Origin of the sequence: Hymenobacter sp. IS2118 (assembly GCF_000715495.1) — a bacterium.
GTDB lineage: Bacteria > Bacteroidota > Bacteroidia > Cytophagales > Hymenobacteraceae > Hymenobacter.
In genome coordinates this window covers 1-57,671 of sequence record NZ_JNLX01000006.1, presented here as the reverse complement: position 1 = coordinate 57,671, position 57,671 = coordinate 1, and the positions used below count along the sequence as shown (strand labels likewise).

The following is a 57,671-nucleotide window of genomic DNA, read 5'->3' as shown; positions in this document are numbered from 1 at the left end:
GGTGCCCATGAGCCCTCCCCAACTCGCCACGTCGGGTGGCAGGCCAATCCCCAGAAAGGACAAAGTGCTCTCCAGGCCCAGTAGCCCCACCAGGCTGAGCGGTAAGGCCGTTTTCAGGGGTTGCAGGGCATGGGGCAAGGCGTGGTGCAGCCAGATTCTGCCGGGTGGGAGGCCAGCAGCCCGGGCTGCCTCTATGAAAGGTAAAATGCGGATTCGGAGCATCTGGGCCCGGACCAGGCGGGCCGACTGTGGCCAGGTCGTCAGGGTCATCAGGGCCAGCAGGCCCCCCGTCGAAACCCCCGTGCCGGCGGCGATGGCAACCACCAGAACCAGCCGTGGAATCGTATCCAGGGTGGTGGCCACCCCCATCACTACTGCGTTGATGGGAACCGGCCAGGTTGGCGACGGCCGTTGGTGCCAGAAGGCCAGCCCGGCAGCCACGGTGCCCAGTGCGGCCACTGCCACTCCCAACAGCGGAACCGGCAGTTGAAGCGCCCACCACAGACCGCCCAGGGTCATCAACCAATAAGGAACTGCCAGCCGGCTGCTATTGCCCCAAAAGCCGGCGGCCCCGCCCGCCAGCGCCCCAATCAAGGCCGAAAGCAAGGCCGCTGGGAGCGTGAGCAGCACCGCCGTACGAGCCCCGAATACCAGCACACTCAACACGTCGCGCCCCTGGGAGTCGGTGCCCAGCCAATGCCAGCCCGCGCTGCCCCGACCAAACGGGGCTTCGGCTACATGGGCCAAATCGGGCTCATTGGGCAGGTAAGCGAGTGGCAAATAGGGCGCAAGCAGCGCCCCGAGCACGAGGAGCACCAGCCAGCTCCCGGCTAGCTTTTGGGGCCACGAGAACGAAACAGCGGTCAGGACTGCCACCGGATGCGAGGGTCGGCCCAGAAATAAAGAAAGTCGGCCAGGAGCAGGGACAGCAGGCGGGCTGCGCCCGTCAGCAGTACCCCGCCCACTAGCACAGGGTAGTCGCGGCCCGCCGCCGCATCGGCCAGCAGCCGGCCCATCCCAGGCAGGGCAAACACGACTTCTACCACCAGGGCCCCGGCCACCAGGATGGGCAGGAGGTCGGCCACCTGGGTGATGGTGGGCAACAAGGCGTTGCGCAGGGCGTGCCGCCGGATAACGTTCTCTTCCGCCAGGCCTTTTGCACGGGCGGTGGTAGCATAATCGGTGCGCAGCTCCTGGGCCAGGGCCGCGTCGAGCTGTAAGGTGAGTTCGGGTAGAGTTGTGAGCGTGAGCGCGGTCACCGGTAGCACCAGGTGTAGCAGGTACGTTTGGGTCCGGCTCCAGCTATCCGCCTCCGTTGTCGCCAGCTGGTCGAGCCCGTAGGCTGGGAACCAGGCAACTACCGCGGGGTTAGCAAACGTGAGCAGCAGCAGCAGGGCCAGCACGAACAGCGGCAGGGCATGCACCGCAACCAGAACTGCCCGCACGGGCTGTTGCCACCAGGGCTTTGCCGCCAGACGCCGGGCTAGCGCCAGGGCCGCCAGCACGGCCAGCAGCGCCGCCGTGCCAGTGAGCGGCAACGTGAAGCCCAGTGCTTGGTACAGCCGGTTGGCAACGGGCTGCGCGGTCCGAAAAGAAGTACCCAAATCGCCGCGCATCAGGCGTATCAGCCAGCGATGGTACTGGTTTTGAGTGCCATTCCAGTGCCACCGCGGGGTATTGGTGGGCGAGGAATGCGGCCGACTCGCGTAAAACAGAGGCAGGTCGAGGCCCAGGCGGCGCTGAACGACCCGTTGTGCGGCGACGTAGTCAGTAGAGCTGCCGCTGCCGGCCATTACTGATGCCGAAAAATCGGGCAGCGCCAGCAGGGTGGCCGTGTTCGCGTCGTTACGGCTCAGCAAAAACACCGCCGAGGCCAGGGCCCACACGGCCAGTACCGTTCGCAACAAGCGCCCCAGCAACGGCCTTCCCATGGCTAAGGAGTAGAAGTGGGTTGGGCCGAGCGTTCCACGGCGTTGAGCGCAAACCCTGGTTTAAGGCCCGAGACGTTCAGGCCGGTGAGCCGGTGGCTGGCCGCAATGCGGGTGGGCAGAAAAAACAGGGGCACCCAGGGCATTTCGGCCTGCATCAGGGCCTGGAACTGCCGCAGCAGCTGCGCCCGCCGTGCGGGGTTTTCGGCCGCCGCGATGGCGTCGATGAGCTGGTCGCTGGCCGCCCCGCTGTAGCCCGTGACGTTGCTTTGGCCTACCGCGCGCGAATGCAGGAGCGGCGTGAAATTGAACATGAAAGGATTGCCCCTGAGCATCCGCACGTACATGTCGAAATCGCTGGTGCGCAGGGCAGTACTAAGAGAACCCGCCTCGGTGGGCAGCAGCGTAACGGCAATGCCCAGGCTGGCCGCCGCCGCCTTAAACTGGAGCGCGATGGTGGCAAAAGTAGCCTCATCGGCCTGGTAGCGCAGGGCTAGCCGCAGCTGGTCGGGCTGCTTGCTGCCGGTACGGGTCCGGGTCCAGCCGCCCGCCGCGCCCGGCGCCCGCCGCCAGCCCGCCCGCCGCATCAGCGCCCCCGCCTTGGCCAGGTCGAAGGCAACCGGGGTGAGGCTGTCGTTGTAATTCTGGCGGCTCCGGGGGCTGATGATGCCAACCGTTGCCTGGCCGTCGCCCAACTGCGTGGCTTGCAGTAAGCCCGCCGTATTGAAGCAATGGCTCAGGGCCCGGCGGGTGAGGGCATCGGCAAGGGCGGGCTGCCGGGTATTGAAGCCCGCCACCACCACATCATAAGAGGGAACTGAATTGAAAGAGAGTCCCGGCGCTGTAGTCGCGGCCTTGCGCAGCCGCGCAAATTCCCGGGCGGGTATTTGCGGAAAAATATCCACGTCGCCGCGTTGCAGGGCCAGGCTTGCCGTATTGGCATCTGGAATAATGACGAAAGCGAGATTGGGAGAGCGCGCCTGCAACACTAAAGGCTGCGGCCGGAGGCGTTGACCCCACCAGTCAGGCTTGCGGCTGAATGTCAGGTAACGGTCTTTTTGCCAGGATTTTAACTGATACGGGCCGCAGCCTGGTACTTTGCCAGGGGGCAGGGCCCGGTAGCGTTGGGCCACGGCGGCCAGCCCCGCAGCGGGGGCATCAGGGGCGCGGCGCTGCAGCTGAGTCAACGAGAAGCGGCGTAATTCCCCCGTAGGGTCGAGCGCCGCTTCGGGCAGAATAAAAAAATCGCCCGAGGCCAGCAGGTATTCTGCCGCCTGGCCGCGGCATTCGAGCACAAAGCGGCGCGGGTCGCGCGGGTCCGGAATCAGGCGTTGAATAAACCCGTACTGAAGGCGTGACGCTTCGTTTGGTACGCCCGGACAAAACATCAGCTTTAAGGTGAAGGCAACGTCCGTTGCCAGTACGGGCTGGCCCGTGTCCCAGGTGGCGGCCGGGCGGATGCGGTACATAATCCGGGTTAGTGAATCGCCCACGAGTTCCATTGCAGGCAGGGTTTCGGCCAAAGCAGGTGCTATTGCTTCGGTTGAAAAATCGCCTTGTAGTAAGCTGATATGCAGCAAATTGGCAGCATCAACGGCGCGTTGGTTGGGCAGTTGCAGCGGATTCAGCGACTCGGGGTCGTTCGGCCAGCGCACCCGGATGGCCGGGTCCTTGTCAGCGGGGGCAGCACAGCTTTGCGCGAGGAGAGCAGTTACCGCAAAAAGCAGAAAAAAGGGTAAAGAATGAGGCTTCATGCGGTATTCCTAATCTGCCGCTGGTACGGTAGCGAAGCAAGGTAGACACGAAACCGCACGTCGGGAATTTTGGGGCGTGGTGGGGCCTTCTCAGCCGCCAGTATTGCTTGATGAAGCGGCAATGCCAGTCCAGCCGCCGGTGCCGCCAGCATTATTGACTTCGGTGTGGGTTTCAGGCGCAGTGGAATTGGTCTGCGTGGAAGTGGATTCGGGGGTTCCGCCAGCGAAAAGGACGGCGAGTTGAAACAGGACGGAGGCGACAAGGTCTAGCACGGCGCGGAGGATAAGAGGTGAGTCAAATGTGTGATTTACACAAAGGTGACGGCTCTTCTACCCGTAAAAAAGGACACTATTGTCCTTAAAGCGACTTGTGCTTAGGTCATGATATTTATAAAATAAATGATATGAAAAATTATGAAAGGCGCTGTCGGTGTTTTAGCGGCCCTGCATTTTCACGCGATAAAAATAAAATGCTCAATTTGCGACATTTGGTCGCCAAAATGAGCATAATTACGGAACATGCAAAGGTTGGGCAGGGAAAGCAAGAAAAAAAGGAAACACTGGCCGTAATTGCGACACGGCTTCGGCGCACCTGCTTGCATGTTGAAGTGCCTATAATGAGCATATAGCTAGTTTTTATGTTGAACGAGATTACAAATCTGGTGCAAATTGCGACATCCCGCAGTCTGGCATCTTTACCCATCCTGGATTTGCGGGGGGAGCAGTCGGGCAAGGAAAATCAGCTGGTGGCCTTTCTCGCCAAGGTGCCCGATGCCACCCAGCTGCAAGTGGTGAAGGCGCTCTACTCGAAAGCGACGCCGACCAATGTGCGGGCCCTGCAGAAGCTGCAGTCGCGGGTGCGCGCCAAACTGCTGAATCAGCTGTATTTTCTGGACCATTCGGACCCCCGGCACTTCGTGTCGAACCGGTACGAGCTGGAGTGCCTGGACCAGCTGCACAAGGCCACTATCTTATATCTGGAGCGGGATTTCAAGCTTTCGGAGCGCCTGTTACAGCGTTGCCTGAGCCTGGCCATAGCCGGAGAGTTTACGCAGTACGTGGTGCAATGCGCCCGCATGCTGCGCACCCTGCACCTGGAGCAGCGGCAGGCAATTGCCTACGCCAAAATGGTGAAAGTGCTGCTGAAAGCCCAGCAAGTGCTGGCCCTGGAAGATGAGGCCGAGCAGCTGTATGCCGATACGAAACTTGCGCTGAACGGCACGGTGGCCGCCCGCCGCGCCGTGTTGCTGGTGCTGCCCAGCCGCATCGAGCAGCTGGAAGCGCTGCACCGCCGCGCCCGCAGCTTCATGACCTACAATATGATGTACCGGGCGCGGCTGGCCTACGAAGAGCTGCAAGGGAACTACGTCGAAATGATTCGGGTGGCCGGCGCGGCTTCGCAACGCCTGCGCGAAGGCAAGCTGAACGCCCGGCGCTTCGACCTGCGCTTCAATCACTTTGTCACGATTTACGCGCACCTGCGGAGCCGGCAGCCGGTGCGGGGCCTGCGCCTGGCCGGGCAATATCTGCGCGATTTCTACCCCTCGTCCAACAACTGGTTTTACTTTCAGGAACACCACGTGCTGCTGGCGCTGCATGCCGAGCAATACGAGCGGGCGCAGGAAATACTAGCCATGACTGCCCAGAATCCAGGCTTTCCAAATCAGCCGGAAGCGGCGCAGCAGCGCTGGGGCTTGTATCGGGGCTACGTCGAATTTGTGCTGCCTCCGCAACGGCTCACCAGTACCCAGCAGCGCCAAACGGCCCGCTGGGCACTACAGATGCCCGAGTACAGCCGCGACAAGCGCGGGCATAACGTGTCCATTCTGGTGCTACAACTCATGCATTTCCTGCGCGAGCGCAACCTGGAGGAGTCGCTCCTACGGTTGGAACGCCTGCGCAAATACCGGCAGCGGCATCTGACTGAGCCCACCACGCTACGCAGCCGGCTGTTTCTGCGCCTGTTGCAGCTGCTCGTGGACAAGAATTTTATGCCGGCCACCGCCGCCGCGCGCGGGGCACTGCTACTGAAGCAGCTCTCGGAAACGCCCCCGCCCGGCGAAGCTTTTGCCGAGGTCGAAATCATTCCCTACGAGCATCTGTGGGCACTGGTGCTGGACCTGCTGCGCGCCGGCCGGCCCGTTGCCAGCGACCAAGTGGATTAGTTGTTGATTGTCAGTTAGATAATGGCTGAAAATCAACAACTAGCAATTGACAACTCATTTGCCGGTCACCTTAAATTCGGTGCGGCGGTTGAGTTGGCGGTTGGCTTTGTTGGTATTGGGGGCCACGGGGCGGGTTTCGCCGTAGCCGGCGGCGGTGAGGCGGCCCGCCGCAATGCCGTGCTGCGTGAGGTACGTGACCACGGCCTGGGCGCGGCGCTGGCTGAGGTCCTGGTTTTTGGCGGCTTCGCCCACATCGTCGGTGTGGCCGGCCATTTCGAGCTTCAGGGCCGGGGTTTCGGTGAGGAGCTTTTGCAAACGTTCCAGCTCGGCCGTGCTTTCGGGGCGCAGCGAGGCTTTGCCGGTGTCGAAAAAAATGTTCTTAAGCACAATGGTAACGCCCATTTCCAGGCGTTTGAGGGCGATATCTTTCACCACTTCGGCGTAGGCGGCGCCGGCGGGCAGGTCGAAGTTTTCGGAGTGAAACAGGTAGCCGTCCTGCCGCACTACAATGCCGTAGTTGGTGCCCGAAGGCAAGCTCACGAGGTACCGGCCCGAGGTGGAGTTGCTGCGAAACGTGGCAATGGTGAGGCCGCTGGTGTTGTCGATGAGGTCGATGGTGGCTTCCAACGGCTGCTTTGTGGCGTCGTCGGTCACGGTGCCTTTCAGAATGGTAACCTGGGCCGTGGCCACTTCCACGGCCGGGGCCAGCACGGTTTGCTTGATGGGTGCCAGCCGCGAGGCCAGCAACTGGTCTTCTTCGCTGAGCAGGGGCTGCTTTTCGGCGCCGAGGAAAGTGATGCGGTAAATGTCCTTGGCGCCCAGGCCGCCGGGCCGGTCGCTGGAATAGTAGCCGTGCCGCCCCGAGGCCGAGGTCACAAAAAACACGTCGTCGTCGGGCGTATTAATGGGCCAACCCAGGTTTTCGGGCTTGCTCCACTTGCCGTTTTCAAACACCGACTTGAAGATGTCGTAGCCACCCATCGTGTTGTGGCCTTCCGAAGAGAAGAACATGGTTTTGCCGTCGGGCTGCATAAAAACGCCTTCCTCACCGTAGGGCGTGTTGATGATGGAGCCCAGGTTCACGGCCGGTGCCCGCCCGTCCAGCTCCACCTTGTAAATGTCGGACCCGCCCAGGCTGCCTTCTTCCCGGTTGCTCACGAAGTACAGATACCGGCCATCGGGCGAGTAGCTGGCCGAGGTTTCGTGGCTGCGCGTGTTGATGCGCGAGCCCAGCTGCTTGGGTTTGCCCCAGGCGCTGCCGCTCAGGTTGGCTTCGAGAATGTCGCCGCCGTTGCCGCCCGAATACACCAGCATGCGCTGGCCATCGGGCGCCAGGCCCACGGTGGCGTTGTGGTCGTCGGTATTCACGGGGGCGCCCAGGTTGGCGGCGCGGCTCCAGGTTTTGCCCGTCCAGGTGGCTTGGTAAATGTCTTCGAAGTAGCCGTTGCCCTCGGGGTCTTTTTTGCCGCCCGTCGAGCCGGCCCGCCGCGAGGTTATCACAATGGTCGATTCATCGGCCGAAACCACGGGCCCGTAGTCCGAATCCGCCGAGTTCAGCTCCGGTCCGGCATTGTCGATGAACACGCGTACGGGCTTGGCCATGAGCTGCTGGCCGTTGCGGCACTGCTGAATGTAGCGCTGTAGGTCGCTGGCCGTCAGTACTTCGGCGCTGCCGTTGCGGGTATTGCCGCCCACGGGCGGCGCCTGCTGGTATTCGGCAATGGCCTCGGCCCACTTGGCGCTCAGGTGCAGGGCGCGGGCCAGCAGGTAGTGCGTGCGCGCATCGGCCGTCACGTCGAGCTTGGCGGCTTTTTGCAAATAAGGCAGGGCAGCGGTGCGGGTGGTCGAATGCAGGTAGCAGTCCCCGATTTTCACATTCAGGCCCGCGTTGTTGGGGTTGAACTGCTGGGCCGCCAGGTAGTGGGGCAGGGCCTGTGCGTAGCGGGCCGGGTCAGCGCCGTATTCGGTATCGCCTTCTTTTAGCTCGCGCATTGCCTCGCGCAACCCTTCCTTATTGTCAGGAAACCGGTCTTTGGTAAACGCCACGCTCTGGGCCGCTGCCTGGAACGTGGGAGCAAGCAACAACAGCAGCAACAGGCGGAAAAAAGCAGGCATCGTAGTAAATAAAAAAGGTAGAAACGCGCCTCGGCGCGTTCAATCGTTGCAGAAGCTTTCGGCCGCCGAACGCGCCGAAGCGCGTTTCTATTGGGCCTCGCCCGCGCAGCCGGCGGCGGCAGCGTAGTTGTCGCCAGCCGCGATGCCCAGCTCGGCGGCTTTGCGCCAGTCCTGGCAGGCTTCGTCGGCCTGGCGCAGCATTTCGCGGGCGTGGCCGCGGTTCAGGTATGCCTCGGCGTAGTCGGGCTTCAGCTTAATGGCCTGGCTGGCATCGGCGGCGGCGGCGGCGTATTTTTCCAGCTTCAGCTGGGCGGCGGCGCGGTTATTCCAGGCATAGGCATAGGCCGCATCGAGCTTGATGGCTTGGCTGAAATCGGCGATGGCCCCGGCGTAATCTTTGTTTTCGAAGCGCGCACTGCCGCGGTTGCTGAAAGCCAGGGCATTGTCGGCTTTCTTGGCCAGGTAGGTGTCGTAATCGCGCAGGGCCTGGGGCAGCTGGCCGGCGCGGCGCTCCACGGTAGCGCGGTTGAGCAGCGCCGCCAGTAATTCCGGCTGCAGCGTTAGGGCCTGGGAATAGTCCTGGGCGGCGGCGGCGTAGTTGCTGAGTTTCTGGTTGGCGCTGCCGCGGTCATGATAGGCGTAGGCCATTTTGGGGTCGGCTTTAATGGCGCCATCAAAGTCGTCGCGGGCCGCCTGGTAATCGCCTTTCTCAAAGCGCAACACGCCGCGGTTGTACCAGGCCGGGGCGTAGTCGGGCTGGATTCTCACGGCTTCAGAATAGTCCTGGTCGGCCTCGGCGGACTGGTTTTGGGCCTCCCGCACGCGGCCCCGGCCAAAATAGCCGGCATAGTTGCCCGGTTCCAGCTTCAGGGCCTGGTCGTAATCGGCTAAGGCCTGCGGATACTCCTTGAGCTCGAAGCGCGTAGCCGCACGGTTGGTGTAGGCCGCCGCGAAATCGGCCTTGGCCGCAATGGCCTGGTCGAAGCTGCGCAGGGCGGCCGGGTAGCTTTGGGCATTGAAGCTGGCCAGGCCGCTGTTGTAGGCTTTTTCCGCTAGCTGGGGGCCGGGCAGGGTGCTGGCCCGCACGGTGTCAACCTGGGCGTAGCCCGCCAGGGGCAGGGCCAGCAGCAAGGATAATAGTATAGCTTTCGACATAGTAACTGAAACAGAATCAGATGGAATTCTACAACAGGCGAAGATATTGGATTTTACTATCAGGCGCACCATGTGTGGCCATAAATCAGGCGCGCCGGCCAGTCATAGCAGGGAACAGATGAGCATATTAACTCCATATATTTATTATGTTAAGTCATGAATCGATATAGAACAACTGGATTTACCAGCGTTGCTGCCGACGCTCATAAGCAAATGTAGGCCGCGCAGCTCCCCAGGCAACCCTCTCACCGGCTGCATTCCTGAGCTGAAGCAGGCACCAGCCGCCAGCGTCCTCATTCGGCCTTCCGCCAGCAACCGGCCCCAAACTCGTTCCTGATGTCGAAATTGCGGCGGTAGGGCCGAAAGCGTGGCTCAGCTGTTGACAACCATTGCACCTTATACCTGCTGCTGCTGATGATTCCTGCCGACCAGTCTCTTTCCGCTGCCGAAACCAGCCGCTACAGCCGCCACTTGCTGTTACCCGAAATCGGCGTGCCGGGCCAGCAGAAACTGAAGGCGGCCAGTGTGCTGGTGGTGGGCTGCGGCGGGCTGGGCTGCCCGGTGCTGCAATACCTGGCCGCCGCCGGCGTGGGCACGCTAGGCCTGCTCGATTTCGACACCGTGGACGACAGCAACCTGCAACGTCAGGTGCTGTATGCCACCGCCGACGTGGGCCGTCCCAAAGCCCTGGTTGCCGCCGAAAAGCTTCACGCGCAAAACCCATTTATTGCGCTTCACACGCATCAGGTGCACCTTTCAGCGGCCAATGCGCTGGAGCTGCTGGCCGGCTACAACCTGGTGGTGGATTGCTCCGATAATTTCGCCACCCGCTACCTGGTCAACGACGCCTGCGTGGTGTTGGGCAAGCCGCTGGTATTCGGCGCCATTTTCAAGTTTGAAGGCCAGGTTTCGGTGTTCAACTACCAGAATGGCCCCACCTACCGCTGCCTGCACCCGGTGCCGCCCGCGCCCGGCGAGTCTCCCAGCTGCGCCGAAATCGGGGTGTTGGGCGTGCTGCCCGGCCTGGTAGGCACGCTGCAGGCGGCCGAAGTACTCAAAATCATCCTCGCGCTGGGGGAGGTGCTCAGCGGGCGCCTGCTGCTGCTGGACGTGCTCGGCATGCGGTTCCAGCCCATCCGCTTCCGGGCTGTGGCCGCCAACCAGCAGCTTACGGCCCTGGCTGCCGATTACGCCGCATTCTGTGGCGAAACCGCAGACAACGAAGCCAAGGCGCCGGCCCCCGAAATCAGTGCCGAAGAGTTAAAAGCCTGGCAGGCAAGCGGCCGGCCCCTGCAACTGCTGGACGTGCGCGAGCCGCATGAATATGCCCAGCGCAACATTGGCGGCCACCTCATTCCCCTGGCCCAGCTCCCCAACAAGCTCGCTGAACTACGCTCCGACATCCCGGTGGTGGTACATTGTGCCAGCGGCCGGCGGAGCCAGCAAGCGGCGCAGTTGCTACTGGCGCACGGCCATGCCACCGTGTATTCGCTCCGCAATGGTCTGGCTGACTATTAGTTGTCAGGTGCTCGTTATCAGTTGTCAGTGGGTCGGTATTAACAATCAATAACTGACAGCTTACAGCTGACAACGAGCAATTAACAACTAGAATTAGCTCCAGGCGGCCAGCAGCGCCAGAATATGGTCGAGGCGTGCTTGCTTGGCGGCGGTGCGGCGGGCGATGGTGGTGGGCGTCCAGTAGCGGTGGTGGGCCAGGAAGCTGGCTTGCAGCTGAAACCACTCGTACTCCCCGGCAATGAGCTGGCGGGCGGTCAGCTCCTGGAAAAGACTGGTCGAAATTGGTTCGAAATCGTCCCGGCCCAGATAGTCGAGGTCGGCGTCGCAGAGGATGTCATCCAATTGATTGCGCGGCTCCTGGGGATAGCGCGTGGCCATTATCATGCTGCAAATCTGTTCGATTTGGGTTGGGGTGTAGCCAAAATCCGGCAGTGTGGCGCGCACCAGCTCGCCGCCCGCGGCTTCGTGCCCCTGGTAGGTTCGTAGAAAGCCGGCATCGTGGAACAAGGCGGCCATTCGCAGCAGGCCGAGCGATTCGGGGTCCGTCACGCCTTCGGCCACCGCCAGCTCCAGGGCCACCGCGGCTACGTCGAGGGTGTGGTGCAGGCCGTGGTAATAAAGCGTAGGGGAGAGGCCCCGGCGCAGCTCTTCTACGATGTATGCTTCGGCGGCTTGGGCGTGCATGGGGCGGGGGCGCGGAACGGGGACAGCCCCGCGTAAGCGTAAAGCAACTAGGTAAAGATGAAAATACAAAGCACGACGGCCTCGCCCCAAACCTTGGTCCGTCCGCCCGCCAAAGCGCCTCAGAGCAGGCTCAATTCAGTTTCAGGCCTGAGCTACCTGCGACAGCCGCCGTACGGGAGTGAGAGGAACAATAATCGATGGAGAAGGTAAAAAAAATGAGTTGGCCAATAACTTAAGATGCTGCGTGTTGATTTTTACCAAAAACCCCGTGTCTTACTTGAAAATCAGCACGCACGAGTAGTTGCGTTTTGCTGGAGGCAGCTATTCAGGTATAGACAAATTAACCGCTCCGCGCAGTCGGATGCGCAGATTCATTCATCTTTACGAGTTGGAACGCCCGGCCTGCGGCCCAGCACTACCTTTTTCGGAGGCTAATTCATACTGGCGTGTTCTTCAAGTCCTCTTTTCTGCCATTTGCCGGCAACGATTGCGCAAGCCTAAACCCGTGCGTCACGCTTGGGCAGGCGCGGCGCGGCGCAGGGTGTTGCCGGCCAAGAGTCCGGCCAGTAGCCCGGCCCAACGCTGCATTTTTGCCCCTGAAGTGGGTGCTTACGTTTCTGGCAGTGTGGGCCATGAGCGGGTCCCTGCGAGCGCAGCATCGCTACTGGGATGCTGATTACGACTCCTTATCGGCCACGCTTTCCGGGCCGCAATCAGACACAACTCGCCTCCGAACCATAGTGCACCTGCTCGACCTGCGCCCCACCAACGCCCAGGCCCTGCCGTTGCTCGACCAGCTTCTAACGTTGAACCGGCGCGTGAGGGTGCTCGATGCCGCACCCTACCGCCGCCTGCGGGCGGGCCTTGTGCTGTGGCCGCTGCCCGCCAGCGCAGCCACCGCCCTGGACAGCATGCAGGCAGCCGTGGCCGAGTTTGACCGCGCCGGGCGTCCCGTGCCGTGGCTGCTGATTGACCTGGTGACGCTCTTCAACCGCTTAAATGCTCCGGAAGAGCGCAAGCAGTACTACGAGAGCAAGCTGGCCTTCTACCGGCTGCGGGGTGATGAGGAGAACGTGGCGGCCTGCTATTTGTCGCAGGCAGGCTACTACCGGCGCATGGGCGATTACCACCGGGCCATCAATAACAGCCTGCACGCAGCCGACATGATGCAGCTCTTCAGCCGCAAGCTGTACCTCAACGAGCTGCTGGTGACCGGGGCCATCTACGCCGATTGGGGCAATGCCAACAAGGCCGTGCAGTACCTGAGCCTGGCCCTGGCCCAGCCCGGATTCCGGCAGGTGCAGGGCCAGAACCGGGTGTTTACCTACGTGGCGCTCTCGAAGCTTTATTTGAAGCAGCAGCAGCCGCAGGCCGCCCTGCAAGCGTCCGACTCGGCCCTGGCCGCCCGCAGCCCCGACCCCTCCGAACAGCTCATGATTCGGACGCATGCCCTCGTGCAAAAGGCGGCGGTGCTGCTGCAAATGAAGCAGATAGCGCCCGCTGGCCAGCTGCTCGCCCGTGCCCAGCACCTGGCCGACTCGCTACGCTTGCCCATGTCGGACAAGCCGGGCGAGCTGGAGCTTGACGCAACCTGGGCCCAGTACTACACTGCCCGGCAAGACGGTGCCCGCGCCGAAACACACTGGCTGCGGGCCTACCAGAAGGCCACGGCCGCCAAGCTCGACCGCCTGCGCCCCAAGTACCTGCAGCAGCTAGTGGCTTTTTACGACGAGCAGGGGCAGCCCGCAGAGGCGCAGCGCTACTCCCGCGAATACATTGCCTTAACTACGGCCTTCAACGCCGCCCAGAACTCGTTTCATGTGGCGCAATACGAGAACGAGCGGGTGGAACAGGCCCAAACCACGCAGATAAATAACCTGCACCAGGAGCAGGCCGTGCAAGCAGAGCGCCTGCGCCTGGGCAACTGGCTGCTGATGGGGGCTCTGCTGGCCGTGGTGCTGGTTTCGGGGCTGGGGGTGTTCACCTACCAACAGCTGCGCGCCAAACGGCGGGTGCTGGCCCAGCTGCGCACGACGCAGGCCCAACTGGTGCAGTCCGAAAAAATGGCTTTTCTGGGTGAGCTCACCGCGGGTATTGCCCACGAGCTGCAAAACCCGCTCAACTTCATGAAAAACTTTGCCGAGGTCAGCACCGACCTCGTCGATGACATTCACAGCAACGGTGCCGATACGCGCCAGAATACGGGCCTGGAAGGCGAAATTCTGGTTGGCCTCAAGCAAAACCTTCAGCAGATTAGCCAGCACGGCCAGCGCGCTTCGGCCATCATCAAAGGTATGCTGGAGCATTCGCGGGCCGGCTTGGGCCAGCGCGAGGCCACCGACCTCAACGCCCTGGCCGGCGAGTCGCTGGCCCTGGCCTACGAGGGCCTGTGTGCTCACGACAAGGCATTCAGCGCACAGCTGGAGCTGGAGCTGGACCCCGCGTTGGGCGCCGTGGCCGTGGTGGCGCCGGACCTGGGGCGCGTGCTGCTCAATATTGGCACCAATGCCCTGCACGCCGTGCGGGAGCGCCAACGGCAAGCCGCCGCAGCCGGCTCGGCCTACCAGCCCACCGTGACGCTAAGTACCCGGCGCCTTGAAGACAGTCGCGTGGAAATTCGGGTGCAGGACAACGGTACGGGCATGAGCGAGGCGGTGCGGGCGCAGGTTTTTCAGCCCTTTTTCACCACCAAGCCAGCGGGCGAGGGCACGGGCCTGGGCCTCTCGCTGAGCTACGACATTGTGACCAAGGGCCACGGCGGTACGCTCACGGTGGAGAGCCGCGAGAGCCAGGGCACGGAGTTCCTCATCACCCTGCCCCAGTAGCGGCCACGCCGGCCGGCGACTTTATTACTGCCTCCAAGTGTACCTTGGCGGTGCTGAAATTTAGGGTGTGAGCTGGGCTCTTATGGCCTGCCGCCCCTGCCACTGCGTTTTTGCTGCGATGAAATCTTCCGCTGGTTACGGTGAACTCCTGATTTTGGCTCCGGTTGCCATCTTGATGGTCAGGGGTTTGCGTCGTTTTTTGGACCTGCCTGCCCGGTTGGCCTGGAACAATATTCTGAACTACATCTGGGTGCCCAGCATTGCCCTGGCCTTCGCCGCGTGGGTTTTTAAGCTGCGGGTGCCGGTGTTGGTGGATGGGTACTGGCTGTTTGTGCTGCTGACGGTGGCGGCCGTGCTGGTGGCCTTGCGCGACTACCGCCCGGCCCGTACACTGCTGCTGGCGTTGGCACCGTTTCTCCTAAACAAGCTCCTCGAATTTATTCTGGCTGGGGCCGACGGGCGCCTGACTACGCGCCTCGACCAACTGGTGGATAGCACGCAGGGATTTGCCATAACATGGTTGATTGCCTTCATTATCATCGCCCGGAGCCAGAAAAAGGGGCTGGAAAAGGAACGACTGCAGCGGGAGGAAGAAGAGAGAGCCAAACGCCTCATCGAGGCGCAAAACGTGGAGCTGGAACGGCTGGTGCTGGAGCGCACCGCAGCCCTCACCCTTCAGGCCGAGGAGCTGCGCGCGGCCCTCACCGAGCTGCGCACCACGCAGGCGCAGCTGGTGCAGTCCGAGAAAATGGCCAGCCTGGGCGAGCTGACGGCCGGCATCGCTCACGAAATCCAGAACCCGCTCAACTTCGTGAACAACTTTGCCGACGTGAGCGTGGAGATGCTGACCGAATTGAGCGAGGAGCAGGCCCGCCCCATCCGCGACCCCGACCTTGAAGCCGAGCTGTTGGCCGACATTGCCCAGAACCTGCAGAAGATTCATCACCACGGGCAGCGCGCGGCCAGCATCGTGAAAGGCATGCTCGAACACAGCCGCGCCAGCACCGGCGAGCGCCAGCCCACCAACCTCAACCACCTGGCCGACGAGTACCTGCGCCTAGCCTATCAGGGCCTGCGCGCCAAGGACAAGACTTTTAACGCCACCCTCAATACCGACTTTGCGCCCGACCTGCCGTTGGTGCCAGCCATTGGCCCCGACCTGGGTCGGGTGCTGCTCAACCTGTTTGGCAACGCCTTTTATGCCGTGCGCCAGCGCCAGCTGCGCGGTGAGGCCGGTTACGCGCCCACCGTGGCCGTGAGCACGCACCAACGCGGCGACCAACTCGAAATTCGGGTACGCGACAACGGGTCGGGCATCCCCGAAGCCGTGCGGCAGAAAATATTCCAGCCCTTCTTTACCACCAAGCCCAGTGGCGAAGGCACCGGCCTGGGTTTGTCGCTGAGCTACGACATCGTGACTCAGGGCCACGGCGGCACCCTCACGGTGAGTTCGGAAGAAGGAAGCTTCACCGAGTTTCTGATTAGCTTGCCAGTTAAATAGGTCGACCGACGTCGGGGCCACTCGCCGGCTGGGTTGCTCTTTTTGGGCCAGCTTGTTGCGTTTTTTCGCCTGCTAAAACCCTATATTTGGTTTGGTTGTTCCGATTGCTTTTAAGTAGTGAGCCACAAGTTTCAAGCAGCAAGCTTCAAGCCTACTACTCACAAAATAGCAGGTTGCACAGCGTATCATGTACGCTTGAAACGAATATTGAATTTTCATAAAGCATAGTAAACCAGCTTGCGGCTCGCAGCTCAAGGCTTGAAGCTAACTACGTAACTCCTTTTTCTGCATGCGTTTCCGGCTGAGCCTTTTGGTGCTGTTGCTGCTGAGTGGTTTCCTCTCGGCAGGAGCGGTGCCGTTGCCCAAAGCCACCCAAAGCCGGAGCGTGGACAGCCTGCGCCGGGTACTGGACCGGCCGCTGCCCGATACCCTGCGCGTGATTGTGCTGTGCCAACTCAGTGACCAGCTGTGGACGCAGCGCACCGATTCGGCCGCCGTGTATGCCCTCAAGGCGCTGGCCCTGGCCCGCCGCGTGGGCTACCGCCACGGCGAAGGCGAAGCCCTGAACCGCCTCGGTGCCGCCCTGCGCGAAAGCAACCTGGCCCGTTCGCTGGAGGTCTTTCAGCAGTCGCTACGCATCGCCAGAGCCACCCAGGACCGTGCCCTCGAAGCCCAGAACCTACGCAGTATCGGCATCATTTACGTGTACCTGCGCGATAAGCGCCAAGGCCTGTCGTACTACTTTAGGGCCCTGAAAATTGACGAAGAGCTGCGGGCCGAGCGCCGTATAGTGCTGGAATTGAGTAATATCGGACTTGCTTACGACTTGTTCGACCAGCTGGATTCGGCCAGGATTTTTCAGGAGCGGGCCTATGCCCTGGCGCGTCGGCTGCGCACGCCCACCAATTACATTTTGTACGGGCTGGGCAATGTGGCCCGCAAGGAAGGAAAGCTGGATGAGGCCGCCGTGTTCTACCGTAAAAGCATTGCCGAATCGAAGAAGGTGGGGCATTTGCGCAGCCTCAATTTTTCCTACGTGGGCCTGGCCACGCTCTACCAGCAGCTGGGCCGGCTCGATTCCAGCATTTACTACGGCCGCCTGGGCTGCCAGGCCGGCCAAACCAACGGCTTTCTGCGGGGCGTGCTCAACGCCAGCACGTTGCTGACCAAGGATTTTAAAATGCGTGACCAGTCCGATAGCGCCCTCCGGTACCAGAGCCTGATGCTGGTGATGAAGGACACGCTTTTCGGCCAGGAAAAGGTGATGCGCCTGCAATCCCTGAACTACCTGGAGCAGCAGCGCGCGCAGCAAGCCGCCGCCAGCCAGGCGGCCCTCAAAACCCGCTACCGGACCTATGCCCTGGTGGCGGGCCTGGTGGGCTTGCTGCTGCTGGCGCTGCTGCTGGGCCGGCATGCCCGGCAGCAGCAGCGCGCCAAAGAAGCGCTGGAGGAGTCCCTGGCCGAGCTGAAAACCACGCAGGAGCAGCTGGTGCAGCGCGAGAAAATGGCCTTTCTGGGTGAGCTCACCGCCGGCATTGCCCACGAGCTGCAAAACCCGCTCAACTTCGTGAAAAACTTCGCCGAAGTGAGCACCGACCTCGTGGATGAGATAACCGGCGACCCCACCGGCCCCGCTCGCAACCCCGACCTGGAGCAGGAAATCCTGGCCGGCCTCAAGCAAAACCTCCAGAAAATCAGTCAGCACGGCCAGCGGGCCACGTCTATCATCAAGGGCATGCTGGAGCACTCGCGCACCGGCGCCAGCCCCCGCCAGGCCACCAACCTCAACACCCTGGTGGAGGACAGCCTGCGCCTAGCCTATCAGGGCCTGCGTACCAAGGACAAGGCATTTACGGCGCAGCTCACCACTGTGCTGGCTCCCGACCTGCCGCTGGTTTCGGTGGCCCCTATGGACCTGGGGCGCGTGCTGATTAACCTGCTTACCAATGCCTTTCATGCCGTGCGCCAGCGCCAGCACGAAGAATCCCCGGCGGATTACCAACCCGAGGTGACGGTGAGTACGCGGGCCGTGGCGAATGGTGTCGAAATCAGCATCCGTGACAATGGCACGGGTATGCCAGAGCAGGTGAAGGCCCGGATTTTCCAGCCCTTTTTCACTACCAAAGCGGTGGGCGAGGGCACGGGCCTGGGCCTCTCGCTCAGCCACGACGTGGTGACCACCGGCCACGGCGGGCGCCTGCTGGTGGAAAGCGAGGTGAACGTGGGCACCGAATTTATTGTGGCCCTGCCCGCCTAACCGGTGGCAGGCCCTAACTTTGGTGGCCCCTTATCCCCGAAAAACCGAGTTATGCAAATCCTGGTTGTTGACGACGAAACCGATGTTCGTGACTTGTTTCAGCAGCGTTTTCGCCGCGAAATCCGCAGTGGGGAAATGAGTTTCAGCTTCGCTTTTTCGGGCGAGGAAGCCATGACCTACCTGCGCGACCACCACTCAGAGGTGCTCATTATTCTCTCCGATATCAACATGCCCGGCATGAGCGGGCTGGAGCTGCTGGGCCACGTGAAGAAGGAGTTTGAGATGCCGCCCACTACCATGGTGATGATTACGGCCTACGGCGATGACGAAAGCTACCGCCAGGCGATGGCGCTGGGTGCCAATGACTTCCTGACCAAACCCGTGGATTTTGCAGTGCTGAAGGAAAAGCTGGCCCAGTTGATTTCCTAACGCTGCCGACTTACATTCCCGAACCCTACCACTACGCCCGGCCCCACCCTTAATGCCACCCTTGCTATGAAGACGAAAATACTGGTGGTCGATGACGAAGCCGACCTCGAACTGCTCATCAAGCAGAAATTTCGGCGCAAAATCCGCGAGAGCGTCTACGAGTTTGTCTTCGCCTGCAACGGTCAGGAAGCCCTGGCCCGCATCATCGAAAACCCCGATACCGACGTCATCCTCAGCGATATCAACATGCCGGTGATGGACGGGCTGACCTTGCTCACGCACACCCACGCCCAGCATCCGGCCATGAAAACGGTCATCGTGTCGGCTTATGGCGACCTGGGTAACCTGCGCACCGCCATGAACCGGGGCGCGTTCGATTTCGTGGTGAAGCCCGTCGATTTCCAGGACCTGGAGCTGACCATTGAGAAAACTGCCGAGCAGGTGCGCCAGCTACGCGACACCTTGCGGGCCATCCAGGAAAACAATATTCTCAAGATGTACGTCGACGAGACGGTGCTCAATTTCATGACCCGGCCCGACTTCGAAAACCGGCTGCTGGCCAGCGAAACCGTAGAGGCTACTATCGTTTTTCTCGACATCTGCGGCTTCACTTCCCTGGCCGAACAGCTCGCGCCCACCGACGTTGTGAGCCTGCTCAACACCTACTTCGACGTGATGGTGAAGGAGATTATTGCGCAGGGCGGCTACGTCGATAAGTTCATGGGCGATGCCGTGATGGCCGTTTTTCGGGGCGAGCACCACCTCGACCGGGCCATTGATGCCGCGCTCTCGGCCCGTGCTGCGCTGCAGTACAGCAGCGCCCCACTCCCGTCCGGCTTCGCCTACCGCCCCGAAGTAAGCATCGGCCTGAACACCGGAGAAGTCGTATCGGGCAATATAGGCTCGGCGTCGCTCAAGCGGCTGGACTACACCGTGATTGGCGACGTGGTGAACGTGTCGCAGCGACTGCAGGCGGCCGGCAAGCCGGGGCAAATAATCATCAGCGAGGCCGTGTACCTCAAGGTGAAGGAGTCGTTTCAGTGCCAGTTCGTGAGCGAGGTAACGTTGAAGAACAAGTCGCTGCCCGTAAAAATCTACGAAGTCGTGGCGTAAGTAATGAGCCATTAGCTTTCAGCCAATAGCTGTTAGCTTTCTGCTTAAAAATCAGTCGGTTGAAGCAATTAAATTGTGTTTTATTTGGGCCAAACACTTGGACCACTTGAGTATCTGACCTAAGTTGAACAGCTAACAGCTAACAAGTTAGCCGGCCAGCTCGCGCATCTTCTCGTTCTGCTGCCGAATGCGCTGGCACAGCATCCGCATGATGTTGCGCAGCACTTCGCCGCGCTCTTCCATCACGTCGTAAAAATCTTCCTGGTCGATGCGGAAGGCCAGCACCTGGCTCAGCGCCGCCGCCGAAGCCGAGCGCGGCTCAGCATCGAGCAGGGCCAGCTCGCCAAAAAAATCGCCGGGCCCAAACGTAGCCAGCTGCTGGCTGCCGTTGAAAATGCCCACCTGCCCGTCGTGCACGATGAAAAGCGACGTGCCAATGTCGCCTTTGGCAAAAATCTCCTCATTCTCCTCAAAAGTCACTTCCCGCATAATGGGAACAATGCTGCTCAGCACGTTTTCGGGCGTTTGGGCAAACAAGGCGGTGCTTTTGAGGACTACCACGCGCTCCAGGGCGGAAATACGGGCGTCGGCGTTGGCAGGAGCGTGGCTCATGGCTGATAAAGGGGAAGAGGAATCAGGTGAGGGTTGGCCCAAATGCGTGGCCAGCGCGGTGGCCGCCACTGCGGCGCTTTCCCGCAGCAGCGGAATGGTGGCCTGCAAGTAGGGCAACAGCAGCGCGGCGGCATCGGCAGTTTCGGCGGGTTGCCAGTGGCGCAGGGCCACGCTCAGCGTCCAGGCCGTGAAGGCGCTATGGCCCCGGCGGAGCAGAAACGCGGGCAGTGCTTCGGCTCGGTGAGTAACCTCCTGGGGCGGCGCTAAAGCTGTGCTGTGGCCTCGGCTGGCATTTTTGAGGGCAACGCGCGGCGGGCGGCTTGGTGCCGTGAGAGTGGCGAACAGGCGGGCCTTCTCCGCTACGGGCGTGTCGTCGAGTAGGGCTTGCAGGCCCTGGTAAATGGGCCGGGGAATAAGGTTGTCGAGTATTTCAAGGGCATTGGCCTGGCGTTCGCGGGCGGCGTGGGCCACGTTGCGTTGCGCGGTAGCCACCAGGTCCGCATCGTAGAGCTGGGCCAGAATGCCGAACACGCGCTGGTGCAACAGGCCCAGCTCGTAGTGGACGGTGGCGACCAGAGCGGGCGGCTGGGTTGGCACGAGGCCGCCCAGCAGCTGGGATGCCAGGTGAAATTCCTCACGCAGCAACTGCTCAAACACGTCCTGTTCGGCCACTGCGGGCGAAGAGTGGCGTAAGGACCGCAACGCCACCAGCCGGAAAAACAAATTGGCAGATTGGGCCAGCTCCACCAGCGCGGCCCGGCTGGCGGGAGCGTCGAGGCGTTCGAGCACATCGGCCAGCCGATGCGTCAAAACGTTGCTTTTCGAATTGGTAAGGGCTTCGCGCAGGGCTGCTACTACCGGCGTACCCAGCGCCACGAGGCTGTCGGCGGCGGGCTGCCACTGTCCCTTTTCGCCCAATGCCCGCACCAGATAAGGGACAAAATCAGTGTGGCCCAAGGTGCCAATGGCCCGCAAGGCTGCATGCGCTACGGCACCGTCCGGGCTGGCTAAGCTGCTGTCAAGAAGCTGCGTTTGAGCGTCGTTACTAAAGAATTCCAAGAGTCCCAACGCCGCAGTATTGGCTGCTGGTGTCGCCTCTTGCCGGAGCTGCTGGAGGCTGCGGTGGGCCGGCTCGTGGTCGGGCTGTGCTTCCAGGCTGCCCCGAATGGCGCCCTGGCGGGCAGCCAGGTCCGTGCCGGCTAGCATCGCCGTCAGCGCGGGCGCGTCCGAAATCGCGCTGGCAAACTGCCGGGCAGCGGCTTCGCGCACGGCCGAAGCTGGGTCGCGTAAGGCCAGCGCCAGCAGCGCTTCCGGGGGGAGGGGCCGGGCTTCGGGGGTAGCCAGCAGGGCTAGGCGCACCCGCTCGTCGGAGTGTTCGAGCAGGGCAGGGGCGTGGGCAGCCAGGGCCGTGGGCTCGCGTTGGCGGAGCCACGCCACGGCGTTCAGCACTTCGGTGGCGCGGGGGCTGCGCAGGTGGGCCAGCACCACCTGAAGGGCGGCGTCGGGCAGGGCCAGGTCGGCGGTTTCGGTAAAGCGTCGGCCCAGGCCCTCCTTCAGCTCGGCCAGATAGGCGCGGTAGGTGCGGCGCAAAAACCACAGCGCCAGCACCAGCAGCCCGCTCATCCAGGCGAAGGGAATCCAGCCGCTCAGTCTGTCAACCGCGCCCAGGGCCAGGAAGAGCACGCCCGTCAGGCCCATGCCCAATGGCTCGTAAAAGCCTTTGGCCAGGGTGTGGGCCGCCAGGCGCTGCTGCGGCGCCAGCGGCTGAAAAAGCACCAGAAACACGGGGTCGAACACGGTGCGGCGCAGCACTTCCAGCAGCAGGTAGAGGCCGCAGAAATAGGCGAGCAAGGTACTTTGGCTGGAAGCGCCCAGCACCTGCACCCCGCCAAATACCGCCAGGCAGCCCAGCGCCACGGCCGGCAGCAGCTGCAGCGACCACTGCACGCCGTAGCGGTCAAGGGTCTGCCGGCTCACCAACAGCTTAAAGAACATCGCTGCCAGGTAGGTCAGTCCCAAAACCCAGCCCACGGACTGCGTAATATCCTCTGAAGCATGAAACCGTAGTTTCACATTGATAAAAAACAGAAACTCGACGCCCGAAATCACCGCGGCGATGGCCACCAGGCTCAGGCACATGGCCAGCACCAGCTCGCTGCCGCCAAACCACCGCTGCACGAGAGCCGCCGGCTGCTGCCGGGAATGTCGTTGGGGCCGCGCGGCCGCTTCCACCACGTGCGAGCTGAGCGTGGAGCGCAGCGCGAACAGCGCCCCGAGGTAAGCCACGAACGACACGCCCAGCAGCACCGGCAGCTGCGCATCGCCGTGGATGAGGGCCGCCAGCAGCGCGCCCAGCGCCTTGGCCGGCATGTCGCCCGCGCTGATGACGCTGAACAGGCGCTTGCTCTGCCGCACATCGAACACCACCGCCGACACGCCCCAGAATTCGAGGTTGGTGAGCAGGTAGATGACGCGGTAGCCCACCATCACGGCCACGGCCGCCGCCACCGAATGGCCCACCACTACGAGCACGCCCATCACGCCGGTGAGGGCCACTACGGCCAGCAGCACGCGCACGGCCAGTTTTTTCAGCAGGTAATGGTGCTCGAAGTAGGTGTAAACCCGGCTCACGGCCATCATGGCCAGGGCGCCGGCAATGTAGCCGAGGGGCAGGCTGTGGGCGGGGTCGTGCTCGAGCAGCAGCACGTTGGCCGCCACGTACACCAGCACCGAGCCAATGCCCAACAGGAAGTTGTGCAGCAAAAACAGCCCCACGGTGCGGGCTTCGCTGGTTTTTACACCAAACAGGCGTTGCAGATAGGTGGCAGAAATCATGCGGGAAGGACGCCGGCACCACCGGGCACGGTCGTAGCCAAAGATACGGGCGCCAACTGCCTATCCGGCATAATTGATTCTTCAGTCATAAGCTCCAGAGCCCTCTCTGTGGCCAGCCAGCGAGTTTGTGCGCAACGCGGAGCGACGGCAAAGTAGGACTGCTACGCCGTTTCCCGAATCGAAGACCATTCAACAAAACAGGCCCTTGACACATTGCCAAGGGCCTGTTACTCGATTCTTTGAGCGATGCGTTTTCAGAAAACAGACTGCACTGTGGGCTGGCCAGCATACACTTTCAGGGGCCGCGTGAAGCTATTATTGGTCAGCTGGGCCATTTCTCTTCGGTGCTCATCGCCGCCAGCAGCGAGTCGATGCGGGGCTCCAAGCCCAGCTGTGACGCCTGCGCCAGCTGTTTTTGTGCCGGCGTACTACAACCCGTAGAAGTCAGCAAGGCCCCCAGACCAAGAAATACACAGGAAAGCAAACGCTTTTTCATGGAAGTGCCGAACGCGTAAGGCGAAGGGCACAGCAGAAGACTACCAGAGAAGGAACGGGGCACACCTGGTTTGATATTGGCCACGCATCCCACCGCGTTTGGCCCCAGGTGGCCCGTTCCTTCCGCGTGGCGCCGGTAGCTGTCAGGCCCCGGCGCAGGCAGTGCCGAAAGGAGTCTCACCAATCCTTCGGCACCGTAACAGTGACCCGTCAGCAAGCCAAAACCTCAGGCCACAGATAGGTCTGGGCCTGAGGTTTTGCTGCATCAGGTCGTCAAAACAGGAAAAAACTGGTTATTCCACGCTCAACGGACGGGTCAGGGCCACGCCATCTACCGTGAGGCGGCAGGTGTAGAGGCCGGAAGCCAGCCGGGCGGCATTAAGCTCCGCCGTGAACTGGCCGGCGGGCCGGGTCTGGCCGTCGAGCACGGTGGCCACGCGGCGGCCCAGGTTGTCGTACACGGCCAAGCTGACCACGGCGGGCTTTTGCAGGCTGAAGGGCAGCTTCGTGAGGCCGGAAGTGGGGTTGGGGTAAGCCGGGGCGAAGGCAGCCGTAGCCGTTTTCACGGTGCGGGCGGCCGTTACGAAGCCCACCAGGCTGGGGCCCGTCCAGTCGTCGAGGTACACGCGGCGGCGCACCGTGGTGTTGGGGGCCACCAGCAACACAATTTCGTTCACGGCGGTGTTGGCCGTGGCGCTAGGCGTGTTTACGAAGGTGAAAGTCAGCGTTTCCCAGGCATTGGTGGCCGTGGTGGTAGCCGTGTATTCGGAGTTGCGGCCGGCCGGGTAATTGGTGGCGCCCGCCACGGTAGAATCCTGCAGGGATATCTGGAACAAAATGCCGGGGGCGGGGCTGTACACCTTCAGCGTCATGCGTATCTGATTATTTTTGAAGGGCGTGACATCGGCCAGGGGCGCACCCCTGGGGTGCACTACCAGGGCGTCGAACTGATTGGTGGAGCGGGTGTAGCGGGCCACTTTGGCGCTGGGGTTGGCGGGGCTGGTGGCAGGATTCAGGGTGTCGGCATTCAGGCCGCCCGACGACTTGTAGGCAATGTATTTGATAACCCGCGTGCCCTCGTAGTTGTCGTAGAGCTGGTTCACCGCGCCGGGGGCAACCACGGGCGCGAGCAATTCCGGTCCCGTCAGGTCGTCCATGTAGTAGGTTTCGCCGGTGTTGGTGTTGGGTGCTACCAGCAGCACCATCTGGTCTACGTCGGTGGGCTTCACGGCAGGGTCAAAATTGCCCCCGGTGCCCGGAACATAGGTGAAAGTCAGGGTTTCCCACGCGTTGGCAACGGTGGTCGTGGCCCGGAAGTCGCCGCCAAATTTGCCGGTCGGGTAATTGGCGGTGTTCAGGCGGCTGTTTTGCAGCACGGCTTCCACCACGGTGCCCACGGCGGGGCTGCGGAACTTCATGCTGATGCGCTTGGTACCCGCAACGTAGGCCGAAACATCTGCCATCGCCCTGTTATTGGGCTTCACCACGATAACGGCGAATTGCTGGCCGGCGTCGCGGGTGTAGAGCGCGCAGGTGGGGCTGCTGTTTACGGTGTTGGTGCCGGGGTTGGGCGCGTTCTGCGTGAGCACGCCGAGCGCTACCGGGTAAGACACCAGCCGCGTGTTCTCAAAGTTGTCGTAGAGCGTCTGAGCCGACGCTTGGGTGCCAGCCGCTAAAGCAGCAAGACACATCATCGAAGTAAAAATTTTCATGTGGAAAAGGGTAAAGTGGGTGAGAAAATGATGTGGAATAAAGTCCCGGGCCGGAGCGGACTGAGTACTGGGTGTGGCAACTACTTCAGTAGGGCGAAGTGGGGGTTGGAGTAAAATGGCCTGCGATAACCTGAGGGCAGGGTGCAAGGCCCGGCAGCTAGTTTTTTTTCATTTGGTATATCCGCACGTAGTCCACCAGCATCTGCTGCGGAAAAGCGGCCTCGTCGATGCCTTTCTGGCCGCCCCATTCGCCGCCCACGGCCACGTTGAGGAGGACATGAAAGGGCTGGTCCCAGGGCCAGGCTTGCCAGCCGGTTCCTTCGTTGCGGGCCGCGAAATACAGCTGGCCATCTACTTCGGCCGTGATGGTTTCCGGCGTCCACTCAATGGCGTAAACGTGGAAGGCCGTGGTGGCGTCCGGGATGATGGTGACGCCGGTTTTCTGGTTGTTGGTGCGGAAGTAGTAGCTTTTGCAGTGGGTGGAGGCGTGCACCACGTTGGGGTCGTAGCCTACGTGCTCCATAATGTCAATCTCGCCGTTGTCGGGCCAGCTTTTGTTGCCGTAGATGTTCTGGTCGGGCAGCATCCATATGGCGGGCCAGGTGCCCCGGCCGCCGGGCAGGCGGGCGCGCACCTCGAAGCGGCCATAGGTCTGGCTGCCGCCCGGGCCCCGCGAGAGGAGCCGGGCCGAGGTGTAGGCATTGCCGGGCTCCAGGGCTTCGCGGCGGGCTTCCACCACCAGGTTGCCGCCTGCTACGCGGGCATTTTCGCGGCGGGCCTTGGTGTAGTACTGAAGCTCTTTATTGCCCCAGCCCTGGCCGCCCACGTCGTAGGTCCATTTAGTCGAATCGGGCAAACCGGTGTAGTTGAACTCGTCGCTCCAGGCCAGCTTGGTGAACGTATAGCGCGGCTTGGCGGCAGGGGCCGGGCCGTGGGCCACCGGCGCAACGGGTGCGGCCGCACCCAGCAGCAAGCTGCTGGCCACGACCGTCACCCGCGCCAGCGTGGCACTGCCACGGTTGCGCTTTCCGGCCGAACTAACTTTCCCACCTATTCCGGCCATCGTGCGCGCTGGTTGCTACTTGTATTGGTAATGCCGCACGTAGTCCACCTGCATCTGCTGGGGAAATACGGTGGAGGCGTCGGGGTCACCGTCGAAATCTCCGCCCACGGCCACGTTCAGAATCATGAAGAACGGATTGTTGAATGGATAATTGCCGGCCGTATCGCCGGGGCCAAAGGTGAAGTACTGCACGCCATCGATATACATGCGAATCTGGTCCTTGCTGCGCACCACCGAGTAAATGTGGAAGTCCTCGGACAAGTCTACCGGCAAGGTGTTGGTGGTGCCCTTCAGCAGGCGGTTGCCATTGGCATCCGGGAAGTGCATAGTGGCCAGCAGCTCCTTGGGCCGGCTGCCGCGCAGCTCCATGATGTCGATTTCGCCGCACTTCGGCCAGTTGTTCTGGTCGATGTCGGCGCCCAGCATCCAGATGGCGGGCCACACGCCCTTGCCTTTCGGCACTTTGGCGCGGGTATCGATGCGACCAAACACGAAGGTCTTTTTGCCCTTGGTGAGCAGGCGGGCCGAGGTGTAGGCGTTGCTGCCCAACTGCTGGCGGCGGGCCTGAATGGTGAGGTTGCCACCGCTCACGAAGGAGTTATCGCCCGAATTGGTGTAGTTCTGCTTTTCGTTGTTGCCCCAGCCGCCGCCGCCCAGGTCATAGCCCCACTTGCTCTGGTCGAGGGAGCTGCCATCAAACTCGTCGCTCCACACCAAGGTGTTGTAGTCGGCATAGTCCTTGGCTCCTTCGTTCACCACCGGTACCACGGGCACTACAGGCGGGGGCGTAACCGGGGGCGTGCTCGGCTTTTCGGTGCACGCCGTGAGGCCCAGCGCGAGCAGCAAGCTGGCCCCAAGCTGGTAGCTGCGAAATACGTTTATTGATTGAATTTGCATAGAATAAGGAATTTTGGTACAATAAAATCGGGAATTCGATTTATTTAGCAACAAGCTTTATCGTGAACACCGTTCCGTTGTTCTGGCCGCTGCCGGCCCGAATGGTCATCTTGTTGTTGTCGATGCTCAAAATGCGGTACACGCGCTCCGTGGGCGAGGCATCGGTGGTGCCGATGAAGGCACCGGCCCGCGTGAGCGTGAACTGTGCCAAACCGGCGCCGGCGGCAGGGCCAAGCACGAACGGCGAAGTGCCGGACTGAGGTGCCTGGCAGGAGAAGCCGTTGGCCGAGAAGGTTTCGGCCTTGGCGTCATAAGTCAGCACACCCGCGCTGGAGAAGGTGTAGTCATCGTCTGACTGGCAGGCGGGCAGTTCGCCCGGTTTCACGCCGGCGAAGTAGGAGCTTGGGGCCGCCTCGGTGCCCACCACAATCGGGGCATCGGCGGCGTTGTCGAGCATCCAGGTTTTCGACGAGCCGCCGGTGAGCAGCAGCCGGATGGGGGCCGTGGCGTCGAAAGGGGCCAGGGTGATAACCGTGCGGGTGCCGTCGGGGTTGGTGCCGCGCAGGCGCAGGCGGGTATCGGTCACGTCCAGAATTTCGTAGGTTTTGTTCACCACCGAGTCGGGCACGCCAATGAAGCCGCCCTTGCCTTGCAGCACAATCAGCGGGTTGCCGCTGGGGTTGGGCCGGAAAATATAGCTGCCGCCCCGGTTCAGCGAGGTGCCGCAGGCCCCATTCTGGAAGGTGCTGCCGCCGCTCTCATAGTTCACCGTGAAGTTGTTGCTAAAGGTGAACTGGTCGTCGAGCTGGCACGCATTCAGGGCTCCGGAGGACGAAAGCTGCACGCCGGCCGCCGTTTCGCGCACAATGGCGCCGGGCGTGTTGATGTACGACCACACCTTGGTGCCGGAGACCTCGCAGCCCACCAGCTTATTAAAGCTGGCATTGTTGCAGGCGTCGGGAATGGTAATGGTTTGCTTGCTCGAAATGCTCGTGCCGCCCTTGCCGGCCGTGATGAGCTCCACCTCGTAGGTGCCGGGCCGGGTGTAGGTGCGCTTCACGACCGCGCCGCTGGCCACGGCGTTATCGCCCAGAAAATTGTACTGGTACAAAAAGCCGTCCTGGCTGGTGGTGGTGAAGGTGACCACCGTTGGAAACTCGGTGGTATTGACCTGAAACGTGAAGCTGGACTGCGGAATGGGCCCTTCCAGCTTGTTGTCGTCGTCGTCTTTAGAACAGGAGCCCAGCAGCAGCGGGCCCGATAGCAGGGCCAGCGTGGCAATGCGAACTATATTTTTCATGATAATAGCGGTGGAAAGTTAAAGGAAGACAGGCGCTTAGTAGCCCGGATTTTGCTTGAGGCCGGTATTCACGTCAAGCTCGGTCTGCGGAATGGGCAGCACGATGTTGAAGGGCTGCACGCCGCGGTAGCGGAGCAGCTCACCGGTGCGCTTCATATCGAACCACCGGTCGTTTTCGAACGCCAGCTCGTATTTGCGCTCCCGCCACACGGCTTCTTTGAACGCCTGGGCGCTGAGGCTGCCGGCCAAATCGCGGGGGCTGCCCGTGTTGATGGGCAGGCCAAAAGCCCGCCGCCGCACCTTGTTGATGGCTTCGGCGCCTTCGGCCGTGTTGCCGGCCGCTTCGGCCAGAATCAGGTACACCTCGGCCATGCGAATCACCGGAATGTTAAGCTCCGAATCCCAGACGTTGGTATTCACCTTGCCGATAAACCACTTTTTTACGCCGTAGCCATTGGGCGAGCCGGGCAGTGAGCCGGGCTGCACGCGGCCGTCGGGGTACACGTCGCCGGGCTTCCAGATGGTTACCTCGCGGCGCAGGTCGCCAGCCTCGTAGCCAGCCACAAAATCAGGCTCGGGAATGTTGAAGCCGTAGCCACCCTGGGGCACGATGCCCTGGCCGCGGGGCCCAAAAAACTCGTTGCCTACAAAGCCCAGCCCGTCGAAAATGTATTCGTTACGTCCCGAAACGTAGCCCACTTCAAACAGCGCTTCTTTGCCGTACTCGTTGGCCACCTTAAAGTTGTCGCCGTAGCTGTCCCACATAGATTTGCCGCTGGACGCGATAACCGCGCGGGCCTGGGTGGCGGCATCGGGCAGCTTGCCTTCGGTGAGGTACACCTTGGCCAGCAGCGCGGCGGCGGCCCACTTGGTGGCCCGGCCCAGGTCGGAACCGCTGTAGGATGCGGGCAGCTTGGCCACGGCGTCGAGTAGGTCTTTCTCAATCTGGGCGTACACCAAGGCCTGCGCCGTGCGTGGAATGTTCACTTCCTCCACCGTCGTGGGTGGCGTCGTCAGCAGCGGCACGTCACCGAAGGCCCGCACCAAATCGAAGTAGTACTTGGCCCGCAGAAACGAGGCTTCACCAATGCTGCGCTGCTGAATGGCCGGGTCAATTTGCATGGCGGGCACTTTTTGCAGCACGATGTTGGCCCGGCCAATGCCCACGTAGCACCCGCCCCAGAGGCGGCTGGTGAGCGGGTTGGTGGCCGGAATGCTGCCGTAGCGGTCCAGCTGCTGCTGCTCGATGCCGTCGCCGCCGCCGCCCCCGCCGGTGCTCGACAAGTCGGAGCCGATGTCGCCGATGCCCCACAGGGCGTAGTTGTACTGCCCGCCGCCTCTCAGTTCGGCATAAACAGCGTCGGTGGCCTGAATGGCGTCGGTGGTGGTTTTGTAGAAGTTGGCGTCGGTCACCTGGTCGGTGGGGGTTTCGTCCAGAAATTTCTCGCCGCAGCCCGTGAGCAGGCCCAGCGTGAGGAGCAGGGTGCCGCCGGTGTATTTCGTGAATATTGACATCTTAGTAAGTTCGTTAAAGATTAAAAACCCAGGTTCAGGCCGGCCAGAAACACGCGGGGCTGGGGATACACGCCCAGGTCCACGCCGCGCGAGCCCACTTCCGGGTCAAAGCCCGTGTACTTGGTCAGCGTCACCAGGTTCTGGCCGCTCACGTAGAGGCGCAGCTGCTTGCCGCCGATGCGCTCGGTGAGGGATTTGGGCAGCGCATAGCCCAGGGTGAGGGTTTTGAGGCGCAGGTAGGAGCCGTCTTCGAGGTAGTAGCTGCTCACCTGCAGGTTGCCGTTGGGGTCGCCGGCTACGGCGCGGGGCACGTCGTTGCTGGTGCCGGGGCCGGTCCAGCGGTCCAGCACGCGGCTGCTGCCGTTGCTGTTGCCATACAGGGCGCTTTCCAGAATGTAGCGGTTCTGGTTGTAAATCTGGTTGCCCTGCGAGCCCTGGATGAACAGGTTCAGGTCGAAGCCCGCCCAGCTCACCGTGTTATTCATGCCGTAGGTGAAGTCCGGGTTGGGGTTGCCGATGAAGGTGCGGTCCTGCGCGTTGATAACGCCGTCGCCATTGATGTCCTTGAAGCGGATGTCGCCGGGGCTGGTGGCCTTGTTGGGGTCGGCGTTCACGGTTTGCACGGCGTGGTTGCGCACGTCTTCCGGCGTCTGGAACAAGCCGTCGGCCTGTAGGCCGTAGAACGAACCAAAGGCGTAGCCCTCGTCGTAGCGCACGATAACGCCGCTCAGACCGGTCAGGCCGTTGTAGGGCTCGCCCACGCCCAGCTTGTCGAGCTCGGTTTTGTAGGCCGACAGGTTCAGGGTAGTGGTCCAGCTCAGGCCCGGGCCGCTGCCCTGAATGTTGCGCGAAGTAAGGGAGAAGTCGATGCCACGGTTATAAGCCGAAGCGGCGTTGCGGTTCACGCTCTCGAACGTGCCCGATACCAGCGACACGGGTACTGGCGCAATCAGGTTCGGCGAGGTGCGGTCGTACAGGTCGATGCTGCCCTCAAAGCGGTTTTCAAGGAAGCCGAAGTCAATGCCGAAGTTCGTCTGGTTGTTGTTTTCCCAGCGCAGGTTGGGGTTGGAAAGGCGGGTGGGGGCGGCGCCGTTCACAATAGTGCCCGCGGGCCCGAAGGCATACTGAATGCCCGAGTTCACGGTGAAAAGGTAGGCGAAGCGACCCGCGTTGTTGGGGTTGCCCACTCGGCCGTAGCCCACCCGCACTTTCAGGTTGCTGACCACGTTGTTATCCTTCAAAAACGCCTCTTCCGAGATGCGCCAGCCCGCCGACACGCCGGGGAAAAAGCCGAACTGCTCGCCGGGCGGGAAGTTGCCGGAGCCGTCGTAGCGCGCGATGGCCGAAAACAGGTACTTGCCCGCAAACTCGTAGTTGAGGCGCGTGAAGTAGCTGGCCAGGCGCGAAGATGGGTTGATGGTGCCGCCATTGCCCAGTTGCTGATTCACCGGCCCCGAGCTGATAACCTGCAGGTCATTATTCAAGTAGCCCGTGCGGAAGGCCGCCACGTTGCTGAAGTTGAACTCCTGCGCCGACTGACCCAGCAGGGCCGTCACCTGGTGCTTATCGCCGAAGAGGTGGTCGTAGGTCAGCGTGTTCTCAATCAGGTAGCTCGGGGCGTACGACGATGTGGCCGTGGCACCGGCCGTGGCCTGCGTGTAGCGCGTGTTGTACGTGTCGGAGCCGATGGTCAGCTCCGGCACGCCGGGCCGGAACGCGTTGAAGTTGTCGAAGATAAAGTCGAAGCCCACGTTGGTGCGGAAGCGCAGCCCTTTCAGCGGCTCTACTTCGGCGAAGAAGGTAGACAGAGCCCGGTTGCGGGTGAACTTCTGGTTGGCGATGGTGGCCGATGCCAGCGGATTCTCCTCAATGAAGTTGTCCTGCTGGCCGCGGGGCTCATAGTAATAGCCGTCGGGCCGGAACAACGGAATGATGGATGGAATGCGGATAGCCTGCTGCACCGTGCCGTACTCGCCGTTGCCGGCCGTAATCTGACGGTCTTCGAGGTGCGTAAGCGAGATGCTGTTGCCGAATTTCAGGTACTTGTTGAGCTGCACGTCGCCGTTGGCCCGCAGCGTAAACCGCTCAAACTGCGACCCTACAATAGTGCCGTCTTGCTGGAAGTAGCTGCCCGAAACCGCGAAACGCGCCTTGTCGCTGCCCCCGGTAGCCGAAAGTGAGTAATTCTGAATGGCGGCCCGGCGAAACACCTCGTCCTGCCAGTCGGTTCCTGCGCCCAGTGCCTTGGGGTCGCGCAGGCGCGGCACCACAATCCGCTCGCCGCCCGCAATGCGGTTCTCGTTGTTAATCACCGCGTACTCTTCAGCCGTGAGCAGGTCGAGCTTGCGCCATACCTGCTGCACGCCGCGGTAAGCATCCACGTTCACAGTCGAAACACCCGCCTTGCCGCGCTTGGTGGTGATGATAACCACGCCGTTGGCCGCCCGCACGCCATAGATGGCCGTGGCTGAGGCATCCTTCAGAATGTCAATGCTTTCAATGTCATTGGGGCTGATGGCATTCAGCTGGTTCTCGCCGGCGTTGTCGGGCAGCGGGAAGCCGTCCACTACGTACAGCGGGTTGTTGTTGCCAGCCGAGGTAATGCCCCGCACCCGCACCGACGTGCCCGAAGCGCCGCCCGGCGCGCCCCCGTTAGAAGTAACCGTGACGCCGGCCGCCCGGCCTTGCAGGGCCTGGGTAGCATCGGCCACCGGCTGCGAGGCAATTTCCCGCGCCGATACCGACGACACGGCGCCCGTTACGCTGCCGCGCTGCTGGGTGCCGTAGCCCACCACCACCACTTCACTCAGCTTTTGGGTGTCTTCCAGCATGGAAATGTTCAGCGTGCTGGTGCCAGCCGAAATCACGGTGGATTGGGTAACGAAACCCACAAAGCTGAACACCAGGGTGCTGCCTTCGGGCACCGTGATGATAAAGCCGCCGTCCGAATTGGTGCTGGTGCCCACGGTGGTGCCGCGCACCAGCACGGTTACGCCGGGCAAGCCCGTGCCATCAGGTCCAACTACGCGCCCCGAAACGGGCACATCGGCCGCCGGGCTGGCATAGTGTGGTGCTGGCGCGGCCACTGCGGCCGTTGCCAGGGCGGGCAGCCCGCAGGCCAGCAAAACCGCAGTGCGGCGTGCCAGCGCAATCATGTAAAAATTTCGCTTCATGGTGGGAGTAATGATGAGTTGAGCGAACGGTGAGAAAGGTTGAGTTGAGCTGAATCGGGGGGCGCTAGTTGGATGCGCCGCTCGCCGCCGGGCGGCTGTTGGAGGCCGGGGTCTTGCCGGCTGCGTAGCGGAAGCGCGCCATCTGCGTGCCCACTCGCAGGGTGTACCAGCCGTCTTCCAGCTGCGGGCGGCCCTGGCCGTTGGGGTAGCTCAGGTCGCGCAAGGGTTCGATGTCGAAGGTCAGGTCGCGGCTTTGGCCGGCGGCAAAGGCTTGCTTCTCAAAGTGCTTGAGCATCCGCACCGGCCGGGTGACGCGGCCCACCTCGTCGGTCAGGAACCAGAGCACGGCTTCCTGGCCGGCGCGGGCGCCACTGTTGGCCACGCGCACCGTGGCGCGCAGCCGGGCGCCGGGGCCCGTGAGCACGGTGTCGCTCAGCGTCAGGCCCGCGTAGGCATAAGTGGTGTAGCTCAGCCCCTCGCCAAACTCCGTGAGCATGGTGCTCTTGTACTTGGCATCCCGCTTTTCAAAGCCGGCGCCAAAATCGCTCAGGTCCAGGCTGTTCTCGTTGTTGTCGTGGTGGTAGTTGGAGATGTGGCCAGCAAACTGCGGGTAGGTGAAGGGCAGCTTGCCGCTGGGGTTGGTTTTGCCACTGATGATTTCGGCCAGGGCCGTACCGCCGCCGTAGCCCGGCAGCCCCGCCCAGATAATGGCCTTCGTACCCGCCGACACGTTGCGGATGATGCCGGGCCGGCCACCAATCATAAGCAGAATGGTGGGCTTGCCGCTGGCTTGCGCGGCCATAGTCAGCTGCTGCTGGTCGTCGGGCAGGGTCAGGTCGGAGGTATTGCCCAAGCCCTCGGTGTAAGGTCGCTCGCCCAGAGCCAGCACGATGGCATCGGCCTGTTTGGCGGCGGCTGTAATAGCCGTCAGCGTCAGCTTGCCCGCCGCGTTGCGGTAAGGCATCGTTTCGACTTTGGCGTTGGGGTATTCCTGGCGCAGGGCTTCCAGCAGCGTGGGCACGTCTTTGGGATATTCCGCCTCCGGGCGGCCCTGCCAGGCTAGCGTCCAGCCGCCAGCCAGGTTAGCGCGGGAGTCAGCCGAAGGCCCTACTACCAGCAGCCGCTTCACGCGGGCGGGTGCCAGGGGCAGGGTATTGTTATCGTTTTTGAGCAGTACCACCGACTCCCGGGCGGCGGCCGTAGCCTGAGCGCGCAAGGCCGGGTCGCCCACACGGGAAAGCCGGTCGGCGCGGGGCATGGGGTTTTCAAACAACCCGATTTCGTCCTTCATCTGCAGCACGCGACCCGCCGACAGGTCGATGCGGGCCTGGGAGATGCGGCCTTCCTGCACCAGTTCTTTCACGAGGCGGCAAAAGGTGGTGGTGTAGGGCGTCATGGCCATGTCCACGCCGGCGTCGATGGCCATCCAGGTGGCTTCCTTCTCGTTAGGTGCCACTTTCTGAATGCGCACCAAACGGATAATGTCCTCCCAATCAGTCACGGCCACGCCCTTGAAACCCATTTGGTTGCGCAGCAAATCAGTCAGAATAGCTTTGGAAGCGTGCACTGGCTCGCCGTTTATTTCGCCCGAGTTAATCATGATGGATTTCAGGCCGGCATCGATTGCGGCCTGAAACGGCGGACGGAAAAACTCCTGCAGCCGCTGGTCCGAAATCATCGCATTGGTGCGGTCCCAGCCGTTGCGGGGGTCGGAGTAGCCAATAAAATGCTTGCCGGAACCCGCTACTTTGTAAGGTGCTATTTCCGAGTTGTTCTGCAGCTCCTTCACAAAGGCCGCGCCCATGCGGGACGCCACCAGCGGGTCTTCGCCGTACGTTTCGTAAAAACGTGGCCAGTAGGTATTAACGCCCAAATCAACTACCGGGGCAAACACCCAGTGGTGGCCCAGGTCGGCCGATTCCAGGACTGTGGCGCGGGCCGTCTGGCGGGCCAGCTCGGGGTTGAAGCTGGCGCCGAGGTTGATGTTGTGCGGGAAAATGGCCGTGCCCGCCACGTAGCTGGCCCCGTGCATGTGGTCGATGCCGTAGATGATGGGCACGCGCAGCCGCGATTCCCGCAGGGCAATGCGTTGCAAGGCCGCCGAGTAGCGCACCCATTGGGCGGCTGGCACGGCTTCCCCATTAAGGAAGGAGCCAATGTGAAATTCCCGGACCAGCGCGGCAGCCTTGGCCGAATCCAGCACCACGTCTTTTTGCACTCCGGTGGTATTAATCACCGAAATGTTAAGCTGGGTCATCTGCCCGATTTTCTCCTCCAGGGTCATCTTTGCCAGGAGCTCACGCACCCGCGGACTGAAGGCCGAGGTGGCGGACGCCTCGGCAGGAGCTGCCGCTGATGCCGGAGTAGTAATTGCTTGCGTCGTGGGAACGGCTCCGCGCTGACAAGCTACCAGCAGCGGCAGGACGAGCAGGGCGGCGCGCCACCGCAACGGGCGCGCAACACCCGATAGCAACTGGGGTCCGCCAGTTGCGAAAATGTAAGTGAGAGCAGGGCGAAACACGGGCATTTGATGGGAAGTGTTATCCAAATGTAGAGCAGTGTGTTTTGCTAATGCAATCCTAAAAGGCCCTTAATCAGCTGTTTTGGCTATTTTTTATCTTGTGGGGCACATTGGCTATACGCTTGCCGCACACGTAAAAAATCCGGATTCTGACTTGATTGGGGTAACATAGCGTTTTGGAGTAATTTGTGTGAACGCTAAAAAACAACGAGAAAAAAGCGCTCAATGCCAAAAAAAAATGCCGTTCCGCTCACCGAAGTAACAAGCAGCCACATTATCCGCTAGAGCATCTGCTAAAGCCGGATAGTTTCGCAGTTTCGCGCCACAATCGTTACCGGAAGTTTGTCCTCTGAATTTGCCCGTCTTACTCCTCTTCTATTTCAGCCAACTCCACTTCTGCGGCACCATCCAGTAGTACATAAGTCCAGGCTTCCCCTACTTCAAAGTCGGTGGCCATGCGGCGGCGCTGCAGGGCTGCCAGCACTTTCTGGGCGAAGGCCCAGCTAGTGGCCTGCCGAAGCTCCAGCACGCGCGCCAGCTCGGCAGGCGAATAGTTGCCTCTGTGTGCGTGCAACAGGAACACCGCATACAGCGCTTTCACAATCGAGAATTTGCATTTTTGCAATAAAGTACCCGCCGTGGCCGACTCCACGTACCGGCAGCGGGTGCAGCGTCGGGCGTAGGGTTCGCGGGCCTCGCAGCTCTTTTCGTGGCCACACTTCCGGCAACGGTAGCCGCCGTGGGCCCATTTCAGGTCGGCGAGGTAGCGCAGGCAGGCGTCCTTATCAGGGTAAATCTGGCTGAACTCGCCAAAGTCCACTTCCCGGGCTTCGATGCGGGCGGCTTTTTCGGCGTGCAGGTCGCGGCTAAGGTCGCCGTTCAGCTTTTCGATGGCGGCCGATTGCAGTGCCAGCAGCCCATTGGCTTCGAGCAGCTCCCGGTTGCGAGCCGCTACGGTGTCGTTTTGGTGGCGTAATTCTGTAGTTCGCTGGTTAACAAGGGCTTCCAGCTCGGTATTGAGTTGGTCCTTGAGCTCTTGGTTTTCCTGCATCTGCACCACCAGGCGGTCCTGGGCCTGGTGCTTTTTGCGCAACTGCTTGAGCAGGCGGTGCTGGGTGAGCAGCGTGGTGTCCATGATGCCCTTTATTTTCTCGCCCAGCGCATAGCTCAGCACCACTACTTCGAGCACAAACGCCACGTACAGGCTGTAAACGGTGTAGGCGTTGTTATAAAAATCGATACCCAGCTTGCGCATGATGAGAAACAGGAGGCTGGCCGCCACCAGTCCCTGGCCCAACAGCAGGTAGCGGGCCGGCTTCAACCCATTTTTATAAGCTTGAAAGCCAGCATAATAAATCATTCCGTACGGCATCAGGTACAACCAGAAGCTAAAGCCGGAATGGATGATAGCAGCGTCGAGCAGGAGCAGGGCGGTGCTTACGCCCACCACCCAGCGTCCCAGGCGGTGCAGGGTCGGCAGCCGGGAAGCCGTATCCAGAAAGCCGCTGGCATAGGTGGCAAACGTGAGCAGCAGCAGCACCGGCGCCACGGCCCCGATGAAGTAATTGAATCCTGGCGCGGCGGCCCATAAGTACTGAAATCCCAGGCCGTCTTCGGTGAGAAAAAGCAACGTGCCGCTCAACACGTAGAGCACATAGTAGAGGTAAGTGCGCTCTTTCAGAAAAAAGAACAGAATGAGGTTGTAGAGCACCATGATGCACAGAATGCCGTAGAAACCACCTAGCAGCCAGTATTGTAGCGACAATTCGGGAATGAGGCCGTCGCCGCTATGCAGCATGGCCCGAAAGCTGGTGCGGGTTTCGGAGTGCAGGCGCAGGTAGTAAGTGGCCGTTTGGCCCAGCCGGGGCGGCAGGTCGAAAAGGAAGTTTTTGTAGGGATGCGGGCGGGTGGCAAAGGGCAGGCTGGCACCCGTGGCTACGCTGTCGTAAGGCAGCGGTGCACCCGGAGTTGCAGCAGTAAGAGAGGGCCGGAAAAATACCGCCCGACCAATGTGCGAGTCGTAAAGCTCGAGGTACCAGGTGGCCGTTTGGGTGGCCGGGTGGCGCACCGTGATGCGCAGCCAGTAGGTGCTGCTGGGGTGCTGAATGTTGGGGGGCTGCTTGGAGCCCTGTAGGGTATGAAAGCGCCGGGTCCAGGCCGGAGATTGCACGTCGGCAATAGTCAGGCGGCCCGTTGGGTCCTCCAGCACGCTGTAGTAATAGTCCTGCAGGTAGATAAACGGCAGCGCGGGATTCACCACCAGGGTGTCTTCGGGCGCGGCAGCGGCGCGCAGGCTGGCGCTCAGCAAGACGAGAACAACCAGGACCGTGCGAAGGGCGCGCTGCCAGAAACCCCTAGCTGGGTTAGGAGTTTGCTGGTCCCGAAATCGATTGCAGTAGTACGGCATGGGGCATCCAAAGTACAACAAGGCCCACGAAAGGTCGAGTCATGGGCTCCTCAGAGCCGACTAAAAGGTGGTCCGGATTACAGCCGGAACTGTGCTCCAACCTTGATTCCGAACGTTCTTGCCCCCGGCGAGTCGCGGTACGTGAGTCGGTGAATGAAGTCAACCCGGACGAATTTAAAGATGTTTTCCAGGCCGTAGCCTACCTCCACATAGGGCTGCCGGCCCAGGGGGCGCAGTATCGGGAGCAGCTCGCCGTTGGTGTCGGTGCGGGGCTGCTCGGCGTTGGAGGCCGACAGGCCACCGTACAGAATGTTGGCCGTGCCCACGAAGCGCAGGTTCAGGCGCCGGATGCCGGGCAGGCTATTCAGAAAAAGACCCTCAAAATGCTGGTCGAGTCGCAGCGAAACCGACCGGTCCGACACAAACTCGAAGTAGTTCATCAGGTTGAAAGCGTTGCCGTTGTAAAACGGGGTTTGGTTGCCCAGCGGGGTTTTGAGAATCAGGTAGGGCACCGGGTCGGGTATCAGGCTGCCCTCAATACGGTAGCCCAGGCGGCCCAGCTGGCCCACCGACACGCTGTGCGTCATCAGCAGGTTGAATTTCTGGTAAGCTGGCGAAGGCTTGGTGTTCAGCAGATTGCGCGCCCCGATGATGTAGCGGAATGAGAATACCGGCCAGCGCTTGAGACCTACCGGCCGGCGGCGGTTTTCGCTCTGCACCAGGTTTTCGTCGGGGGCGTAGCGCGATTCGAACACGATTTCCGACAAGCCCAGCTGCCGGGCTTTGGGAGCGGTGGGGCCGCGCAGGTCGGTGGTGAAGTAGGCGAAATCGTGGAGCGGGGTAATATCCTGGTTGCGCACCGTGAGGTACTGCGTGAAGCCGTGGAACAGGTCGCGCTGCATGCTCAGCGACAACAGGTTACGCATGATGGGCTTGCCTTCGCGCACGCGGCCCCAGCGCGAGGCTGCCACGAAGAGGTTGTTGGATGAGAGGAAGTCGTTGTCAAGCAGCGCCGCCTGTTCCACGTCGTGGCGAAACTCCGCGCTGATGACCGTCCAGTGGCGGCGCTCGGCGATGAAGCTGGTTTGCAGGTCGTACTTAAGCTTCTCATCCCTGGTGCCGTAAGCCACATAGCCCTGAATCAGCCAGTTGCGGCTAATTTCGGGCGTGGAGCGAAAACCAAACCGCAACCGGTTGCCCTCGTAGTCGTTGCGCGAGTAGGTGTTCAGAATCGGGCCCAGGTCCCAGCGACCCACGCGCTTGTAGCCGTTCACGAGCAGCTCAATCCAATCGAGGGCGTTGCGCACCGAGGGCAGCTGCTTGGCCGAGTCGAGCACGGTAAAGGTCTGGCGTTCCGACAGGCTGAGCGTATCGGGGCGATGCAGGTCGAAGTAGCCACCCGTGGTGCCCGGAATGGCGCCGCCGGGCAGGGCGTTGCCCGCGCGTGCAACGGGCTCCATCAGCGACGAAACCACGGGTTGGTCGTAGAAGCCGCGCTCGGTATGCACTTGGTCGCGCACAAAATTGCTGCTCACCGTGGTGAGGCGCACCAGCATGGCCGCCTGCTTGGCCGAGGGCCGCACGCTCACCACCAGCTTGGTGCGGGTGGGCAGGCCGGGGCCGTTGGCGGGTGAGGTGAGCTCCTGAAAAATGCGGAGGTCGTCGATGAAGTTGAGGTTGGCGTTGGGGCTGGCCACGAGGTCGGCCCGGCGCAGAGCGTAGCCTTCCTGGGTAATCCAGATGGTGCCTTTGAAGGCCAAATCGTGGGACCGTTTGGGCGTAACGGCAATTTTGTAGCACCAGTCGGAGCCCACCAGCACCGAGTCTTTCAGGTCGTAATCGTAGGTGAGGCGGCCGCCTTCGGCAATGGGCGAGATGAAATCCTTGCCCATCACGTTCTGCCAGTTGGGGTAGAAATCGAAGTTCTGGAAGTTCGAGCCCAGCATTTGCGAGAGCATGGAGCCCTCGCGCGGCCCCACGCCCCGAATCTGCTTGTGCCGCAAATCTTCGCGCCGCCGCAAGGGCGTGGTTCGCTGGTAGACCCGTGATTCTACTTCCGAAGCAAAAATGGGTAAGGGCGCATCCTCGTCGGAAGCTGCCGCTGCACCCTGACGCACGGCCAGCGCCCGAATATCTTTGATAATGCCGCGCTTGGCCATGCCAGCGGGCAAGTCAATCAGGCTGGTTTCGATGCGGTTATACGAATCGTACTCAGCCGCTTGCAGTGCTTGGCGCGCGTTTTCGGGTTTGTGGCGCTGCACTTCGCGCAGGATGCGAAAGGCCGGGTTTTCGGGTTGGCGCGAGCTCACCACCACTTCGCCCAGCGTCACGCCCCCGGCCCGCAGGCGAAAAAGCACCGTCTGAACGGGGGCAGTAGTCAGCTTGCGCCGCTGCACGGCAAAGCCAATGGCCGAAGCCGCCAATGAATCGGGCGCGCCCTCCAGGGCCAGCTTGAACCGGCCGTCGGCATCGGCCGTGACGCCGGTGCTGGTGCCGGGCACAAATAGAGAGGCAAACGGCACCGGTTCGCCGTTCTTCGCCTCTACCACTTGGCCGCTTAGCACTATCCGCTGGGCTGCGGCTGGCATTGCCCACAGGCACACCAAGAGCAACGAAGCAAGAAATCTCATACGTAGTACAGATTGGCCAAATGCGTGGTGCGACAGTAGACGCGCAATCTACGTAAAGCGGGGCGGCCTCCCAACTAGTTCCGACGAGAATTGTCAGATTGTGCCATCGGGAATTAGTGTATTCTGCTAAAAACTTGTTCATCAGATAAATGGCGACAGTTTTTTGGGTGGCAGCAGAAACTTCTGAAGTGCCGGTGAAATTCGGTGCGGCCGGTGCCGGGCAACTTCCCGGCTCAGCCGGCCAGCCAGATTTCGGTGCCGGGCAGCAAGTTGGCGTCGGCGGCGCCCAGGTCGAGCAGCAGGCCCCGCACCGCGCCCTCGGGCCGGGTCACTTCCTCAACGGTGGCCGTGCCGGAGCAGCCAGTGCCAACGGCCCGCCGCAGCTCAACGGCCAATGCCGTGTGCAGCGCGTAGCCCGCCAGGTGGGGGGTGGGCCCGGCGGGCAGGGCCAGCAGCCCCAGGCCCGGCAGGGGCCAGGCCGCGGCCACGCGCAACAGCAGACAGGTAGTGGGCATGGGAGTGGTCGAAGGGTAAGAGGATGCATGAAAATAGGCAAACACTTATAGCGCAAAGCCCCCAACTGCTCCGCACGGAGCAGTTGGGGGCTTTGTGTTGGTGCGCCAACAGCTACACTTCCACTTTCAGCGTGGCAGGGGCTTCGGTTATTTCAAACAGCTCGCCGTGGGGCACTATCGTAATCTGGCCGTATTCCTGGAGTAGCATTTTATAGGCGTCGGCCACGGGGCGGGGCTTGCGGTCCAGGTCGAACAGGCCGCAGGGGTTCACGGTGCCCTCTTTGCGGGCCAGGCCCTTGTCCCAGTCAATCTGGTCGATGAGGGAATACCAGTTGAAGCCGAGCACGGGCACGCCCTCTTTACGCATCCGCAGGATGTTTACCCACTGCTTCCACAGCCACGCGGGGGCGCCGTCGGCGTCGAGCACGTTGGTTTCGGTGTGCATCACCGGTTTGCGGTAGCGCAGGTAGTACTCGTGGGTGATGTTGTACCAGCCCAGCACGTCGATGCTGGTTTGGATGGTGCCATCGGGCAGCATAATTTTCTCGTTGCGGCCGTAGTAGTCGTTGCCCATTATCTGGTATCCGGGGGGCTCGCCGGCCATGAACCAGTCGTACTCGCGGCGCGTCATGCCGTTGTCATACAAGTAGTTCAGTACTTCGCCTTCGGGGTGGCGGGCATAGAGCAAGTCGAGCGAGGCGAAGCGCAGCTTGTTCCATATTTGCACCTCATAAGTGTGTTCGGCGCGCAGCTCGTGCGTGAACTCCGCCGACTCGCTCTGCACGATAATGCAGTCGGGGCGGTGCTTGGCAATCTGCTGCGTGCCCATGATGCTGGCCGCCACCAGGTGCTTCAAGGCCGTCACGAAGGCTTTGTCGGTGGTCAACTGCTCGTTCCAGATGCCGTCTTTGGCGCTGAGCTTGGCCGTTACGTATATCTCGTTGATGGGCGTGTAAAACCGCACCCAGGGATAGCGCTTGGCCACGGCTTTGCAGTAGGCCGCAAAATGCACCGGCAGCTCGGGGTTCTGGAAGTTGCCAATAAAATCGGGCACCCCGAAGTGCATCAAATCCAGAATCGGGGTAATGCCCAGCCGCCGAATCTCAGCCATGGCCGCATCGGCAAATTCCCAGTCGTACTTATTGGGCCCAAGCTGAATCTTGTAATAGGGCAAGCCGTAGCGCAGCACCTTCAGGCCCATTTCCTTTACCAGGGCCAGGTCTTCCTTGTAGCGGTTGTAGTGGTCGCACTCGGCCAGCAGGTCGCGGCGGGTTTTGCCGTTATCGATGGTGGGGTAGCTGCACTCAATGCCAGTGGCAAACATAAAGTTATTGGGCAGCCCAGTGGGCAGGCCGTTGCCGTTGTGCCCTTGCGCGCCGCCGTACTGGTCGCCCTCGTACTTGCCACTGCCGAAATGGTCTTTGATGTTGGTGAGAAAAGATTTCATGGAAAGTGCTAAAAGAACAGAAACTCCCCTCCTTTTTTAAGGAGGGGACGCTTACGCGAAGCGTAAGCTGGGGTGGTGCAGTCGTTGCACGACACCCGAACACTCCCGCAAGACTTGTTCGTCCATCGTGCAACGACTGTACCACCCCCGTCCGAGTCGTTGGCTCGAACATCCCCTCCTTAAGAAAGGAGGGGAGTGGTCGTTCAACCGTCCCGGCGCTGCTGGCTCTCCAGAAACTTGTCGGCGGTGCGCAGGCTCAGGGCCATAATGGTGAGGGCCGGGTTCACGCTCAGCGCGCTGGGAAAGGTGGAGTTATCGGAAATGTAGAGGTTGGGCACGTCGAAAACGCGGCCGTTGGCATCCACCACGGCATCGTCGCCGCTCAGGCCCATGCGGGCCGTGCCAATGACGTGGGCGTAGCGCTGAAACGACCAGATGTCGGTGGCACCGGCAGCTTCCCAAATGCCGCGCATGATTTTCTCGGCGTGGGCGTTCATGCGCTGCTCGTTTTCCTGGGCCGTGAAATGCAGGCGGGGCTTGGGCAGGCCGCGGCCGTCCTTTTCTTCGGCCAGCTCCAGGAAGTTGTCGGCGTGGGGCAGGCAGTCGCCGAGGATATTGATGCCGGCAATGTGGTTGAAGTTTTTCATGTAGTCGCGCAGCTGCTGGCCCCAGTACTTGCGGCCCCGCGCCACCTGCCCGGCAAATGTCACGGGCATCACCCCGATGCTTTGCAGCAGGTAGCCGCCCACAAAGTCGGCCCCGGCCGGCCGGTGCGTATCCTGCGAAATAAGCCCGCCGGGAATGCCTTTGTTGGGCCGCACTTCGTCGGCAAACGTGCCCCATACCTGCAGGCCGGGGTGGGCCATGAGGTTGCGGCCCACCTGCCCGCTGCTCAGCCCCAACTCGTTGAGCAGCAGCAAGCGCGGCGTTTCCACCGAACCGCCGCACAGAAACAGATTGCGGCAGCGCTGGCGCTTCTGCTCCCCGTTGTGCGTGTACACCACGCCCGTGACGCGGCCGCGCTCGTCGCGCTCAATCTCCGTCACGAAGCTGTTGGGCTGAATAACGGCCCCGTGCTTCACCGCCAACGGAATGTACGTCACGTCCATGCTCGACTTGGCTCCGTTGGAGCAGCCCGCCTGGCAAAAGCCGCGGTTGGTGCAGGCCTCGCGCCAGCCCACGCCGTCCTGGTAGTAGCGGGCCGAGAGGGCCGCGTTGGCCGCCGGCGAGGTCTTGATTCCCATTTTTTCCGCGCCGCGCACCATCAGCTGGGCGGCACTATTGAGGGGCAGCGGGGCCATGGGGTAGCCCTGGCTGCGAGCGGGGCCCCACGGGTAAGGTGTGGGGCCGGATACGCCAATAAAGCGCTCGACCTCGTTGTAGTACGGCTCCAGTTCTTCGTAGCTCACGGGCCAGTCCTCGCCCTGCCCGAAGTCGCGCCGTACGTGCAGGTCGTCGGGCAGGGGGCGGGGCGTGTAGGCGGTGTAGTGCAGCGTAGAGCCGCCCACGCCGGTACCGGAGTTGTTCTTGCCCATGGCCAGCGGGTCGGCCCCAGCGGCCAGCCGCTCATCGTTCCAAAATAGGAAGTCCTGGGCTTTTTCGTCGGTGGCGAAGTCGGTGGTGGGGTTGTGCCAGGGTCCGGCTTCCAGCGCCATCACCTTTAGGCCGGCCATGGCCAGGCGGGCCAGCAGGGGCGCGCCGCCCGCACCCAAGCCAATCACCAGGCAGTCCACTTCATCGGCTTCGGCCGGCACGGCCTGGGGCTGTTCGAGTGGAGTGGCAACCGGCGCTGCTGCCGGCGCGGGTTCGTCGGCCATCAGCGCGCGCAGTAGCGGGTCTTGAATTTCGGGTTCAACGGGGCTGAGGACGCCTTCTTCTAGGATTTCTTCGTCGGGCATTTTATCAATGAGTGATTGAGTGATTGAGTAACTGAGCGAATGGGCCAGGAAGCAACCGGGTAGCGACGCTTGCGCCATTTACTCCGTCACTCCGTCGCTCAGTCATTATTCGCCGGGTTCCCGTTCGTCGCGTTCGTTAAGGCCGATTTTCGTCCAGGCCGGTAAGTCGGCCATACCAACGTACCCAATTTCTTCCTGGGCCAGCGGGTGGGCGTAGTAGTTTTCGGCGAGCTCGGCCAGCAACTCTTCAAAGAAGCGGCCCGCATCCAGCGTTTCCCAAGCAGCGCCGGGCGGGTTGCCGTCGGCCAGGGCCTGCAGCGCGGCATCCTGCTGCTCGGCACTCAACGCCATAAATTCTGCCTGAAATAGCTCCTGCGCTATTTCATCAATGCCGCCCAAGCCCAGGCGCATGGCCTCGCGGTCGGGCGGAAGGGCATCGTAGCGCCAGCCATCGGCGCGACCTTCGGCCAAACGTTGGTCCACGGCGGGGGCCAGGGCAATGGGGTTTTCAGGCCGGTCGGGCTGGGGGAAAATGCGGGCGGCTACGGCTTCGAGCAGGGCAAATGTTTCGGGTGCCAACAACTGCGGTTCGTAGGCAGCAGGGGCATTTAGGCGGCTTTCAAGAACGGCGCGGGTGGCTTCCGAAACGTGCTCAGTGGCCAGCAAAGCACGCACGGTGCCGCTGGGATAGGTGGGGACAGACATACAAAAGGCTTGAGCTGATGCGGTGCCGATGGAGTCGGCCCAGCTAGTAACCTCTTACGAGTTAAATCTTCCCGGCGGCTGAGGAATAAGTAGCTGATATTAGCTAGTTCGCTTCCTCCTACACGTGCGCCTCACCCTTGGTCCCAGCGTTGATATGTTCAGGTTCGCCGCCCGTTCACCCCATCCCCTAGCCCCCCTCCGCTTGATGCGCGGAATCCTCCGGGGGAAGGGGGACTAGCTTATAATCATAAAAATTTGATTTTTAATTAATTATACCTGAAAAATTAGCTCCCCTTCCCCCAGAGGATTCCGCGCATCAAGCGGAGGGGGGTTGGGGGATGGGGTTTGCAGGCGGCGAGCCAGAACCTATCAACGCTGGGGTCAGGAGGTCAGGCAACCGCCAGCATAGCCACCTACTTCAGCAGCATAATAGCAGCCATGGTTTCAATCCCGTCCCACAAATTACCAAGGCGAATGTTCTCGTTTTCAGCGTGCTGGTTATTGTCGTAGTTGGCCACGGGCACCGTAATAGTCTGGGCGCCTAGCTGCTGCTCGAACACGTAGAGCGGTAGGCTGCCGCCCATGGTGGGTAGCACTACCACGGGGTCAGGGGTGGTGGTTTGCACGGCGGCAATAATCTGGCGGGCAATGGGCAGGTCGAGGCGGGTGCGCTGGGCATTGTAACCGGTTTCGGGCTGCACGCAGGCCAGCAGCGGGTACTGGGCACGCTCGGCGTCGGTGGGTTCGGCGGTGGTTACGTGGTAGCCCTGCCGCTCGATGTGGCGGATTACTTTCTGCACCTGGCGTTGGGCGTCGTTGCCAGGCACCAGGCGCAGGTCCAGCACGGCCGAAGCCACCGTGGGAATAACGTTGGCCGCCTGCGCGCCCACATTGGCACTCTGCATGCCATTGATGTTGAGCGAAGGCTGGTTGAGCAGCTCCACCAGCGACTGGCCGGTGCCGTAGGGCCGGGCAAAGCCCAGCTCTTGCTGAATGGTTTTATCCAGATTCGGCACCTGACCCAGGGCCGTTTTCTCAGCCTGGCTGAGCGGTGTCACGTCATCGTAGAAGCCCGCCACGCGCACCCGGCCGGTGCTATCCGTCATGGAGGCCAGCAGGCGCGAGAGGGCCAGGGCCGGGTTGGGCACCCAGTTGCCGTAGTGCCCGCTGTGCAGAGGGCGGCGCGGGCCGTACACCTTCAGGCTCATGTTTACGTCGCCGCGCGCGCCAAACACCACCTGCTTGCGGCCCGACTGGTGCACCGGCCCGTCGCAAATCACCCACACATCCGAGGCCAGCAGTGGTTTGTGACGGGCCAGGATTTCGGCCAGGTGCGGCGAGCCCCGCTCTTCCTCGCCTTCAAAAAAGAACTTGATGTTGACCCTGGGCTTGAGCTTACTGGCCACCAGCGCCTGGTAGCCAGCCAGGATGGTCATCACCCCGGCTTTGTCGTCGGAAGCGCTGCGGGCGTAGAGGCGCCAGTCGGGGCTGAAGGGCTGGCCGGATGCGGGCCGGGCTGCCAGCTGGCCGCCGCGGTCGAGCGGGCCCGTGGCCAGCGTAGGCGTGAAGGGGCTGAGGCCTTCGCGCCACTGGGCGGGGTTCACAGGCTGGCCGTCGTAGTGCGCGTAGAAAATGACGGTGCGGGTGGCACCCGGCGTGCGCACCTCGCCAAACACCACTGGCGGCGCGCCCGCCGTGGGCGCGGCCAGCAGCTGCGTTTTAATGCCGCGGCGGCGCATCATGTCCTGAATAAACAGGGCCGTGCGGCGCAGGTTGGCCGTGTCGGCGGCCACGTTCGGGATGGCCACCAGCTGCTCAAACTCGGCCAGCAGCGCGTGCTCGTTTGCCTGCCGGAACTGCCGGACTTTTTGCAGCGGGTCGTTGGCCTGCACCGACCCCAGCAGGGCCACCAAGGCCAGCGCGAATAGCTTTTTCATAGCCGTAAAGTAAGCAGTCAGCCACAAGCTTTAAGCTACAAGCCGCAAGGTCAGGGTTGTCCCACAGTATTTTACAAAAACTAGACTTGTTCCTAAATACAAAAAAAGTGTAAAATCGACGGTCATGCTGAGCGCAGCCGAAGCATCTCTACCGCTTCGTTGAGTCGATTGGATTAGTTGCGCGGTAGAGACGCTTCGGCTGCGCTCAGCATGACTCGCTTTTTTCGTTTCTGCTTATTCGGGAACAAGTCTACTCAGTACCCATTTATTTTTGCGCCGGTGCTTAAAGCCGGTTTAGACCGGAAAAGCTACTTTGAAATTCTTCTGAAATAGTGACAGCTCAATAAAAAAAAGCAGCCGACCCAAGGCCGGCTGCTTTTCAGTAAACAGTAACAAAAAGCCAGGCTATCGGAACAGCGTCAGGGCTTTGATGAACGTTTGCGACACGCCCCACATCAGCGGGACGCCCACAAACAGCCAGGCCAGTGCCACCGACAGGCCCGAGCTGGGCTCTTCGGTGTTGTTCGCGTGCGAATTCGGTTGCGGATTCATATCAGTTTCAAATTACAGATTTGAGAAGAAAAGGCTTACACGCCCGCGGGCACAGCATTGGCTTTTTTCACGTGGTACCGCTCACTCACGGCCGTCACCAGAATGTTGGCGATGAAGCCTACTACCAGCACGCCGGCCATGGTGTAGAATACGCTTTCGTAGGCGGCGGCCCCGGTAAGGCCTTTGGCCTTTTGGTTGTCGCGCAGGTAGTTCACCAGCAGCGGGCCGAGGATACCGGCCGTGGACCAGGCCGTGAGCAAGCGGCCGTGAATAGCGCCCACTTGCATGGTGCCAAACATGTCGCGCAGGTACGCCGGAATGGTGGCAAATCCACCGCCGTACATGCTCATAATCACGCAGCACACCACCACAAATAGGGTGAGCGAGGCGCTGGCGGCCAGCGTGGGCACCAGCGCATACAGCGCAATGCCCAAGCCAAAGTATATCATGTAAGTAGGTTTCCGGCCGAGCTTATCAGAAGCCGAAGACCAGAAGAAACGGCCCAGCAGGTTGAACAAGCTGAGCAGGCCCACAAAGCCGGCTGCTGCCGCCGCCGTTACGCCCCGGCCGGCGCCCATGGCCGCATCCGAAAAGGACTCCTGAATGAGCGGTGAGGCCGACTCCAGTACGCCGATGCCGGCCGTCACGTTCATGCACAGCACCACCCACAGCAGCCAGAACTGCGGCGTTTTGATGGCATTGTCGGCGTCCACGTTGGCCGTGGTGATAAGGGCGCTCGACGTCGTGGGTACCACGTAGCCTTCCGGCTTCCAGCCCTCGGCCGGCACCCGAATGGTGAACACGCCAAACATCATAAACGCCAGGTAGATAAGGCCCATGACGATGAATGTGGGTGCTACGCCCATGGGCGCCACGTCTTTGAACTGCGCCATGAGGGCCACTGCCAGTGGCGAGCCAATCATGGCGCCGCCGCCGAAGCCCATAATGGCCATGCCCGTGGCCACGCCCGGCCGGTCAGGAAACCACTTTATCAGGGTGCTCACCGGCGAGATGTAGCCGATGCCCAGGCCGCAGCCACCCACAAAGCCGTAGCCGAAATACACGAGCCAGATGCTATGCAAATGCACGCCCAGCGAGGCAATGAGAAAGCCGCCGGCGAAGCACAGCGCCGAGGCCAGCATGGCCTTGCGCGGCCCCACCCGCTCCAGCCACTTGCCAAACACCGCGGCCGAGAGGCCCAGCAGCACGATGGCAATGGAGAAAATAACGGCCAATTGGCCAGCCGTCCAGTCGTCGGGCGCGGGCGCGTCTACATTGCCGCTGATAAGGGCGCCCATGGGCTTCTTGAACACGCTAAAGGCGTAGGCCTGGCCAATGGCCAGGTGAATGGCCAGCGCCGCCGGGGGCACCAGCCAGCGGTTGTAGCCGGGGCCCGCCACGGTGCGGCTGCGGTCAAGCAGAGATGCGGAATTTTCAGCCATATGAAAAAGTGAAGTTGACGTGAAAGAAAGTGAGAATTGGGGGCAGCCCTATCAGCCATTCGCATGGCCGATAGGGCTGTTAGCGAAAGGTAACGGGCTTTTAAATAGATTGATTATTTGAGGCTTGAAAATTTTGCTAAACAGCTATAGCCGGCTACTTCTAAAAAAAGACGACGGCCGAGTTATCAGATGATAACTCGGCCGTCGTTTGGGGGCAGGTCTGCTGTGGTATTATTCGTCGCTGCTGAGCTTGCCACCCGTCACATGTACGAGGCTGCCGGTCATAAACGAGCCGTCCTGGCTGGCGAGCAGCACGTAGGCGGGCGCAATCTCCTCGGGCTGGCCGGGACGCTTGAGCGCCACTTCGTGGCCGAACTTCTTGATTTCTTCCATCGGCATGGTGGCCGGAATGTTGGGCGTCCAGACCGGGCCGGGCACCACGCAGTTCACCCGAATGCCGCGCTCGCCCAGGTACAGCGCCAGCGACTTGGTGAGGGCGTGAATGCCGGCCTTACTGGCCGCGTAGTCCACCAGAATCGGAATGCCCGTGATGCCCACAATGCTGCCCGTGTTGATGATGCAGTCGTCTTTTTTGAGGTGTGGCAGGGCTGCCTGCGCCATCCAGATGTAGCCAAGAATGTTGGTGTCAAACGTGCGCCGGATTTGCTCCTCGCTGATGTCTTCAAATTTCTCCTGGCTCATCTGAAACGCGGCGTTGTTCACCAGAATGTTCAGCCCGCCCAGCTCGGCCAGGGTGCGGCGCACGGCGTGCCGACACTGTTCCGGGTCGCGCACGTCCATCTTCAGCAGCAGGCACTTACGCTTTTCCTTCTCGACCATTTGCTTGGTTTTCTCAGCATCTTCCACGTTTTCGTTGAAGACGATGGCGACGTGGGCACCTTCCTTGGCGAAGGCAATGGCCACGGCCCGGCCAATGCCCGAGTCGGCCCCGGTAATGAGGGCCACTTTGTCCTGGAGCTTGCCGGCGGCGCGGTAGTTGGCCAGGTCGGAGTCGGGCTGCAGCCTCATGTCGGCCTGCTTGGCAGGGTAGGGTAGCTTCTGGGCGGCCTCTTTAAAATCGGTGGCCATAGGCCGGCGCTCAGCTTTGGCGGGGGCGGTTTTGGCGGCGGGCTTGGCGGGCGTAGCGGGCTTCTTGGGAGCGGGTTTGGCGGCGGCAGTTTTTTTCGTAGTCATGCAAAAGGGAGGAAATGTGGACCTTTGCTTACGCGAAAAAAAGCAGAACGGCCACACCAACTCACGCCAGCCGGACTGGTTTTTACAGCCGCCGCAGCACCACCCGGCGGTTTAGCGGCCGTTGGTTGGGGTCGGTATTATCGGCCACGGGCTGGGTGCCGCCGTAGCCCACGGGGCGCAATTGGGGCTCGGATACGCCGTGCGCCGTGAGGTAGCGGCACACGGCGGCGGCCCGCTGTTGCGAGAGCTGCCGGTTCAGCTCGGCGTTGCCCACATTGTCGGTGTGGCCCTGTACTTCAAAGTGCAGGTTGGGCCGGGCCCGTAGCGCGGTGGCCAGCTCGTCGAGCGCAGTGCGCACGGCGGGCAGCAGCCGGGCCTGGCCTTGGTTGAAATACAGTTCGGGTAAGGTCACCGTTTCGCCCACCGCCAGGCGTGCCAGCTGCGCCGTGCGGCCCGAGTCGGCCGCTGGCCGCGCTGGTTCGGGCGACGCGCTGGGCGCTATGGTTACAGCTGGCCCGACCTCCCGAACCCGCCGGGCCGGCCGTACCGAGGGCTTTGGCGCGCGGCGCGGCGCGGTGGACGCCTGCTGGGGTTGGGCCGGCACCGCCTTGGCCTGCACTGTCACCGGTTGCAGCTGCACCGTCAGCGGCGGCGTTGGCCTGGGGTTACGTGTGTATAGGAACTGGGTGGGAATGGGCTGCGGCGCTGGGGGCTCGGCGTTCAGGCCCCACAGGTTGCGCCAGGTGGCCGGGGGCGGCGTGGTCAGCGGCTGGTCGGGCCGTTCCCAGGTCACCACTGCCCGGGTATCCATGCTGTACTGGCAGTAGTCCACGCGCAAGCGGTAGGCCTCGTTGGCCTTCAGGTTGACGGCTGCGGTGTAGCTGCTCACGGGCTGGCCCCGCCATTCGTTGAGAATTAGCTTGTCGTTGACCCAGATGCGGATGCCGTCGTCCACGGTCACGTGAAAGACGTAGCGCCCGGTGGCCGGCGGCACCAGCCAGCCCGTCCAGCGCACCGAAAAAGTCTCACTCGGCATGCCGGCCGCCGGCGGCTGGTGTCCCCAGTTGAAATTGATGCTGGCGTCGCGGCGGCTCAGCACGAACCGCTCAAAATCGGTGCCCTCGTAATAATCACCCCTGATGCCGCTGCCCGCCCGCTGGGCCTGGCCCCGCGCCGATAGCACCGGCAGGCACAGCCCCAACAGCAGCAGTAATCCCAGCAACGCAGCCTTCTGCCGCTCCCGATGCATAATCCAAGCCATGCTGCAACAACGGTGGTTTAGCAAAATCAGTATCGGGCTTTTGAAGCAGTTTATGCCCATCAGTCAAGTCTGAACTCGGGGCTTGCTACTTGAATTCGTGGCCGCAATGGAAGCAGTGGTGCCGCTTGCCGCGCACCGGGTAGCGCAACAATATGGAGAGTAGGCCCGACCACAGTCCGTAGGTATTGCGCGTGGCCGCCCCGTAGGCCACATCCGAGGAGCCGCACTTGGGGCAGCGCGGTGCTACGGGGTCGGGCGCATCGGCGGCAAAGGAGGCTTCGTCGGGGCCGGTGGCGGGTGGCACTGCTACGTCGCGCAGAATTTCCAGCGCGGTTTCGGCATCGGCCTGGCGCACGTGCAGGCGCACGCCCCCGGTAATGGGGCTATACAGCGGCATGATTGAGACCAGGTTTTCGTTGCTCAAAAAGCAGGGGATACCCGCTGCTTCCAGTCGCGTACGGGCCAGGTTGGCGGCCATCGGCTCATAGTATGATTCCAGGAAAATGACGGAGTCAGGGGAAGACATGGGTTGAGTTATGAATCAAAAGTTATAAGTGATGAGCGGAAGTATAGCCATGCGTAGGACTCACCACTCATAACGTTTAATTCATAACTCACTGTGCTTTGGTAGCTGTTTTGATGCCCTTGGCAGCATGGCCGGCCTGTAAGGCCACAAATTCGGCCTGCCGCGCCCGAATGCGGACCTCGTCGCGCGCCGGAATGTCAAGGCGAATCTGCTTCACCTGGTCGTTCAGGCGGCGGTACACGGCGCGGGCGTAGTCCCAGTCGCGGTCGGTCCAGGTGGCGCGCTGCTCGCGGGCCGTGCGAATGAGCTGGGCGTAAGCGTTGGGCAAGTCGCTGGGGGTGAGGTTGTCGAGCTGGCCGGAGTAGGGACCCATCAGCTTGGCTTCCATGGCAATTTCCTGGCGCGGGTCCAGGGGCTGGCTGCGGCGGGCGCGGTTGGCGGCGTCGTAGCTGGCGGTGGCTTTGCCCAGGCGGGCTACCTTCTGGGCGGCGGTACGGGCCAACGTATCCAGCTCGCGCACGCCTTCGCGGGCCACTTCCTGCCGCTCGCGGGGCGTCGAGTCGCAGCCGGTGAGCAGTAAAGCTGGCAGCAGCAGCGTTGCGGCCACGCCACCCAATCCCTTTTTCAAATCCTTAACCAATGAGTTCATAGCAATATGCCCGGCAAGCCGGACGTCTGGTGAGCCGCTTTCTACGGCTTTGCCAGCCGAAAGGTAAGCGTGAGCTCATATTCCGTGGGCACGGCGCGGGTGCCCAGCCGGGCTGGTATCCATTCGTTGGGCACGGTGCGAACCACGCGCAGGGCTTCCTGGTCGCAGCCGCCGCCGATGCTGCGCACCACCCGATGGTCGCTGGCCTGTCCCAGCGTGTCAATGGCAAAGGCAATGGTGACCTGGCCCTGAATATTGCGGGTTTGGGCCTGTTCCGGGTACTGCAGCTGCGTCGTGTAAGTAGCCAGCGCGGGGTCGCCGCCGATAAACAGCGGGGGCTGGTCCACTACGCGGCTGGCCCACTGGCCCGGCGTGGCCTCCACGCGGTACCGCATGTCGCCGCTGGGCCGGTAATACACGAGGGCTTTGGCGGAATGGTCGTAGCGCTGCACCACCACTTTCTCCTGCGAAGCGGTGTAGCCGTAATATTCCCAGATGCCCACCTTTTCACGGCGTTCCAGCTGGCCACTTTCCCATTTGGTGGTGCGCATCTTTTGGGCGCTGGCAACAGTGGCAATGCCTAAGAGTAAGATAAGTTGAAAAGCTAGCGTAATTGTGTTTTTCATAGTAGGGCAGCGTGTGTAAATAAGAATAGTTGGCTATTTTTTATCCTCAACCGTTTCCGGTTGGGCAAGGTAAGAAAACGTTTTTTGTTTGCAAACGTTTGCAAGAACCATGCCTCTACAAGCCTTCCTCTTCCATCTGCTCGCGTACTTCCCGTAATTGCTGTTGTAGCCCTGGCAGATGTGGGCAAATGCCTGAGAGCCGAACCAGTACCCGCAGCGCCCGCGGATAGTCGCCCAGTTGCCGCAGCATGCCCGCCTGTCCCCACAGCGCCCCAAAATGACGGGGCTCCCGGCGCAGGGTTTCCCGAATGTCGTCCAGCGAAGCCCGGTATTCGCCGCGCAGGTAACGTGCTGTGGCTCTCTTGTTCCAAGCCTCGGCAAAGTCGCCCTTAACTTGAATTATACGAGTAAAGTGCTCAATGGCAAGCCCGTGGTCTCCGGCTTGCAGGGCACGCATGCCCACCTCCATTGCTTTGTTGATGGCCACGTCCTCCGTGGTGAGCCACAGCTGCCAGATGCCGTTTTGCATGGCTTCAATCTCGGCCGGCGCAGTGGCCAGCCGCAAGCGGGCAAACAGCTCGTCTAGCATAGAAAGTTAGCAGTGAACAGGTAGTAGTGAACAATACCACAAGTTACCCCAGTAGGATAAATGACGCTGGAAGGAACTGAACAATTGCGTACTAATTCTAAAACAGCTCGGCCGCAATGCGCCGGATGCTCTCCGACTTGCCCATGGAATAATAATGCAGGCAGGGCACGCCGCGGGCCATCAGCTCGCGACTCTGGTTGATGCACCATTCGATGCCGATGGCGCGGGCCGCCTCGTTGTCGCGGCACTGGCTGATGGCTTCCACCAGTGGCTCGGGCAGGTTGAGGTAAAAGGTGCGCGGCAGCATGGTGAGCTGCGATTTGGTGGTGAGCGGCTTCAGGCCCGGAATGATGGGCACCGTGATGCCGGCCTCGCGGCACAGGCGCTCGAACCGGAAGAATTCTTCGTTGTCGAAGAACATCTGGGTCACGACGTAGTCGGCGCCGCGGTCCACTTTGTGGCGCAGGTAGCGGATGTCGGACTGATAGTTGGGGGCCTCGAAGTGCTTTTCGGGGTAGCCGGCCGTGCCAATGCAGAAGCCGGTGGCCCAGCTGTCGTCCTGTTCCTGGTCGAGGTATTCGCCCTTGTTCAGGTCGGCCACCTGCCCGATGAGGTCGGCGGCGTAGGCGTGCCCGTCGGGCTCGGGCTTAAATATGCCTTCGCTCTTAATGGGGTCGCCGCGCAGAGCCAACACCGAGTCGATGCCCAGAAAATGCAGGTCAATCAGCGCGTTTTCGGTTTCTTCCTTGCTGAAGCCCCCGCAGATGAGGTGGGGCACGGTGTCCACGTCGAAGCGGTTTTTGATGGCCGCGCAAATGCCCACCGTGCCCGGCCGGCGGCGCACGGTCTTCTTCTCCAGCAGCCCGTTGGGGTGGTGGCGGTACACGTACTCCTCGCGGTGATAGGTCACGTCGATAAACGGCGGCTTAAATTCCATCAGCGGCTCAATATTGGAGAACAGCGTGTGGATGTTTTCGCCCTTTTTCGGCGGCAGTACTTCAAAGGAGAAGAGGGTCTTGCCGTTGGCGCGGTCCAGGTGGTCGGTAACTTTCATTTTTGAGCTGCTAGCCTTTAGCGGTTAGCTATTAGCTTTTTAAATCGATTATTTTCAGAACGAGGGCTACTGGCTAATAGATGCCAGCTAAACTTTCGGTTCGTAGTTCAGATTCGGCATCAGCCAGCGCTCCAGCTCAGCCAGTTCCATGCCTTTGCGCTGAGCGATGTCGGCTACCTGGTCCTTGCCAATCCGGCCCAGGCCAAAGTAGCGCGAATCCGGGTGGGCGTAGTACATGCCGCTCACCGACGAGGCCGGGTACATGGCCAGGTTTTCGGTGAGCGTGATGCCGGTAGTGGCGCCCGCGTCGAGTAGCTGAAACAGGGTAATTTTCTCGGTGTGGTCGGGGCAGCCGGGGTAGCCGGGGGCGGGGCGCACGCCTCGATATTTTTCCTGCACCAGCTCTTCGCCGCTCAGGTGCTCATCGGGCGCGTAGGCCCAGAACTCGCGGCGCACCCGCTCGTGCAGGCGCTCGGCAAAGGCCTCGGCCAGGCGGTCGGCCAGGGCCTTCACCATGATGCTGGAGTAGTCGTCGTGGTCGGCGTCGAACTGCTCAATGAGTTTCTCGATGCCGATGCCGGCCGTGACGGCAAACCCGCCCAGGTAATCGGCCCGGCCCGTTTCCTTGGGCGCCAGGTAGTCCGAGAATGCCACGTTGCGGATGCCTGGGCCCTTCTCGCCCTGTTGGCGCAGGGTGAAGAACTCGGTAGCCACTTTCTCCCGCGAGTCGTCGGCGTAGATTTCGATGGTGTCGTGGCCCACCGTATTAGCCGGCCAGAAGCCTAGCACGGCGCGGGCCGTGAGCAGCTTGCCGTCAATGATTTTCCGGAGCATCGCCTGCGCATCGTCGAAGAGCTTGGTGGCGGCCTCGCCCAGCGTTTCATCGGTGAGGATGCGCGGGTAGCGGCCTTTCAGCTCCCAGGTGTGGAAGAACGGCGTCCAGTCGATGTACTCGGCTAGTTCGGCCAGGTCGTAGTCTTCCAGCACCTTAGTGCCCAGAAAAGTAGGTTTGGTAATGGGAGTAGTGGCCCAATCAGCCTTGAACCCGTTCTCACGGGCCGCGGCTATGGTCAGGTAGTTTTTATCACGCTGGCGGCTGGCGTAATCGGCACGCAGGGCGGCGTAGTCGGCGGCCACGGTTTCGGCGTAAGCGGCCTCGCCTGAGCCCAGCAGGCCCGCCGCCACGCCCACCGAGCGCGAGGCATCGTTGACGTGCACCACGGCGCCGCTGTAGGCCGGCGCAATTTTCACGGCCGTGTGCAGGCGCGAGGTGGTGGCGCCGCCAATGAGGAGCGGCACTTTCATGCCGCGCTTCTGCATGGCCTGGGCCACGTACACCATCTCATCGAGCGAGGGCGTGATGAGGCCGGACAGGCCAATGACGTCCACCTGTTGGCGTTGCGCTTCGTCGAGAATCTTCTCCAGCGGCACCATCACGCCCAGGTCGATGATGTCGAAGTTATTGCATGCCAGCACCACGCCCACAATATTTTTGCCGATGTCGTGCACATCGCCTTTCACGGTGGCCATCAGTATTTTACCGGCCGTCTGGCGTTCCTGCCCGCGCTTGTCGGCCAGCAGGTACGGCTCCAGGTAGGCCACGGCCTTTTTCATCACGCGGGCCGATTTCACCACCTGGGGCAGGAACATCTTGCCGGCCCCAAACAGGTCGCCCACCACGTTCATGCCAGCCATTAAGGGGCCCTCAATCACATCAAGCGGCCGCGCCAGCTCCTGGCGGGCCGCTTCGGTGTCTTCGTCAATAAACTCAGTGATGCCCTTCACCAGCGCGTGCGACAGCCGCTCCTGCACCGGCAGGCTGCGCCAGGCATCGGCCACCACTTCCACCTTGCCCTTTTGCTTCACGGTGTCGGCAAATTCTAGTAGGCGCTCGGTGGCATCGGCGCGGCGGTTGAGCAGCACGTCTTCCACCAGCTCCAGCAGGTCTTTGGGCACTTCGTCGTACACGGCCAGCTGGTTGGGGTTCACAATGCCCATGTCCAGCCCGGCCCGGATGGCGTGGTAGAGGAAGGCCGCGTGCATGGCCTCGCGCACCACGTCGTTGCCGCGAAACGAGAACGAGATGTTCGACACGCCGCCGCTGGTCAGGGCACCGGGCAGGTTGGCCTTAATCCAGCGCACCGACTCGATGAAGTCGACGGCGTAGTTGCGGTGCTCCTCCATGCCGGTGCCGACGATGAGGATGTTGGGGTCGAAAATGATGTCCGTGGGCGGGAAATCGATGCTCAGCAGCAGGTCGTAGCTGCGCTGGCAGATTTCTTGGCGGCGCTCCAAGGTGTCGGCCTGGCCGTCTTCGTCAAAGGCCATTACCACCATCGCCGCGCCGTACTGGCGCACGGTGCGGGCTCGCTGCAAAAACAGCTCCGGCCCCTCTTTCAGCGAAATCGAGTTCACGATGCTCTTGCCCTGCACGCACTTCAGGCCGGCTTCCAGCACGCTCCACTTCGAAGAGTCTATCATCACCGGTACCCGCGAGATGTCGGGCTCCGAGGCGATGAGGTGCAGGAACGTGGTCATGGCTTGCTCCGAGTCGAGCATGCCCTCGTCCATGTTCACGTCGATGACCTGGGCGCCTTCCTCTACCTGCACGCGGGCCACGGCCAGCGCTTCCTCATATGCGCCGGTGCGGATGAGGCGGGCGAATGCCCGCG

40 protein-coding genes (1 of these 40 running past the window's edge) are annotated in these 57,671 nt (G+C 61.8%); 7 read left to right on the top strand and 33 right to left on the bottom strand.

Annotation, left to right across the window (positions count from 1 at the left end; all coding sequences use genetic code 11):
- The 4 genes from GM79_RS00510 to GM79_RS24475 form a co-directional block, all read right to left on the bottom strand.
- Window positions 1–876 carry the 5' portion of an ABC transporter permease gene (locus tag GM79_RS00510; protein ID WP_035557435.1) on the bottom strand. The gene continues 111 nt to the left of window position 1, outside the view, so only the first 876 of its 987 coding nucleotides appear in the window; it begins with the start codon at window positions 874–876; its stop codon lies off the left edge, out of view.
- Window positions 864–1,931 carry an ABC transporter permease gene (locus GM79_RS00505; RefSeq protein ID WP_081867470.1) on the bottom strand — a complete coding sequence of 356 codons (1,068 nt, stop codon included), beginning with the start codon at window positions 1,929–1,931 and terminating at the stop codon, window positions 864–866. Before GM79_RS00505 ends, GM79_RS00510 begins: the two co-directional genes overlap by 13 nt.
- Before the next feature lie 2 nt (window positions 1,932–1,933).
- Window positions 1,934–3,682 (bottom strand): ABC transporter substrate-binding protein, encoded by a 1,749-nt coding sequence (locus GM79_RS00500; protein ID WP_035557432.1) that lies wholly within the window; start codon window positions 3,680–3,682, stop codon window positions 1,934–1,936.
- Window positions 3,683–3,772: 90 nt separating this feature from the next.
- On the bottom strand, window positions 3,773–3,955 hold the full coding sequence (locus tag GM79_RS24475) for a hypothetical protein (protein WP_152559747.1): 183 nt from the start codon (window positions 3,953–3,955) through the stop codon (window positions 3,773–3,775).
- A 365-nt stretch (window positions 3,956–4,320) separates the two neighbouring features.
- On the opposite strand from GM79_RS24475, the gene GM79_RS00495 reads away from it, so the two are divergent.
- Window positions 4,321–5,847, top strand: coding sequence for a hypothetical protein (locus GM79_RS00495; protein ID WP_035557428.1), 1,527 nt, complete (start codon window positions 4,321–4,323; stop codon window positions 5,845–5,847).
- Between the two features lie 54 nt (window positions 5,848–5,901).
- Here the strand turns inward: GM79_RS00495 and GM79_RS00490 are convergent, their stop codons facing one another.
- Both GM79_RS00490 and GM79_RS00485 read right to left on the bottom strand, forming a co-directional pair.
- On the bottom strand, window positions 5,902–7,962 hold the full coding sequence (locus GM79_RS00490) for an OmpA family protein (protein WP_035557425.1): 2,061 nt from the start codon (window positions 7,960–7,962) through the stop codon (window positions 5,902–5,904).
- A gap of 87 nt (window positions 7,963–8,049) precedes the next feature.
- Window positions 8,050–9,117, bottom strand: a complete 1,068-nt coding sequence (locus GM79_RS00485; protein WP_161787084.1) for a tetratricopeptide repeat protein — start codon at window positions 9,115–9,117, stop codon at window positions 8,050–8,052.
- A gap of 414 nt (window positions 9,118–9,531) precedes the next feature.
- On the opposite strand from GM79_RS00485, the gene moeB reads away from it, so the two are divergent.
- Window positions 9,532–10,635, top strand: coding sequence for a molybdopterin-synthase adenylyltransferase MoeB (moeB, locus tag GM79_RS00480; RefSeq protein WP_035557422.1), 1,104 nt, complete (start codon window positions 9,532–9,534; stop codon window positions 10,633–10,635).
- A gap of 93 nt (window positions 10,636–10,728) precedes the next feature.
- On the opposite strand, the gene GM79_RS00475 is transcribed toward moeB, so the two are convergent.
- Complete coding sequence (locus GM79_RS00475; RefSeq protein ID WP_035557419.1) at window positions 10,729–11,319, bottom strand: HD domain-containing protein; 591 nt, start codon at window positions 11,317–11,319, stop codon at window positions 10,729–10,731.
- A gap of 605 nt (window positions 11,320–11,924) precedes the next feature.
- Here GM79_RS00475 and GM79_RS25915 point away from each other — a divergent pair.
- The 5 genes from GM79_RS25915 to GM79_RS00450 all read left to right on the top strand — a co-directional run bounded on the left by GM79_RS25915 (window position 11,925) and on the right by GM79_RS00450 (window position 19,444).
- On the top strand, window positions 11,925–14,144 hold the full coding sequence (locus GM79_RS25915; RefSeq protein ID WP_235183885.1) for a sensor histidine kinase: 2,220 nt from the start codon (window positions 11,925–11,927) through the stop codon (window positions 14,142–14,144).
- A 187-nt stretch (window positions 14,145–14,331) separates the two neighbouring features.
- Window positions 14,332–15,645 (top strand): sensor histidine kinase, encoded by a 1,314-nt coding sequence (locus GM79_RS00465; RefSeq protein WP_235183884.1) that lies wholly within the window; start codon window positions 14,332–14,334, stop codon window positions 15,643–15,645.
- 289 nt (window positions 15,646–15,934) lie between these two features.
- The gene (locus tag GM79_RS25910; RefSeq protein WP_051718319.1) at window positions 15,935–17,902 is read left to right on the top strand and encodes an ATP-binding protein; all 1,968 of its coding nucleotides are present in this window, start codon (window positions 15,935–15,937) and stop codon (window positions 17,900–17,902) included.
- Window positions 17,903–17,953: 51 nt separating this feature from the next.
- Entirely contained in the window at window positions 17,954–18,331 is a 378-nt protein-coding gene (locus GM79_RS00455) for a response regulator (RefSeq protein ID WP_035557416.1), read from the top strand.
- A gap of 66 nt (window positions 18,332–18,397) precedes the next feature.
- Entirely contained in the window at window positions 18,398–19,444 is a 1,047-nt protein-coding gene (locus GM79_RS00450) for an adenylate/guanylate cyclase domain-containing protein (protein WP_035557413.1), read from the top strand.
- 147 nt (window positions 19,445–19,591) lie between these two features.
- Here the strand turns inward: GM79_RS00450 and GM79_RS00445 are convergent, their stop codons facing one another.
- The 26 genes from GM79_RS00445 to metH form a co-directional block, all read right to left on the bottom strand.
- Window positions 19,592–22,891 (bottom strand): cyclic nucleotide-binding domain-containing protein, encoded by a 3,300-nt coding sequence (locus GM79_RS00445; protein WP_035557411.1) that lies wholly within the window; start codon window positions 22,889–22,891, stop codon window positions 19,592–19,594.
- A 322-nt stretch (window positions 22,892–23,213) separates the two neighbouring features.
- Window positions 23,214–23,387 (bottom strand): hypothetical protein, encoded by a 174-nt coding sequence (locus GM79_RS25215; RefSeq protein WP_161787083.1) that lies wholly within the window; start codon window positions 23,385–23,387, stop codon window positions 23,214–23,216.
- Between the two features lie 292 nt (window positions 23,388–23,679).
- Window positions 23,680–25,098, bottom strand: coding sequence for a T9SS type A sorting domain-containing protein (locus tag GM79_RS00440; protein WP_035557408.1), 1,419 nt, complete (start codon window positions 25,096–25,098; stop codon window positions 23,680–23,682).
- Window positions 25,099–25,255: 157 nt separating this feature from the next.
- Window positions 25,256–26,161 (bottom strand): family 16 glycosylhydrolase, encoded by a 906-nt coding sequence (locus GM79_RS00435; RefSeq protein ID WP_072008482.1) that lies wholly within the window; start codon window positions 26,159–26,161, stop codon window positions 25,256–25,258.
- Window positions 26,162–26,176: 15 nt separating this feature from the next.
- Window positions 26,177–27,058, bottom strand: a complete 882-nt coding sequence (locus GM79_RS00430; RefSeq protein ID WP_035557406.1) for a family 16 glycosylhydrolase — start codon at window positions 27,056–27,058, stop codon at window positions 26,177–26,179.
- 40 nt (window positions 27,059–27,098) lie between these two features.
- Entirely contained in the window at window positions 27,099–28,358 is a 1,260-nt protein-coding gene (locus tag GM79_RS00425; RefSeq protein WP_035557404.1) for a PKD domain-containing protein, read from the bottom strand.
- 36 nt (window positions 28,359–28,394) lie between these two features.
- A complete protein-coding gene (locus GM79_RS00420; RefSeq protein WP_035557401.1) occupies window positions 28,395–29,873 on the bottom strand; it encodes a RagB/SusD family nutrient uptake outer membrane protein in 1,479 nt (492 codons plus the stop codon).
- Between the two features lie 20 nt (window positions 29,874–29,893).
- Entirely contained in the window at window positions 29,894–33,046 is a 3,153-nt protein-coding gene (locus tag GM79_RS00415) for a SusC/RagA family TonB-linked outer membrane protein (RefSeq protein WP_081867468.1), read from the bottom strand.
- Between the two features lie 64 nt (window positions 33,047–33,110).
- Window positions 33,111–35,567 (bottom strand): glycoside hydrolase family 3 N-terminal domain-containing protein, encoded by a 2,457-nt coding sequence (locus GM79_RS00410; RefSeq protein WP_161787082.1) that lies wholly within the window; start codon window positions 35,565–35,567, stop codon window positions 33,111–33,113.
- Window positions 35,568–35,931: 364 nt separating this feature from the next.
- Window positions 35,932–37,875, bottom strand: a complete 1,944-nt coding sequence (locus GM79_RS00405; RefSeq protein ID WP_035557398.1) for a 7TM diverse intracellular signaling domain-containing protein — start codon at window positions 37,873–37,875, stop codon at window positions 35,932–35,934.
- Between the two features lie 176 nt (window positions 37,876–38,051).
- Window positions 38,052–40,604 (bottom strand): DUF5686 and carboxypeptidase-like regulatory domain-containing protein, encoded by a 2,553-nt coding sequence (locus GM79_RS00400; RefSeq protein ID WP_081867465.1) that lies wholly within the window; start codon window positions 40,602–40,604, stop codon window positions 38,052–38,054.
- A 233-nt stretch (window positions 40,605–40,837) separates the two neighbouring features.
- Window positions 40,838–41,119, bottom strand: a complete 282-nt coding sequence (locus GM79_RS00395) for a hypothetical protein (RefSeq protein WP_035557392.1) — start codon at window positions 41,117–41,119, stop codon at window positions 40,838–40,840.
- A 112-nt stretch (window positions 41,120–41,231) separates the two neighbouring features.
- Entirely contained in the window at window positions 41,232–42,566 is a 1,335-nt protein-coding gene (locus GM79_RS00390) for a family 1 glycosylhydrolase (protein WP_035557389.1), read from the bottom strand.
- A 203-nt stretch (window positions 42,567–42,769) separates the two neighbouring features.
- Window positions 42,770–44,464, bottom strand: coding sequence for a GMC family oxidoreductase (locus GM79_RS00385; RefSeq protein WP_081867464.1), 1,695 nt, complete (start codon window positions 44,462–44,464; stop codon window positions 42,770–42,772).
- 105 nt (window positions 44,465–44,569) lie between these two features.
- A complete protein-coding gene (locus tag GM79_RS00380; protein ID WP_035557386.1) occupies window positions 44,570–45,169 on the bottom strand; it encodes a gluconate 2-dehydrogenase subunit 3 family protein in 600 nt (199 codons plus the stop codon).
- Between the two features lie 413 nt (window positions 45,170–45,582).
- Window positions 45,583–47,106 carry a M20/M25/M40 family metallo-hydrolase gene (locus GM79_RS00375; RefSeq protein WP_035557383.1) on the bottom strand — a complete coding sequence of 508 codons (1,524 nt, stop codon included), beginning with the start codon at window positions 47,104–47,106 and terminating at the stop codon, window positions 45,583–45,585.
- Window positions 47,107–47,511: 405 nt separating this feature from the next.
- Window positions 47,512–47,658, bottom strand: coding sequence for a hypothetical protein (locus GM79_RS25685; protein WP_200875565.1), 147 nt, complete (start codon window positions 47,656–47,658; stop codon window positions 47,512–47,514).
- A gap of 35 nt (window positions 47,659–47,693) precedes the next feature.
- Window positions 47,694–49,100 (bottom strand): OFA family MFS transporter, encoded by a 1,407-nt coding sequence (locus tag GM79_RS00370; protein WP_035557381.1) that lies wholly within the window; start codon window positions 49,098–49,100, stop codon window positions 47,694–47,696.
- A gap of 231 nt (window positions 49,101–49,331) precedes the next feature.
- A complete protein-coding gene (locus GM79_RS00365; protein WP_035557590.1) occupies window positions 49,332–50,189 on the bottom strand; it encodes an SDR family oxidoreductase in 858 nt (285 codons plus the stop codon).
- Between the two features lie 187 nt (window positions 50,190–50,376).
- Window positions 50,377–51,555: a PA14 domain-containing protein gene (locus tag GM79_RS00360; protein ID WP_161787081.1), complete on the bottom strand. Its 1,179-nt coding sequence runs from the start codon at window positions 51,553–51,555 to the stop codon at window positions 50,377–50,379.
- Between the two features lie 85 nt (window positions 51,556–51,640).
- The gene (locus GM79_RS00355) at window positions 51,641–52,081 is read right to left on the bottom strand and encodes a DUF2007 domain-containing protein (RefSeq protein ID WP_035557375.1); all 441 of its coding nucleotides are present in this window, start codon (window positions 52,079–52,081) and stop codon (window positions 51,641–51,643) included.
- An 88-nt stretch (window positions 52,082–52,169) separates the two neighbouring features.
- On the bottom strand, window positions 52,170–52,730 hold the full coding sequence (locus GM79_RS00350; RefSeq protein WP_035557372.1) for a hypothetical protein: 561 nt from the start codon (window positions 52,728–52,730) through the stop codon (window positions 52,170–52,172).
- 41 nt (window positions 52,731–52,771) lie between these two features.
- A complete protein-coding gene (locus GM79_RS22550; protein ID WP_161787080.1) occupies window positions 52,772–53,281 on the bottom strand; it encodes an energy transducer TonB in 510 nt (169 codons plus the stop codon).
- Between the two features lie 190 nt (window positions 53,282–53,471).
- Window positions 53,472–53,945, bottom strand: a complete 474-nt coding sequence (locus tag GM79_RS00340; protein ID WP_051718314.1) for a tetratricopeptide repeat protein — start codon at window positions 53,943–53,945, stop codon at window positions 53,472–53,474.
- Between the two features lie 97 nt (window positions 53,946–54,042).
- Window positions 54,043–54,999, bottom strand: a complete 957-nt coding sequence (metF, locus tag GM79_RS00335) for a methylenetetrahydrofolate reductase [NAD(P)H] (protein ID WP_035557369.1) — start codon at window positions 54,997–54,999, stop codon at window positions 54,043–54,045.
- Between the two features lie 87 nt (window positions 55,000–55,086).
- Window positions 55,087–57,671, bottom strand: a 2,585-nt coding sequence (metH, locus tag GM79_RS00330; protein WP_035557365.1) for a methionine synthase, incomplete at its 5' end; no start/stop codon positions are given.

What these genes read in the sequence shown, in the direction of transcription:
- GM79_RS00505 (WP_081867470.1), bottom strand. Translation starts at nt 1,931, where the DNA reads ATGGGAAGGCCGTTGCTGGGGCGCTTGTTGCGAACGGTACTGGCCGTG.
- GM79_RS00500 (WP_035557432.1), bottom strand. Translation starts at nt 3,682, where the DNA reads ATGAAGCCTCATTCTTTACCCTTTTTTCTGCTTTTTGCGGTAACTGCT.
- GM79_RS00495 (WP_035557428.1), top strand. Translation starts at nt 4,321, where the DNA reads ATGTTGAACGAGATTACAAATCTGGTGCAAATTGCGACATCCCGCAGT.
- GM79_RS00490 (WP_035557425.1), bottom strand. Translation starts at nt 7,962, where the DNA reads ATGCCTGCTTTTTTCCGCCTGTTGCTGCTGTTGTTGCTTGCTCCCACG.
- GM79_RS00485 (WP_161787084.1), bottom strand. Translation starts at nt 9,117, where the DNA reads ATGTCGAAAGCTATACTATTATCCTTGCTGCTGGCCCTGCCCCTGGCG.
- moeB (WP_035557422.1), top strand. Translation starts at nt 9,532, where the DNA reads ATGATTCCTGCCGACCAGTCTCTTTCCGCTGCCGAAACCAGCCGCTAC.
- GM79_RS00475 (WP_035557419.1), bottom strand. Translation starts at nt 11,319, where the DNA reads ATGCACGCCCAAGCCGCCGAAGCATACATCGTAGAAGAGCTGCGCCGG.
- GM79_RS25910 (WP_051718319.1), top strand. Translation starts at nt 15,935, where the DNA reads ATGCGTTTCCGGCTGAGCCTTTTGGTGCTGTTGCTGCTGAGTGGTTTC.
- GM79_RS00455 (WP_035557416.1), top strand. Translation starts at nt 17,954, where the DNA reads ATGCAAATCCTGGTTGTTGACGACGAAACCGATGTTCGTGACTTGTTT.
- GM79_RS00450 (WP_035557413.1), top strand. Translation starts at nt 18,398, where the DNA reads ATGAAGACGAAAATACTGGTGGTCGATGACGAAGCCGACCTCGAACTG.
- GM79_RS00445 (WP_035557411.1), bottom strand. Translation starts at nt 22,891, where the DNA reads ATGATTTCTGCCACCTATCTGCAACGCCTGTTTGGTGTAAAAACCAGC.
- GM79_RS25215 (WP_161787083.1), bottom strand. Translation starts at nt 23,387, where the DNA reads ATGAAAAAGCGTTTGCTTTCCTGTGTATTTCTTGGTCTGGGGGCCTTG.
- GM79_RS00440 (WP_035557408.1), bottom strand. Translation starts at nt 25,098, where the DNA reads ATGAAAATTTTTACTTCGATGATGTGTCTTGCTGCTTTAGCGGCTGGC.
- GM79_RS00435 (WP_072008482.1), bottom strand. Translation starts at nt 26,161, where the DNA reads ATGGCCGGAATAGGTGGGAAAGTTAGTTCGGCCGGAAAGCGCAACCGT.
- GM79_RS00430 (WP_035557406.1), bottom strand. Translation starts at nt 27,058, where the DNA reads ATGCAAATTCAATCAATAAACGTATTTCGCAGCTACCAGCTTGGGGCC.
- GM79_RS00425 (WP_035557404.1), bottom strand. Translation starts at nt 28,358, where the DNA reads ATGAAAAATATAGTTCGCATTGCCACGCTGGCCCTGCTATCGGGCCCG.
- GM79_RS00420 (WP_035557401.1), bottom strand. Translation starts at nt 29,873, where the DNA reads ATGTCAATATTCACGAAATACACCGGCGGCACCCTGCTCCTCACGCTG.
- GM79_RS00415 (WP_081867468.1), bottom strand. Translation starts at nt 33,046, where the DNA reads ATGAAGCGAAATTTTTACATGATTGCGCTGGCACGCCGCACTGCGGTT.
- GM79_RS00400 (WP_081867465.1), bottom strand. Translation starts at nt 40,604, where the DNA reads ATGAGATTTCTTGCTTCGTTGCTCTTGGTGTGCCTGTGGGCAATGCCA.
- GM79_RS00395 (WP_035557392.1), bottom strand. Translation starts at nt 41,119, where the DNA reads ATGCCCACTACCTGTCTGCTGTTGCGCGTGGCCGCGGCCTGGCCCCTG.
- GM79_RS00390 (WP_035557389.1), bottom strand. Translation starts at nt 42,566, where the DNA reads ATGAAATCTTTTCTCACCAACATCAAAGACCATTTCGGCAGTGGCAAG.
- GM79_RS00385 (WP_081867464.1), bottom strand. Translation starts at nt 44,464, where the DNA reads ATGCCCGACGAAGAAATCCTAGAAGAAGGCGTCCTCAGCCCCGTTGAA.
- GM79_RS00380 (WP_035557386.1), bottom strand. Translation starts at nt 45,169, where the DNA reads ATGTCTGTCCCCACCTATCCCAGCGGCACCGTGCGTGCTTTGCTGGCC.
- GM79_RS00375 (WP_035557383.1), bottom strand. Translation starts at nt 47,106, where the DNA reads ATGAAAAAGCTATTCGCGCTGGCCTTGGTGGCCCTGCTGGGGTCGGTG.
- GM79_RS25685 (WP_200875565.1), bottom strand. Translation starts at nt 47,658, where the DNA reads ATGAATCCGCAACCGAATTCGCACGCGAACAACACCGAAGAGCCCAGC.
- GM79_RS00370 (WP_035557381.1), bottom strand. Translation starts at nt 49,100, where the DNA reads ATGGCTGAAAATTCCGCATCTCTGCTTGACCGCAGCCGCACCGTGGCG.
- GM79_RS00365 (WP_035557590.1), bottom strand. Translation starts at nt 50,189, where the DNA reads ATGGCCACCGATTTTAAAGAGGCCGCCCAGAAGCTACCCTACCCTGCC.
- GM79_RS00360 (WP_161787081.1), bottom strand. Translation starts at nt 51,555, where the DNA reads ATGGCTTGGATTATGCATCGGGAGCGGCAGAAGGCTGCGTTGCTGGGA.
- GM79_RS00355 (WP_035557375.1), bottom strand. Translation starts at nt 52,081, where the DNA reads ATGTCTTCCCCTGACTCCGTCATTTTCCTGGAATCATACTATGAGCCG.
- GM79_RS00350 (WP_035557372.1), bottom strand. Translation starts at nt 52,730, where the DNA reads ATGAACTCATTGGTTAAGGATTTGAAAAAGGGATTGGGTGGCGTGGCC.
- GM79_RS22550 (WP_161787080.1), bottom strand. Translation starts at nt 53,281, where the DNA reads ATGCGCACCACCAAATGGGAAAGTGGCCAGCTGGAACGCCGTGAAAAG.
- GM79_RS00340 (WP_051718314.1), bottom strand. Translation starts at nt 53,945, where the DNA reads ATGCTAGACGAGCTGTTTGCCCGCTTGCGGCTGGCCACTGCGCCGGCC.
- metF (WP_035557369.1), bottom strand. Translation starts at nt 54,999, where the DNA reads ATGAAAGTTACCGACCACCTGGACCGCGCCAACGGCAAGACCCTCTTC.